This is a genomic window from Pseudomonas sp. MYb327 (assembly GCF_040438925.1).
GTDB lineage: Bacteria > Pseudomonadota > Gammaproteobacteria > Pseudomonadales > Pseudomonadaceae > Aquipseudomonas.
On record NZ_CP159258.1, the window covers coordinates 1,706,014 to 1,762,193 of the forward strand.

Genomic DNA, 56,180 nt, shown 5'->3' on the forward strand with positions numbered 1-56,180 from the left:
CCCATGTGTTCGTGCCAGCGATTGGCGATGGGCACCAGTCGCGGATAGAGCTTGCTTCGCAGTCGAGCTACGAGATCGGGCAGCGGATAATTGAAATACTTGTACTCGCCGCGACCAAAACCGTGACGGGCCATGATCACTTGCGAACGGAAGGGCTCCGATTGCGCGTACAGCGCACTAATTTCGCCACAAGTTTCGCGGCTCAACAGCGACCGGAGGACCGCGCAGTCGTCCTGATCGAGTTGTTGCTCCAGTAGCGCCCAGTCGGTGGACATGGTTCTGACTCCTTAACACAAGGTCGAGGCGGCCAGTCTAGGGAGCGGTGAGGGCGCCAGCACTCCGGAGCTTGCGGTCGAACTTCAACGCCGGGAGCAGACGTCCTTGTTGTCGCTCCGGGTCGAGTTACAGCGCTTTGCTGACACTGATTTCGCTGATGACGTCTTCGTTCTGGCCATGGAGGGCGTCCAGCGCAGCCTTGGCTTCCGCTTCGGTGCCGTTTTCAAGTTGGGCAAATTCAAAGCGGCGCTCACCGTTGAGTTTGTATTTGATGACGTATTTGGTCGTTTGAGCCACGGTCATATCTGCCTGTTCGCGTGTTGAGGTGTCACTCAGCTCAGTTTCGAGCTGGAGCGGCGGATGATCTTGATCGAGTGAGTCAGGGTTGGCTTGCGTGTCACGCTGATCGGACGGCGATTGACCGTGTCGATGGTGATGTTCCAGAAACCGGTGCTCGGCGCCGTAATGCGGGCCGGAAAGGTATCGAACGCGCCGCCGTGGTAAGTGTGGCGGCCGCCATTTTTGAAGCTGCGGAAGTTGGCGTCGTTCATCAAACGGATGTTACACATTTGGGAGCATTGAATGACGACGATGTCGTCTTCGTTGAGGTGCTCGCGCTGGTGGATAAATTTCATGAGGCGCCTCCAGAAGGGCTTTTTCTACAAAATCAAAACGATAGCTTGGGCGATTGGCGCAGTTTATCAGCCCGGGGGCGTAATTATCCGACGGCCGAGTCCCGCTTTGGCAATTAAAAACAGATATTACGCATTCGATGAGGGATAAATGCAGTGGGTCTCGGATAAAAATAGAATCTGTGCTGTCGGAGGGTCTTTATCGGAGGTTTCGTATGAAGTGGGGTGTGTGGTTCCTGCCGTTGGCGTTGGTGATGACGGGGTGTGCAAGCGTCGAGGACATTAACGAGTCGCTGCCCACCATGAGCGTGATTTCAGGCAAGAATCCCCATGAGTACGCGCAATGCCTGGGCGTAAAGCTCGCCGATAGCCGTGGGGCCTTGCAAGTCGAGTCGCAGAAAGAAGGCGTGCGGGTGATTGTGCCGCAGAAACTTTCTTCGGGTCCGGCCGCCGTGTTCGACATCGAGGAGCGCTCTGGAGGCAGCAGCATCAAGCTGCATGAACGTATTTCCAATGTGCCGGTGCGCCCATGGGATGTGCGTAATGCAGCCACCGCGTGTATTTCCGGCTGATAGAATGTCGCCAGTCAGCAACGATGCCGTCAAAGCTACGCTTTGGCGGCATTGTCATTTCTGGAGTCGAGCATGAAGCGAGAACAGGTGCGTGAGTGCCATGCAGAGGGTCTGATCTCTGCCACACACGTGATACAGAACCCGGCGGATCCGGGGGAATGGATCGTATTTTTCAAGAAAAGCGCCGGGCGCAGCTATTTTCTGGTGGATGAAAACGATGAAGTCGAATCCTTCAGTCGCCTCGACGACTTGATCGAGACCGTGCGCGGGCTTGGGATCAAGTTCGCCGAAATCCACATGTAGGGCGCGTCGCCTTACTTGCAGACCACCACGACATTGCGGTTCTTGTAATTGCCGACGTCGACTCCCAGGGTCTTGTCGCTTTCCTTGCTGGAAGGTGTCCCATCGGTGCCGACGATGCGGTAGCCCGTGCCGGCACAAGACGCATCGGCCTTTTCATAACAGGTTGCCCAGGAATTGGCTTCGCCGGAACAGTCGATGGCCAGGCCTTGTTCGCCGTTGTTCAGGTAGGTCGTTTCGGACGTCGCGCAGCCACTCAGGGCCAGTATCGCAATCAGTGGCAAAAATTTAGTCATGTCGTTGTCGTCGCAAAGGGGTGGGCAAAGCCTGTGACAGCGCCGTGAGCAAAAGGTTATAGCGAAAGGCCACTTGCTGAACACTTTCACAAAAAAGCCCTGCGCGATGGCAGGGCTTTGGGCATGTCAGGAGTCGATCAGGTCTTTTCCTTGCCACGTCGTTTGGGTTGCGGGTGCTCCAGTTCCAGCACTGCCGCGACTTCGATCGCCATGGCTTCAGTCGGAAACGGCCCTGCGACATTCTCGCCTGCAGCGCTGAATATCGACCATTGGCCGTCCTTTGCCTTGTTGATCAAGTACCCGTTGACGCTCTTTGCTTCCGACATCTATTTGCCTCGTTGGCTGGTTCAATCGCGCCATGATAGCGCCAAATGCCCGCAACGGGTGCCGATGGGCGTATGGTGGTGCGATTGCCTGTTCGGATGACAAAGTGTGCAAGTCTGTCGGTCTCTGCTATCAATAACGGGCGGCTACTCGATCTGCGGAACTATCCGCGAGAATATTTCTCTATGATGGCATCGGTTAGCCAGCGCGGGGCATTGTAACGTGCACGCCGCCTGATTAGACTGCGCCGAAACTCGTACACACAGCCCTTTCAAGGACTTATATGATCAAGAAATGCTTGTTCCCAGCAGCCGGTTACGGTACTCGCTTCCTGCCAGCGACTAAAGCCATGCCTAAAGAAATGCTGCCGGTGGTAAACAAGCCACTGATCCAGTACGGCGTCGAAGAAGCACTGGATGCCGGGTTGACCGAAATCTCCATCGTTACCGGCCGTGGCAAACGCGCCCTGGAAGACCATTTCGACATCAGCTACGAGCTGGAAAACCAGATCAAGGGCACCGATAAGGAAAAATACCTGGTCGGCATCCGCAAGCTGCTCGACAACTGCTCGTTCTCCTACACCCGCCAGACCGAAATGAAAGGCCTGGGCCACGCCATTCTGACCGGCCGTCCGCTGATCGGCGACGAACCGTTCGCCGTGGTGCTGGCGGATGACTTGTGCGTCAACCTCGATGGTGATGGCGTACTGACCCAGATGGTCAAGCTGTACAAGCAGTTCCGCTGCTCGATCGTCGCCATCCAGGAAGTCGATCCGCAAGAAACCCACAAGTACGGCGTGATTGCCGGCGAGATGATCCGCGACGACATCTACCGCGTACACAGCATGGTTGAAAAACCAAAACCTGAAGATGCGCCGTCGAACCTGGCCATCATCGGTCGTTACATCCTGACCCCGGACATCTTCGACCTGATCGAGCAAACCGAGCCAGGCAAGGGCGGCGAAATCCAGATCACCGATGCCCTGATGAAACAAGCCCAGAACGGTTGCGTGATGGCCTACAAGTTCAAGGGCAAGCGTTTCGACTGCGGCGGCGCCGAGGGTTATATCGACGCGACCAACTTCTGCTTCGAGAACTTCTACAAGACTGGTAAGGCGTACTGATTGCGCATTAGTTGCTTGTACTGAAAAGCCACCTTCGGGTGGCTTTTTCATTTGCGGCGCTTGCCCAGCGAGCACCCACAGGTATGCTGTCTGCCTGCCGAGGAGATTGAAAATGGCCTACGATTTTGACCTTTATGTGATTGGTGCCGGTTCTGGCGGTGTGCGGGCTGCTCGATTTTCGGCCGGTTTTGGCGCGAAGGTGGCGGTGGCCGAGAGTCGCTACCTGGGTGGCACTTGCGTGAACGTCGGCTGTGTGCCGAAAAAATTGCTGGTCTACGGTGCGCACTTTGCCGAGGACTTTGAGCAGGCTTCCGGTTTTGGCTGGAGTCTGGATGAAGCGCAGTTCGATTGGGCGACGCTGATTGCCAACAAGGACCGCGAGATCAATCGCCTGAACGGTATTTACCGCAATCTGCTGGTCAACAGCGGTGTGACCTTGCATGAAGGGCACGCCAAGATCGTCGACCCGCATACCGTCGAGATCAATGGCGAACGCCACACTGCCAAGAATATCCTGATCGCCACCGGTGGCTGGCCGCAGATTCCGGAGATTCCGGGACATGAGCACGCGATCAGCTCCAATCAGGCGTTCTTCCTTAAAGAGCTGCCCAAGCGTGTGCTGGTGGTGGGTGGTGGTTATATCGCCGTCGAGTTCGCCGGGATCTTCCACGGCTTGGGCGCGCAGACCAAGTTGCTGTATCGCGGTGAAATGTTCCTGCGTGGCTTCGACGGTTCCGTGCGTAAGCATTTGCAGGAAGAACTGACCAAGCGCGGTATGGATTTGCAATTCAATGCCGACATTGAGCGTATCGACAAACAAGCCGATGGCAGCCTGAAGGTCACGCTCAAGGATGGTCGCCAGCTCGAAGCCGATTGCGTGTTCTACGCCACCGGTCGCCGTCCGATGCTGGATAACCTGGGGCTGGAAAACACCGGGGTGACACTCGACAAGAAGGGCTTCGTCGAAGTTGATGAGCAGTATCAAACCGCCGAGTCTTCGATCCTCGCCCTGGGTGATGTGATCGGTCGCGTGCAACTGACGCCGGTGGCGCTGGCCGAAGGCATGGCGGTTGCCCGTCGTTTGTTCAAGCCTGAGCAATACCGTCCAGTGGATTACAAAATGATCCCGACGGCAGTGTTCAGCATACCGACCATTGGCACCGTCGGTTTGACCGAGAAAGAAGCGCGTGACGCCGGGCACGATGTCGTGGTCTTCGAAAGCCGTTTCCGTCCGATGAAGCTGACGCTGACCGAATGTCAGGAGCGCACGCTGATGAAACTGGTGGTGGACGCCAAGACAGATAAGGTGCTGGGTTGCCACATGGTCGGCCCGGAGGCGGGTGAAATCGTTCAGGGTCTGGCGATTGCATTGAAGGCCGGCGCCACCAAGCGCCACTTCGACGAAACCATCGGGGTGCACCCGACGGCCGCCGAAGAATTCGTCACCATGCGGACGCCGGTCGCCGGTTAATCGTCCTTGGTGCTGTCTGGCGCTGTCGCAATGGCAGTCGCCAGACGTATGCTTTCTTCCAGCTCTGCTTGAGTATTCGCCAATTCAACTTCCAGCGATTTATTGATCTGCGACTGTTCGTCGACGTTCTGTTTGAGCGACTGACTTTCCAGCAGGGCGGCGCGCAAGCGGTCCTGGAGGAGGGTGCGTTCGCCGTCGACCCGGGTGGCTTGTTCCATTAGCTGGTCCTGACGATTGTTGCTCTGCTTGAGTTGCTCCTGCAGCAAGCTCAACTCGCGCAGCGTTCCACGGTTTTCGGTTAGCAGGCGTTCGTTGTCGCGGTGCAATTGGGTAATTTCGTCCTGGCGTACCAGCGCGCTTTGCTGAGCCTGGCGCACTTCCATCTGCAACTGTTGCACCTGACCTTCATGGCGACTGTGTTCCTGCTCGCGCTGCTCTTTGACGGCGTTGCGGTAGTGCTCCAGTGCCTCGCGGGCGTGGAGGTGTTTCTCTTCGAGCGAGCGGATCTGCTCGTCCTTGTCGTTCAAGCGCAGTTCGAAGTCAGCCAAAGCCTGGTTCAACCCGGCGTTGCGGGTTTGTTCGTTTTGCAGCATGGCGCGGGTTTCTCGCAATGCTTCCGATTCCTGGGTCAGCGCCAGACTCTGAATTTCGTACTGCTGGTGCAATTCCGTGTTGGTTTTCGCAGCTTCTGCCAGCTGGATTTCCAGTGCCTTGCGTTGCTGTTCGAAGTGCTCGCGAGCCTGGTCGATGGGCTCTTGAGCCTGGTCCTTCAGGCGCTGCGCCAAGCGTGAAACCAATGCCAGCAACTCATCGTCAATCGGCTCCGCCGGCTCAGTTTCGGACGATGGCGCGACGTCGCCCAGTTCCTTCAGATAACGATGAATCGTGGTTTTCGAGCCGGTATTGCCCATTTCGATTCGTACTGCATCGATGCTCGGGTTTTCGCCACGGGCGAGAATCGCCAGACGCGCGGCTTGAACCACTGCTTTGTTAACGCCGCCACGGGCCATGAGAACTCCTGCGATTTTACTGTGTGGTATGTACTGATGTAATACGAATTGTACCATCGAAGTATAAAAACTAAATACAGACTGTTATTGACACGGGATATACTGGTATTACCCCGTGTGAAAGGCTAATTAGCGGATTTTGGCCTGTAAAAGCGGTACGCATTCGAGAGCAGGACCAATGAGTGATCTGGATCGTTATCTTCAAGCGGCGACGCGCGACAACACCCGCCGCAGTTATCGCGCAGCGATTGAACACTTCGAAGTCAGTTGGGGCGGGTTCCTGCCTGCAACGGGCGACAGCGTGGCGCGCTATCTAGTGGCCCATGCGGGTGCGTTATCGATCAACACCCTGAAGTTGCGCTTGTCGGCGCTGGCGCAGTGGCACAACAGTCAGGGTTTTACCGATCCCACCAAGGCGCCGGTGGTGCGCAAGGTGTTTAAGGGTATTCGTGCGTTGCATCCGGCCCCGGAGAAACAGGCAGAACCGCTGCAACTTCAACATCTGGAGCAAGTGGTGTCCTGGCTGGAGCAGGAAGCGCAAATCGCCAGGCAACAAGGCGATCGACCAGGATTGCTGCGGGCCAGGCGCGATGCTGCGTTGATCCTTCTGGGCTTCTGGCGTGGGTTTCGCAGCGATGAGTTATGCCGCGTGCAGATCGAGCACGTGCAGGCCAGCGCTGGTTCCGGCATCACGCTGTACCTGTCGCGCAGCAAAAACGACCGGGAAAATCTCGGCAAAACCTACCAGACCCCTGCGTTGCAACGATTGTGTCCGGTGCAGGCCTACATCGAATGGATCACCGAGGCTGCGCTGGTTCGCGGCCCGGTGTTCCGCGGCATTGATCGTTGGGGGCATTTGAGCGAGGAGGGTTTGCACGCCAACAGTGTTATTCCATTGTTGCGCCAGGCGCTGGAGCGCGCAGGCATTGCGGGCGAGCACTACACCAGCCACTCCCTGCGGCGCGGTTTTGCCTCGTGGGCACATCAAAGCGGTTGGGACTTGAAGTCGTTGATGAGCTACGTCGGCTGGAAGGACGTGAAATCGGCCATGCGCTACATCGAAGCCAGCCCGTTTCTCGGTATGACTCGCCTCGCGGAAAAGCCGCTGGAATCGTAAATTCGGTTTTCTTCTATTAATACTGCTGGCTAATAGCGAAAGCCAATCAGCGACATGAGGTTTGCCAATGAGCCAACCGTCCGTCGAGTGGGTACAGTTCTCTCCATCAACTTCTTAACCCCTGACGGAGAGTCAACGATGCCTATCATCAACAGCCAAGTAAAACCGTTCAAAGCTGATGCATTCAAAAACGGCGACTTCGTAAAAGTCTCGGACGCTGACCTGAAAGGCAAGTGGTCTGTCGTTTTCTTCTACCCAGCAGACTTCACCTTCGTATGTCCAACCGAACTGGAAGACCTGGCTGACAACTACGACGCATTCCAGAAACTGGGCGTCGAAATCTACAGCGTTTCCACCGACACTCACTTTGCCCACGCGGCCTGGCACAACACTTCGCCAGCCATTGGCAAAATCCAGTACACCATGATCGGCGACCCGACTCACGCCATCTCCCGTAACTTCGACGTATTGATCGAAGAAGCTGGTCTGGCTGACCGTGGCACCTTCGTGATCAACCCTGAAGGCCAGATCAAAATCGTCGAACTGAACGACGGTGGTGTGGGTCGTGACGCTTCCGAACTGCTGCGCAAAATCAAGGCTGCCCAGTACGTCGCTGCTCACCCAGGCCAGGTTTGCCCTGCCAAGTGGAAAGAAGGCGAGGCCACTCTGGCTCCGTCCCTGGACCTGGTCGGCAAGATCTAAGTCTGTGACGCGCTTCATCAGGGCGGAGCTCCGCACCTACTAAGTAAGCTGCACCGCCCTCAAAAACGCCCGGGCGAGATTCGCTCGGGCGTTTTTTTGTCTCAAGAATTCAAGGAAATCGCCCGTATGTTGGACACCAATCTTAAAGCCCAGTTGAAATCGTACCTGGAACGGGTCACCCAGCCGATCGAGATCGTTGCATCCCTCGACGACGGTGCGAAATCCCAGGAAATGCTCGACCTGCTGAAAGACGTTGCCAGTCTTTCCGCCCAGATTACTTTGCTCGATAACGGTGACGATGCACGCAAGCCATCGTTCTCGATCAACCGCCCCGGTGCCGATATCAGTCTGCGCTTCGCCGGTATCCCGATGGGCCACGAATTCACTTCGCTGGTGCTGGCTTTGCTGCAAGTCGGCGGCCACCCTTCGAAGGCCAGTGCCGAAGTCATTGAGCAAATCCGCTCGCTCAAAGGCGAATTCAGCTTCGAGACTTACTTCTCGCTGTCTTGCCAGAACTGCCCGGACGTGGTCCAGGCTCTGAACCTGATGGCGGTACTGAACCCGAACATTCGCCACGTCGCCATCGACGGCGCGCTGTTCCAGGCCGAAGTCGATGAACGTCAGATCATGGCCGTGCCAAGCATCTACCTCAACGGCGTGAACTTCGGCCAGGGCCGCATGGGCCTGGAAGAAATCCTCGCCAAGATCGATACCAGTGGTATCGAGCGTCAAGCCGAGAAAATCAGCGCCAAAGAAGCCTTCGACGTCCTCGTCGTCGGCGGTGGCCCGGCCGGTGCTTCGGCGGCGATCTACGCGGCGCGTAAAGGGATTCGCACCGGTGTGGCGGCGGAGCGTTTTGGTGGGCAGGTGCTGGACACTATGGCCATCGAGAACTTCATCTCCGTGCAGGAAACCGAAGGGCCGAAACTGGCGGTAGCGCTGGAAGAACACGTCAAGCAATACGACGTCGACATCATGAACCTGCAACGCGCCGACAAACTCGTGCCGGGCAAGAGCGGCGAGCTGCACGAAGTCCACTTCGCCAGCGGCGCGACCCTGAAAGCCAAGACGGTGATCCTGGCAACCGGTGCAAGATGGCGTGAAATGAACGTCCCGGGTGAGCAGCAATACCGCAACAAAGGCGTGGCGTACTGCCCGCACTGTGACGGTCCGCTGTTCAAAGGCAAGCGTGTGGCAGTAATTGGCGGCGGTAACTCCGGCGTTGAAGCGGCCATCGACCTCGCCGGTATCGTCTCTCACGTCACACTGCTGGAGTTTGACGTGCAGTTGCGCGCCGATGCGGTGTTGCAGCGCAAGTTGCACAGTCTGCCAAACGTCACTGTGATCACCAGTGCGCAAACCACTGAAGTGACGGGTGACGGGCAGAAGGTTAACGGCCTGCGCTACAAGGATCGTCAGACTGACGAACTGCGTAATGTGGAACTGGAAGGGATCTTCGTGCAGATCGGTCTGTTGCCCAATACCGATTGGCTCAAAGGCACCATCGAGCTGTCGCCTCGCGGCGAGATCATCGTCGATGCCCGTGGCGAAACGTCGATGCCAGGCGTGTTTGCTGCCGGTGACGTGACCACCGTGCCATACAAGCAGATCGTGATCGCGGTGGGCGAGGGCGCCAAGGCTTCACTGAGCGCGTTCGATCACCTGATCCGGACCTCGGCCCCGGCATAAACCCGGGCGCTAAAAACACAAAACCCCATGAGTGATCATGGGGTTTTTTATGTTTTCGAAATTTGCAGGAGCCGGCTTGCTGGCGATGGCGATTTCAGGGGCGCTATCGCCAGTTAAAGCCAGCTCCTACAGGATGGGGATATACATCACAGCGGTGCTGGCTGAATGATTTCGACCCAGTAGGCGTCCGGATCCTTGATGAACGCCAGGCTCTTCATGCGGCCGTCGTTCAATCGCTTCTGGAAATCGCAGCCCAGTGCTTCGAAGCGCTCGCACGCAGCGACAATATCCGGCACCGAAATGCAGATATGGCCAAAACCACGCGGGTCGGTGTTGCCGTTGTGGTAGGCGAAATCCGCGTCGTTCTCTGTGCCGTGGTTGTGGGTCAGTTCGAGAATGCCGGGGATCGATTTCATCCACTCGGTACGTGCTGCGGCATCGGCCGGGATCTGGTTTTTATCGACCAGTGCCAGGAAGTACAGGCTGAACTCGGCTTCCGGGAAATCGCGTTTTTCCACCAGCGAGAAACCCAGGATGCGCGTGTAGAAATCCAGGGACTTGGTGATGTCCTTAACCCGCAGCATGGTGTGGTTGAAGACAAATTTCTGGGTCGCGGTGTCCGGTTGTGCGGTCACGCCGGGAAAGGTGTTCAATTCGTGCAGGCTCATGGGCCCTCCGGAAAATAAGTGGGGCTAACGAATGGCAACAATGATACGCAAGGGTTCGGACATCACCAAACCAAAACAGTCCGCTATTGCCTGACGGTCGGTCGAGGCTCAGACTTCAAGGCATAATTGGTGAGTGCTCATTGCAATGATTCGGATCTGTAAAACGTTGTTTGTCTTGGCCTGTGTGTTTTCAATGATTGCCAGCGCTCACGCCGATGCGCCGGTTATGACGTGGCCTGTTGGCTGGCAGGTGGAAGAGGTTCCGCAAGGTGATGCCAGTTCCCCGGTGAATCGCCAGCGCGCAGTGAAAAACGATCAGGACGGTTCACCGGTGATGGTCATGGAGTTGACCATAACCCAGGTTGAAAGCGGTCATCAGGTGAACCTGGAAGGCGTGCTGCTGGAAATGCGCAAGTCGGTGCAAAAAGACTTCTTTCAAGGTGGTTATCAAAGTGCCTGCAACCGCATTCACCCGACAACCTTAAGCCGCTTATCAGCGCTGGAAACTACCTGCACCATCACGCAAAACGGCCGTCATGTGCTTTCGCAAACATTGGTCGCAGCTGTGGATGCGGATAAAGCCTACGTTCTTTCGTACGCCGGGCAGGCTGAAGCTTACAAGGCCAGTCAGGATGAAATAGAGGCTGCACGCAACGGCTTGAAACTTTAGTTGAAAACTTCAATGGCAATGCATTTTCAGCTCAGTGAGCCGCATGAAGTCTGTTGTCTCTTTGGGGACCCTGTGTACGGTAGCGACCGTCTCGTTCGCGCCGCTGGCCGGACCTATTGCAGCCGGTCGGCACAGGGAGAAACCGGCCAAAAGCAATCGCTCGTGAACAGCTCATACGACACCACAAGTGCAATGTCGCTCCACCTTTTCACTCAACCTGAATGGCTCCGAAGCAGAATTGGCGTTAGCATTCCATTAACTTGGTATAAATAGATTGTTTTTCGGATCAGGGTCGCATTGTGGAAAAGCTAAAACGCCTTCAAAGCGGAATAGAAGGGCTCGACGCTCTGCTCAAGGGCGGGCTAGTCGAGGGGGCTTCATACATAATCCAAGGGCGCCCGGGGTCTGGAAAAACGATCCTCGCGAACCAGCTTGGGTTTCATCATGCGAACAATGGGGGGCGGGTTCTGGTCGCCACACTGTTGGCTGAATCGCATGACCGTCTTTTTCAGTTTCTTTCTACCCTTAGCTTTTTCGACACCGCCAAGGTCGGCGTCGAAATCCAGTTTGTCAGTGCTTTTGACACCTTGGAAAACGAAGGCCTGGATGAGGTAGTAAAGCTACTTCGACGCGAAATAAGCCGCCAGAAAGCCACGGTGATGGTCGTAGATGGTTTGCTCAATGCGCGTTCAAAAGCTGATTCGCCCATCGATACCAAGAAGTTTATCTCAGAGCTGCAAGGTCACGCCGCTTTCGCTGGTTGCACGGTGCTGTTTCTTACAAGCTCCCGCCTCGACGATGGCAGTCCTGAGCACACCATGGTTGATGGCGTAATTGAGATGGGCGAGGAACTATATGGCACCCGCTCAGTGCGTCGTATTCAGTTGCGAAAAACTCGCGGCAGCGGCGCAATGACCGGCCTCCATGAGTGTGAAATTACCGAAGATGGCTTGGTGGTTTACCCACGACTTGAAAGTCTCTATAGCCACCCGTCGTCTCCCGACAGCGCCGACATGTCGCGTATCGCCAGTGGCATTGAATCACTGGACGACATCTTGGGCGGTGGCCTGCACAGTTCCAGTGTGTCTCTGGTAATAGGCCCGTCCGGGATCGGTAAAACAACACTGGGCCTCAAGTTTCTGGCCGAATCTACTGTGGAGGCGCCGGGCCTACATTTTGGCTTCTACGAAAGTCCACAGCGGCTGCGACTTAAAGGCCTGTCACTGGGCATCGATATTAAGGGTATGGAAGACAGCGGCGCGCTGAGCATTGCTTGGCAGCCTACTACTGAAGGCCTGCTGGATGGGTTGGGTGCACGACTTCTGAGTCTCGTTGAAGAAAAGGGCATCAAGCGCCTGTTCATCGATAGCCTGAGCGGCATGACACGAGTCTCGACAAATCCGACGCGGATTACTGACTTCTTCAGTGCGCTGATGAACGAGCTGCGATCCAGGGGTGTTACGGTATTTGCATCATGGGAAATGCGCGATCTATTTGGCTCCGAGGTCAGCGCACCGAACTCCGACCTGTCTAGCATCGTCGACAACCTGATGCTAATGCGGTTTTCTGAGAATCACTATGAACTAAGCAGGACGCTTTCCATTCTTAAAGTACGAGACAGCTCTTACGACCCTTCGCGATTTGAGGTCGTGATCCGTGATCAAAATGTTTTCCTGAGAAAGGCTTCAAGACATGAACCATCAGTCCCCACTGAGTCATCTCCAGGTTCAATTTCTTAAGCTTTTGAATGGGCTGAATTAACATGACCACCATCCTGGTCGTTGACGACGAGTATTTGATCGCTGACATTCTCAGTTTCGCGCTTGAGGATGAAGGGTTCATGGTGGTAACGGCCAGCAATGGTCGAAAAGGACTCGAAGTGCTGGATAGAGAACGGCCTGCCTTGGTCATTACCGACTTTATGATGCCGGTCATGGACGGCCTAGAATTCGCCATAGCTGTCCGGGCTCTTCCTTCCAACAATTATTTGCCGATCATCTTGATGAGTGGTGCTCAGGCGCACATAGGTATGCAGAGATCGGATCTGTTTGATGCGGTGTTGGCAAAGCCATTCAACATCGACTTGATGATTGCCGAAGTTAGAAAGCTCCTATCTCCTAATTAGTCAACGAGCCTTTAACGAACGTTCTGAGTGAATCGCCCCGGATTCTCTAGACACCTTGCAAGCTCATTGCGTAACGCTTTTCAAACTCTACCGGTGACAGCTGATTGTTGAAACCATGGCTCGTCCTCCACGTTGAGGGAGGACAAGGGGGGATCTCTCACAATGGCTGGTGGTCGATATCCGACCCAAAGCTGGCGGTATGACACCAAGGCCTAGTGGATGTTGCCGGGGATCATTTCACTGCACAACCAGCGCATACGGCCCCGATAATGTGACGACACGGAAAAGCCATTGCTGCCGAGCTTGCACCCCATAAGATTAATCAATCCATGGCTTTCATGTTCGAGTCAGGTGGGCCCAACAAAAGCAACACCCCAGTACCGAGATAGACCGTTACTCCAAGCACCGGGAACGGCCTATCGTATTTCGTTTATCACTGTACCCGTCCAAGCGTTTATACAACGAATGGAAAAGGTTCAAATAATTTGAAAGCGGATCTGTGGCGAGCATTAATCATTTGTATATAAAAAAGCCACCTATGCAGTTTTGCTAAGGTGGCTTCTTGCCTTCTTGCCTTCTTGCCTTCTTACCCTTGAATGGTGTGTGCGCCTCAAGTCGTCATGACATCGTGTCGTCACATAATGACAAATGGGGTGCTTAGCCACGCAGCCAGGAATCAACGGTGCCGGCACCGTATTGTTCCTTCCAGGCCTTTAGGCCGCGATGGTTGCCGCCCTTGGTTTCAATCAGTTCACCGGTGTGTGGGTTCTGATAAACCTTGACCACGCGAGCACGACGGGTTTTAGGCGCTGTTGCTTGTTGCAGACCGGATTTTGCCGGGTTCGGATCGAGAATGGCGATGATGTCGCGCAGGCTCTTGCCGTAGGTTTTCATCAGCCCCTGGAGCTTTTCTTCGAATTCGATTTCTTTCTTGAGCCCGGCATCGTTCTTCAGGGATTCAAGCTGCTTGAGCTGTTCTTGAAGGGCCTTTTCAGCTGCACGAAATTCAGCGAGTCTGGACAATATCTTTACTCCAATAGTGTGTTTGGCTGAAACCAACCGCAAACAAAGCTATAAGCCAAGAGCCTTGTAGCGACTCGGTGATAATGGCTCACCTGCCAAATTACCGCAGGCACGAAAAATTGTAGTAGTTAATTGGCCGAGAGTAAATCATGTCTTTTTCTTCATGTAACAAGTGTAGTCTTTTGATTCAAATTGGTGCGTATATCGTTGTCTCGTCGCATAAAATCGCTAGTTAATGGTCGCTTAATGCACTAATGAAATCCGCACCAGTCATCGGTTTGCCGTACAGATAACCTTGCAAGAAATTAACGTTGTGAGCGGTCAGATAATCACTTTGCTCTTGGGTTTCCACACCTTCGGCAACCATTTTCAGATCAAGCTTGGCCGCGAGTTCGATGATGCTGTCCAGAATGTGGCTGGACAGGGTATCGATGCCGATCATGGCAACGAAGGTCTGGTCGATCTTCAGGAAGTCGACATTGAACTGACGCAAATAGCCGAGGCTGGAATGGCCGGTGCCGAAGTCGTCGATGGCGATCTTCACGCCCATGTCATGAAGTTGCTCGAAAAGTTGATGGGTAAGGGCCGTAGGTTCAATCAGTTCACGCTCGGTCAACTCCAGCACCAGATGGATAGAGCCGGGGGCGAAAGCGTCGAGAAATGTACGGCAATCCTTCACCAGGTCGAGGTTCTGGCAGTGACTGGCAGTGATGTTGATACCGATATGAAAAGGCTCTTCGAACGACGCGGACAGCGGCGCGAACAGTTTTGCGGTTTGTTGCATTATCGAACGAGTCATTGGCACGATCAGGCCGGAGTGTTCGGCAAATGGAATGAACAGATCGGCACGTACCAGGCCTTCTTTCGGGTGCTTCCAGCGCATCAACACTTCCATGCCGGAACACTTCTTGCTGTCGCCGTGCACGACCGGTTGAAAATACGGAATGAACTCTGCTGCTTCCAGCGCACGCTGCATTTCATGACTGGGTGACGATGCGCGCTTTTGTAGAAAGTATCCGATCGCTCCGGCAATCACGCCGAAAAAAATTAACAGGCTGAACAGTGGTGGATACTCATGGCGCATATAGCGCCAGATTTCCCCATCGGGAAAACCGGCCGCCACGCTAAAGGCATAACGGGAGGACGTGAGGTTGTTTTGTGCGACTGGAAAGGTAGGCAGGGCGCTTTCGTGGAACTTGCCATCGGCGCTTAACCAATGGGGACCAACTTCCAGTACCAACATTGTCTGGTGCCCAATCAGGCGCAAAACATTGCTCAGGTGGTAGCCGTCAAGGGCACTCATCGCGCCCTGTTGACCTTCACTGAGCCGATACACCAGCAGCGCGGTATCGGGAGTAACCGGATTACCTTTCATCAACAGCAACTGGCCTTGGGTGTAGTCGCCGGGCGTGCTCTTTTCGTTAATGTCGCCAAACAAGGAACTGCAGTAAATGGTGTCGTCCCACACCAGATTGGTCGAGCGCACGAACGGGCGCCGGGTGACTTGTTCGCGCAAAGCCAGGTTGACGTCAATGCAACTTTGCCCCGCCAGCGGCAGTAATTCACGCGCCGCCTGGGCCGTATTGTCGAGCATTAGTTCAAACTGGCGAATGGCTTCATCCGCAGTGTGTCGGGTGCTTTGCTCGAGTACACGTTCAGCCTGCATATAGAGGATGGCAAACCCGAGCGCTACAGGGAGCAAGCCAATCAGCAAGGTGATTGCGACCCTGGTGCTGTGTTTTCGGCGTGTGGCTTTCAGTGGCATTCGCGAAACCTGTGTAAATGAAATCGGGCTCTCAAATGCTGGCAGGGGACGACGCCTCCCAAAAAGAGTTCAGGTACGAGCCATGATAGTTGGCACTTGGTAATTTTTCCGTTCATCAGTCGTTCTGGTGCGCGGAGAGCTTGAAGAAGGCCGGTGTCGCCGGGGAGGCTTGACGCTGATCAACGACAGCAACTTGATCGGTGTTAGTCGAATGATACGTCATACCGAAATCTCCGGACCGCAAACCTATGGCGACATGTGAACAAGCCTGAGCAAAGCCTCGGATGACCGATGGGTTTTTTCAGGATCTGCTCGGTGTCTGGGGAGGAGGGCTGATCCTGGCGGGACTTTTCCTCTGTAACAAACCCCTTGCGCAGGTAGGGAAAAAGGGGATTTGATACAGAAGGCGGACAAACCTGATTACGCTGTGTAGAATCTGGTTACGCATACAAGAATAATCGTCTTCTGGCAGCAGAAGCCTCGCCCGCAAAAGCCTTGGGTCGACAATGAAGATATTTGGGTTCCAATTGATCTACGGTGACTTCCTCGCCCGCAGCGTGCGGGGCATCTCCTGCGCGCCACCCACCGGCCTCAGCATTGCTAGCAACTAACATTTGTTAATTCTAAAAGCATGATGAGGCGCCAAAATGGCAGATTTATACGAAAACCCAATGGGCCTGATGGGCTTCGAATTCATTGAGTTTGCATCGCCAACCCCGAACACCCTGGAGCCGATCTTCGAGATCATGGGCTTCACCAAGGTAGCGACCCACCGCTCCAAAGACGTGCACCTGTATCGCCAGGGCGCGATCAACCTGATCCTGAACAACGAACCGAACAGCGTCGCCTCGTACTTTGCGGCCGAGCATGGTCCGTCGGTATGCGGCATGGCGTTCCGCGTCAAGGATTCGCAGAAAGCCTACAAGCGTGCCCTGGAACTCGGTGCTCAGCCGATCCACATCGATACCGGCCCGATGGAGCTGCACCTGCCGGCGATCAAAGGCATCGGCGGTGCGCCGCTGTACCTGATCGACCGTTTTGGTGAAGGCAGCTCGATCTACGACATCGACTTCGTATACATCGAATGCGTTGACCGCAACCCGGTCGGCGCCGGTCTGAAGATCATCGATCACCTGACCCATAACGTTTATCGCGGTCGCATGGCCTACTGGGCGAACTTCTACGAGAAACTGTTCAACTTCCGCGAGATCCGCTACTTCGACATCAAGGGTGAATACACCGGCCTGACTTCCAAGGCGATGACCGCGCCGGACGGCATGATCCGCATTCCGTTGAACGAAGAGTCGTCCAAGGGCGCCGGGCAGATCGAAGAGTTCCTGATGCAGTTCAACGGCGAGGGTATCCAGCACGTTGCTTTCCTGGCCGATGACCTGATCAAGACCTGGGATCACCTGAAAAGCATCGGCATGCGCTTCATGACCGCGCCGCCAGACACCTACTACGAAATGCTCGAAGGCCGTTTGCCGAACCACGGCGAACCGGTGGGCGAACTGCAAGCGCGGGGCATTTTGCTGGACGGTTCGTCCGAATCGGGCGACAAGCGTCTGTTGCTGCAGATCTTCTCGGAAACCCTGATGGGCCCGGTGTTTTTCGAGTTCATCCAGCGTAAAGGCGATGATGGTTTCGGTGAGGGCAACTTCAAGGCGTTGTTCGAATCCATCGAGCGGGATCAGGTTCGTCGTGGTGTTCTCTCTACCGACTAAACCATTGCCCCGATAAAACTGTGGGAGCCTGCCTGCTCGCGATAGCGATCTTTCAGTCAACATTAATGTTGAATCTGAAGACGCCTTCGCGAGCAGGCTCGCTCCCACATTTGTTTTTGGGTGTTCTTACGGGCGTCTTTGCCGCATCAAATGCTTGAAGCCTTCGAATACCAACACCAAAACCGCCATCCAGATCGGGATGTAGGTCAGCCATTCCCCGGCCTTGATGCTTTCCCCGAGCAGCAACGCAACGCCGAGCAACAGTACCGGTTCGACGTAACTCAACAGTCCAAACAGGCTGAACGGCAGCAAGCGGCTGGCGATGATGTACACCACCAACGCCGAGGCGCTGATTACGCCCAGCAACGGGATCAGCAGCGACAACCACGGGTGCTGATCAAACACATTGAAGCCTTGTTCACCGCTCTGCACGAACCAGATTGCCACGGGCAGCGTCAGGGTCATGTCTAGCCATAAGCCACCGAGGTTGTCCGACGCCAAGCGTTTGCGCAGGACGAAGTAGGTCGGATAGCCAATGCACACCAGCAAGGTTGCCCAGGAAAAACCACCGACCTGGTACACCTCATTGATAACGCCAAGGCAGGCAAAAAACACCGCAATCTTTTGCAGGTAAGACAGGCGTTCGCCGTAGGCGAGCCGGCCGGTCAGGACCATGGTCAGCGGCAGCAGGAAATAACCCAGCGAGACATCCAGGCTGTAGCCGTTGAGCGGCGCCCACATGAACAGCCAGAGTTGCACGCCGAGCAGTGCAGAGGAGGCGATCAGTGCGGCCATTAGTGTTGGCTTGGCCATGACGCGCCGAACGATTTCGGCCACGCGTTTCCATTCCCCGGACACCACCATGAACACCGTCATGCACGGTACGGTCAGCAACATCCGCCAGCCAAAAATCTCCACGCCGCTCAAGGGGGTGAGCAGCGATGTGTAGTAATACATGACGGCAAACAGCACCGAGGCTGTGACCGATAAAACGATACCTTTAGACAAACTGTCCTCGCGAAGTTGACGGTAAAACGGGTTGCGGAGGATACGTGGTTTTTGTGCTGAATATTGGCCGGATGATCGATATTTTCAACATTGCTGGCACGATTCAAAACCCTGTGTGAGCCTGCTCGCGATAGCGGAGGATCAGTCCACATCAATGTTGGATGTGAATCCGCTATCGCTGGCAAGCCAGCTCCTACAAGTAATGAGTGTTTTCAGTTATTGCGTGGTTTGCGGCCTGACACAAAGTGACTCACGTCATTGAACCCCGGCGTGGAAGCATGCCCGGATGTCACCAGCGAATCGATGAACGCTTCATCTTCAGCCGTAATCTTCACTGCCTGCGCCTTAGTGTAGGCATCCCACTGCTCTTCGGTACGCGGGCCGACGATGGCCGAGGTGACGGCGCTGTTGTTGAGGACCCAGGCGATCGCGAACTCGACAATTCCGACACCACGTTCCTGGGTGTATTGCTGGATCTGCTGGGCAATGCGCAGGGACTCCACGCGCCATTCGGTTTCCAGAATGCGCTTGTCGGCGCGTCCGGCGCGGCTGTTGGCGTCCGGTCTCACGTCCGGCGCGTACTTGCCGCTGAGCACCCCGCGCGCCAGCGGGCTGTAGGGAACCACGCCGAGGCCGTAGGTTTGCGCGGCTGTGATCTGTTCGGTTTCAGCCTGGCGGTTGACGATGTTGTACAGCGGCTGGCTGATGACGGGGCGGTCGACACCGAGTTTGTCGGCGATCCGAATCACCTCGGCGATGCGCCAGCCACGGTAGTTCGACAAACCCCAGTAACGGATTTTGCCTTGGCGAAGCAAATCGCCAATGGCCGACACCGTCACTTCCAGCGGCGTGTTGTGGTCTTCACGGTGCAGGTAGTAGATGTCGAGATAGTCGGTGCCCAGGCGCGTAAGGCTGGCGTCGATGCCGTTGAAGATGTGCTTGCGGCTCAAGCCGCTGCGGTTAGGCATACCGTCCACCGGACCGAAGCCGACCTTGGTGGCCAGCACCCATTCCTGGCGGCGACTGGCGATGGCTTCACCGACGATTTCTTCGGAACGGCCGTTGGTGTAGACGTCGGCGGTGTCGATGAAGTTGATGCCCTGGTCCCAGGCCTTGTCGATGATCCGCAGGGAATCTTCGGTACTGGTCTGTTCGCCGAACATCATCGTGCCCAGGGTCAGGGTGGAAACCTGCAAACCCGAATGACCCAGTGTGCGGTAGCTCATGAGGAATTCCTTTTGCCGGAGGGAAAGGCTCAATCAAATACCAGAAAAACCGTCATCGGCAAACGCAATTTTGCCGCTGTGGGAGCCCGGCTTGCGGGCGATGGCGTCCTCGAAATCACCATCGCCGGCAAGCCGGGCTCCTACAGGGTTGGCGGTCAGGCGCGCAATGTGCGGGTCATGCGCAGCGCCAGCAAACTCCCGCAAACAATCACACCCGCCAGCAGATACAACGCCGCATCGGTCGACCCGGTGCTGTCCTTGACCCAACCCACCAGGTACGGGCTGAGGAAACCGGCCATTTGCCCCATTGAGTTGATCAGCGCCAGGCCACCAGCTGCAGCACCGGCACTGAGCAGCGCGGTGGGTACGGGCCAGAACATTGGCAGGCCGGTGAGGGCACCCATGGTGGCGATGGTCAGGCCGAGAATGGCGATTGCCGGGTTGGCGGCGAAGTTCACCGCGATCAGCAGGCCCAGCGCGCCCATCAGCATAGGCACCACCAAATGCCAGCGACGTTCCTTGCGCAGGTCCGCCGAGCGGCCAACGAACAACATAAACAGCGCGGCCAACAGGTACGGAATTGCGCTCAACCAGCCAATCACCAGGTTATCGCTGAAGCCAAGATTCTTGATGATCGACGGCAGCCAGAAGTTGATCGCGTAGACACCGCTCTGGATGCAGAAGTAGATCAAGCCAAACGCCCAGATCGCCGGGTTCTTGAACACTGCCAGCAGCGAATCCGTGGTGGTCTTCGGTTTGTTGGCCAGGTCTTCGGCGTGGTCGGCTTCGAGTACCGAGCGCTCGAACGGGGTCAGCCACTTGGCGTTGGCATAACTGTCGCTCAGCAGGAAGTACGCCAGTGCACCGAGGATCACCGTCGGAATACCTTGCAGCAGGAACATCCACTGCCAGCCGGCCAATCCACCCTGGCCCGCCGCGAAGTGGTTCAAAATCCAGCCGGAAAACGGGCTGCCGAGCAGGCCGGACACCGGGATCGCCGACATGAACAGTGCCATGATGCGGCCACGGCGGAAGGTCGGGAACCACTGCGAAAGGTACAGCACCACGCCCGGGAAGAACCCGGCTTCGGCCGCGCCGGTGAACAGGCGCAAGGTGTAGAACTCGGTTGGCGTGGTGACGAACAGCAGGCAAGTCGACAGCGTGCCCCAGGTGATCATCATCAGCGCAATCCAGCGCCGAGGACCGAACTTGGTCAACGCCAGGTTGCTCGGTACGCCGCACAGCACGTAGCCGATGAAGAAGATCCCGGCGCCGAGGCCGTACACGGTTTCGCTGAACTTCAGCGCGTCGAGCATCTGCAACTTGGCAAATCCAACGTTTACCCGGTCGAGGTAGTTGAACAGGTAGCAGATGAAAATGAAGGGAATCAAACGCAAGGTAATGCGCTTGTAGACGGCGTTTTTATCGTCAGCGATGGCCTGGGACGCTACGGCGCTCTGTGACATGGCGGCTCTCTCTTTATTATGATTTTTTGCGATGCAAAGGGTAACGTTGATCGCCCAGAGAGTCTCGACCACCCTCGGGGCTGCTGTCTTTGTGCCTGAGCACAGGGTTTTCCTACAAGGCCTGTGCGGGTGAACAACCGCGCGTTTATAGCGTATTCAAGGATTACCGTTATGTTTGAACTCGATCACGACCTGGCCCAGGACATCGTCGACCGGGCGATGGCCATCCTGCCGTACAACGTCAACGTCATGGACAGCCAGGGCCTGATCCTTGGCAGCGGCGAGCCAGAGCGGGTCAACACCCGGCATGAAGGCGCACAACTGGTGTTGGCCAACGGCCGCGTGGTTGAAATCGACGCGCAAACCGCGATCCACCTCAAGGGCGTACAGCCGGGCATCAACCTGCCGCTGATGCTCGACCAGCGTTTGATCGGCGTGCTCGGCATTACTGGCGAACCCGAACAATTGCGCACTTATGCCGAACTGGTGCGCATGACCGCGGAGATGCTGGTCGGCCAGCGCAATCAGCAGGCCGAGCAGCAATGGCGGCGCCAGCGCTGCGATGATCTGTTGGCGTTGCTGCTCAGTGATGCCGGTGGCTCTCCGCGATTGGTCGACGAAGCGCAACAGCTTGGCCTCAAGCCACAAATGACGCGGGTGCCGTACCTGTTTGAGTTGGGCCAGGAGCATGGCCCGGGACAAACCGTCGAGGCGCTCAGTGCCTGGCTGACCTCACGCTATCCGGACAGTTGGTGCGTGAGTTCGGCCAAGACCTCATTGCTCTGGTGCCGACCGGCCAACCAGAACATCGAGAATGATCGCCTGCTGGAAAAGCTCGATGGCCTCGGCTGGAACATTCTGCGCATTGCCGTGGGCGGGCAGGCTGATGGGCTGACGGGATTGCGCCGCTGTTATCGTCGGGTTGGTGACTTGTTGGCCTATGGGCGCGATGTCTTGCCCCAATCGCGCTTATTGACGCTGACTCGCTATCGATTGCCGGTGATGCTCTGGCGGCATCGCAACGACGATGCGCTGGACGAATTGCTCAACCCGTTGCGCAAGGTCATTGCCAAGGACAACAACGGCCAGCTGCTGGCGACCCTGCGCAGTTGGTGCGAACACGATGGGCAGAGTCAGGCCTGTGCCGATGCGTTGGGTATTCATCGCAACAGCTTGCGGTATCGAATGGAGCGGATTGCCGAGCTGAGTGGGGTTGATCCATTGAAGCTGGACGGGATGCTGGCGTTGTATCTTGGCGTACAGCTATTACCCCAGAGCGACTCAGGTTCCTTGTAGGAGCGGCTTGCTGGCGATAGCGGTGGGTCAGATAACGTTGATGTTGAAGGCTCCGACGTCATCGCCAGCAAGCCGGCTCCTACAGGGGGACGTGTGAATACGGGCTTTTGTGGAAATGAACAATAATCCTCTGTGCGGCTTGTGCAGCGGACTGGCGTCATTGTTCGTGCCTGCTGGCAGCATGATCTCCATAACAACCGGAGAGTACCCATGAAAATCGTCATCGCCCCTGACTCGTTCAAGGACAGCCTGAGTGCTCAAGGCGTGGCTGATGCTATCGCGCTTGGACTGGCGGAAGTCTGGCCCGATGCGCAACTGGTCAAGTGCCCGATGGCCGACGGCGGGGAAGGGACGGTCGAATCCGTGCTGGCAGCGTGCAATGGCGAATTGCGCCGCACTGAGGTTCGCGGACCTCTGGGTGCGCCGGTGAATGCCGCATGGGGCTGGTTGCCCGACAGCCACACCGCAATCATCGAAATGGCCGAAGCCAGCGGTTTGCAGCTGGTGCCGTTGGGGCAGCGCGATGCGCGCATTTGCAGCACGTATGGCACGGGCGAGTTGATTCGCGCCGCTCTGGACGTTGGCGCACAACGGGTGATTCTGGCCATTGGTGGCAGTGCGACCAATGACGCAGGTGCCGGGGCCATGCAAGCGTTGGGCGTGCAACTGCTGGATGCACAGGGGCAAACTCTTGCTCCGGGCGGCGTTGCATTGGCGCAATTGGCGCAGATCGACTTGAGTGAAATCGACTCGCGTTTGACCAGTGTGCGTTTCGACATCGCCGCCGACGTCAACAACCCACTGTGCGGCCCCCACGGTGCTTCTGCCATTTTCGGCCCGCAAAAAGGTGCCACGCCCGAACAAGTCCAGCAATTGGATCAGGCGCTGGGGCACTTTGCCGATCACTGCGCCAAGGTGTTGGAAAAAGACGTGCGCAATGAACCCGGCAGCGGTGCGGCGGGCGGTTTGGGGTTTGGTGCCAAGGCGTTCCTGGGCGCGCAATTCATGGCCGGGGTCGAGGTGGTTGCCGAGCTGGTGGGCCTGGCTGACGCGGTAAAAAATGCCGATCTGGTCATCACCGGCGAAGGCCGTTTTGACGCGCAGACCCTGCGAGGCAAGACGCCCTTTGGCGTGGCTCGGATCGCTCGACAATACGGCGTGCCGGTCATCGTCATTGCCGGCACGCTGGGCGAGGGTTACCAGGCGTTGTATGCCCACGGCATCGACGCAGCGTTTGCCCTGGCGAGTGGGCCGATGACTCTGGAGCAGGCCTGCGCCGAAGCGCCGCGTCTGTTGCACGAGCGGGCGAGCGATGTGGCACGGGTCTGGCGGATGGCTGCGCGCAAGGGCTGACCCGCTGACACTGGATATTAATGCCAGGGTGGCGTGTTTCGTGATTTGAGATAGGGTTGAGGCTTGGATCCCGCGCGACAGGAGAATTACATGCGCTATTCAGCCTTGACCCAACGAATCGCCGGTGACGGAGCGGCGGCCTGGCAGATTCATGATCGAGCGCTGCAATTGCGCGCACAGGGTGTCGACGTGCTGCTGTTGTCGATCGGCGATCCGGATTTCGACACGCCGCAGCCTGTCGTTCAAGCCGCCATCGCCAGTTTGTTGGCCGGTGACACGCACTATCCGCAAGTGCGCGGCAGTCGAGGGCTACGCAACAGCATTGCCCGCCAACATCGCAAACGCAGTGGTCAGCCGGTCGATGTCGACCATGTGATCGTCATGCCCGGTGCGCAATGCGCGGTGTATTCGGTTGCGCAATGCCTGCTTGATCCGGGCGATGAAGTGATTGTTGCCGAGCCAATGTACGTGACCTATGAGGGCGTGATCGGCGCCTGTGGGGCGAAAGTGGTGCCGGTGCCGGTGCGGCCCGAGAACGGTTTCCGCGTCGATCCGCTGGATGTTGCAACCTGCATCACACCCAGGACGCGGGCGATCCTGCTCAACAGTCCAAACAATCCTTCTGGCGCCAGTTTGTCGCGCAAGATCTGGCAAGAACTGGCGTCATTGTGCATTCGCCACGACTTGTGGCTGATCAGCGACGAGGTTTACAGCGACCTGCTTTTCGACGGCGAACACATCAGCCCGGCGAGCCTGCCGGGCATGGCCGAGCGCACCGCGACGATCAATAGTCTGTCCAAGTCCCACGCCATGAGCGGATGGCGCGTGGGCTGGGTGATCGGGCCGAAAACCATGGCCGATCACCTGGAGCATCTGTCGTTGTGCATGCTGTTCGGGATTCCGGAGTTCATCCAGAACGCCGCGCAATTGGCGCTTGATGAAGATTTGCCGGAAGTGGCGCAGATGCGGGAGGAGTACCGCCAGCGTCGCGACCTGGTGTGTACCAGCCTGAACCAATGCCCGGGCATCCGCGCCATTCGCCCGGATGGCGGCATGTTCGTGATGGCCGATGTGCGCCAGACCGGGTTGACGGCACAGCGCTTCGCCGAGCGGCTGCTGGAAGGTTATGGTGTGTCGGTGCTGGCGGGGGAGGCGTTCGGGCCGAGTGCGGCGGGGCATATCCGAATCGGCTTGGTGGTGGATCAGGTGCAGCTGGCGGATGCGTGTCGGCGGATTGCGCTGTGTGCGACAGATTTGCTGGAGGCGCGGCGGGCCTGAGGGATTTGCTGTGTTTGGGCGGGCCTTATCGCGAGCAGGCTCGCCCCCACATTGGATCTGTGACGTTGATCCCCTGTGGGAGCGAGCCTGCTCGCGATGGTTATTTGGAGGGCAGCAAATTTTTCAGGCCTTCCACACCTGAGGATTCACTAAATTAGCCGGCCGTTCACCCGCCAGCGCCGACAGCAGATTATCCACCGCACACCTGGCCATCGCCTCCCGCGTCTCATGGGTGGCCGAGCCAATGTGCGGGGTCGCCACCACGTTGTTCAACTGCAACAACGGCGAATCCTGGTTCAACGGCTCGCGCTCGAACACATCCAGCCCCGCCGCGCGAATCTGGCCTGAGCGCAAGGCTTCAATCAGCGCCTTTTCGTCGACCACTTTGCCCCGGGAAATATTGATGAAGATGCTTTCCGGGCGCATCGCGGCGAACTCCTCGGTGCCGATCAACCCTTCGGTTTCCGCCGTCAGGGGCAAGGTCAGGCAAATGAAATCCGCCTGTTGCAACAGCTCCGTCAAGCCGCGGTATTGCGCGTTGAATCGCTGCTCCACCGCCGGTTTCGGCGAGTGGCTGTGGTAAATCACCGGCATGCCGAAACCAAAATGCCCACGCTGGGCCAGTGCTTCACCGATGCGCCCCATGCCGATGATGCCAAGGGTTTTACCGTGCACGTCGCTGCCGAAATGCGCCGGGCCGATGTTGCGGGTCCATTGGCCCTGGCGAATCATGTTGGCCAATTCCACGACGCGGCGGGCGGTTGCCAGAATCAACGCAAAACCGGTGTCGGCGGTGGTTTCGGTGAGCACATCGGGCGTGTTGCTGAGCAAAATGCGCCGCTCGGTGAGGTAGTCGATGTCGTAGTTATCGACGCCCACCGAGACACTGGCGATGGCTTCCAGGTCGGGCGCCAGATCCAGCAGTCCGGCATCCAGTTTCAGGCTGGCACCAAGCAAGCCTTGGGCGCGGGGCAGGGCCTCGCGCAGTTTGGCCAGGCCCTCGGCATCCAGGCTTTCGATCAGCGTCACTTCGGCCTTTTCGTGCAGGCGAGCCATCAGCAGCGGCGAGAGTTTCTTGTACAGAACAACCTGCTTTTTCATAGTCATCTCTCAATCAGGAATGTGCAGCGGTGCGCTTTAAGGCGACCGTGGGCCGCTCCCGATCACTGGCACCGGGCTTGAGGAAAATCGTCAGGACCACCGAGAACATCAAGGCGCCGCTCATCAACAGGTACGAAGCGCCGGGTGAACCGGTGGAGCTGTTCAGGTAACCGACCAGATAGGAACCGCCGAACGAACCGAGGGCGCCCATGCTGTTGATCAGCGCCATCGCGCCACCGGCGACGTTGGCCGGGAGGATCTCCGGAATGATGGCGAAGAACGGCCCGTAAGGCGCGTACATGCAGGCGCCGGCAAGCACCAGCAAGGCGTAGGACCACCAGAAATGTTCGGCGCCCAGCGCGTAGGAACCGTAGAAGGCAATCGAGGCGATCAGCAGCGGCGGCCAGACGAAACGTTTGCGTTTTTGCAGTTTGTCCGAACCCCAGGACACCAACAGCATGCCGATCACCGCTGCCAGGTACGGCAGCGCGGACAGCCAACCGGCCTCGACCATGTCCATCTGCGCACCGGCCTTGAGGATCGAAGGCAGCCACAACACGAAGCCGTAGACGCCAATGCTCCAGCAGAAAAACTGCAAGGCCAGGATGATCACTTTCGGTGAACGGAACGCTTCGGCGTAGTTCTTCACGGCCTTGATGCCGACCTGTTCGGCGGCCAGGGCGCTTTCCAGATCCTGCTTTTCCTGATCGCTGAGCCACTTCGCTTGCGACGGACGATCATCGGCCAGGCGCCACCAGATAAACGCCCAGAGCACCGCCGGCAAACCTTCGATGATGAACATCCAGCGCCAGCTGTAATGCTGCACCAGATAGCCCGAAACCACCGACATCCACAGCATGGTGACCGGGTTGCCGAGGATCAGGAAGGTGTTCGCCCGCGAGCGTTCGGCACGGGTGAACCAGTGGCACAGGTAGATCAGCATCGCCGGCATCACCGCGGCTTCGACCACGCCGAGCATGAAGCGGATGACGATGAGCCAGTAGGCGTTGGAGACGATCCCGGTCAGGGTCGCCAGGCTGCCCCAGAGGATCAGGCTGACGAAAATCAGCTTTTTCACACTGTGCTTTTGCGCGTAGATCGCGCCGGGCACCTGGAAGAAAAAGTAGCCGAGGAAGAACAGCGCGCCGAGCATCGACGACAGGCCCGGGGTGATCATCAAATCCGCCGCCATGCCGGACGCAGCGGCGAAGCCGTAGTTGGCGCGATCGAGGTACGCCAGGCTATAGGTGATGAACACAATGGGCATGATGTACCACCAGCGGCGGGTGGCGAGCGTTGCGGTTTTCATGGGTGATGCTCCTGAGCTTGTTGTTTTTGTCGCAGCAGGTAACGGTTTAATTCTTTGGTGCCTGTACTGGCCTCATCGCGGGCAAGCCCGCTCCCACACAGGCGACGCTGTAACTGCGGGAGCGGGCTTGCCCGCGATGGCGGCCTCAAATTCGATCAACATCTCGGATCGGGTCGGCAACCCCTCCATATCCCCCCGGCTCTGCACCGCGCGGCTGCCAATCCAGTTGGCGCGCTGCACGGCGTCGGCAAAGCTTTGGTTTTCCAGGAGTGCGCTGATCATGCCGACGGCAAAACCATCACCGGCCCCCACCGTATCGACCACTGTCGCCACCGGCACGCCAGCGACGAAACCCTGATCAAGATGAGTGCGGTAGTAAGCACCATGCGGGCCAAGCTTGATCGCCACGGCTTCAGCGCCCTGGTCGAGGTAGAACGCGGCGATATCGGCCGGGTCTTCGAAACCGGTCAGCAACCGACCTTCACTCAAACCCGGCAATACCCAATGGGCGAGGGCGGCGAGGCGGTTGATCTCGGTGATCATCTGTTGCTCGCTGGCCCACAGGCTTGGGCGCAGGTTCGGGTCGAACGACACGCTGCGTCCGGCTTCGCGCATGCGCGTCATCAATTCGAACGACATTTGCCGCGCCGTTTCCGACAACGCCGGGGGAATGCCAGTGGCATGCAGGTGTCGGGCGTTGAGCAATTCGGGGACGATCGAATGCGGCGACAAGTGACTGGCGGCCGAACCACGGCGGAAGTACTCGACCACCGGATCGCTGCCGTCGTCAGTGCGGGATTTGAGTTGAAAACCCGTGGGGTGGGCGGTGTCGATGTCGACGTGGCGGCAATCCAGGCCTTCTTTCTCCAGGGTATCGACAACGAACCGACCCAACGAATCGGCGCCGACCCGGCTCAGCCATGCCACTTTGAAACCCAGGCGCGACAACCCGATCGCAACATTGCTGTCCGCCCCGGCGATGCGTTTGTGGAAAGCGCTGACACTGGCCAGGCCGCCCGCCTGCTCTGCGACGAACATGGCCATGGTTTCGCCGAACGAAAGGATATCGATCTCAGACATGAGCGCTCTCCAGCTGCGATTGACCGAGGTGGGCGAGGGCGGCCACATGTTCGCGGGTCAATTGCACCAGGTCATCGCCTTGCAGCGGATATTCCGCCGCTCGCATAACACCTTGGGCCATGTGGCGCAGCAGGTGTTCCCACTCTTGCAAGTCGCTGGCGGTTGGCGGGATGGCAACGAGCTTGCCGTCGGTGCGGCGTGTCACCGCTTTGCAGTGCACATAGCCGACGTGGCGCCCGAGCAGGCGCGCGGCGCTGGCGGCGGATTGGTCTTGCCAGTGCCAGTTGCCGATATCGAAGGTCATTTTGATCGGTAGCTTGTGTTGCTCGACTTCATTGAAGAAACGCTGGAACGGTTCGATTCGGCCGCCGTGCAAGGTCTGGTCGTTTTCCACCAGCAGTTGCACGGCACTTTCGCTGAGCATGCGGGCTAGGCTTCGCAAGTCGCTGTTGTCGGTGAAGTACCCCAGCGACACTTTCAGCCATTTGGCGCCGAACATTTCAGCGCGCTGCAGTGCGGTAATTAATTCGGGATTGGGTTTGGATTGACCGGCCAGCCACAGTTCCATTGGCGAGGAATACACGCTCTCCAGACCTTCGGCTTGAGTGGCACCAGCCAATTGGGCGGGGACTTCGCAGGTCAGTAATTCTTCGCGCCACTCAATGCGCGTGGCACCGGCGGCGGCCAGAATTTCGATGAAACTGCCCTGACCGCGTTGGCGCACAAGATCGGCGCCGTAGCTGGAAAGGCTGATGGAAACGGCTGGTCTATTCATTGTTTTTCTACCTCTGAAACCGGTTTCATTTTTGTTCAAAAAAAAGGGCGATCTTTGGGGCGTCATCGCTGGCAAGCCATCGGATCCCTGTAGGAGCTGGCTTGCCAGCGATGGGGCCAGTCGAATCACTGAAAAATTCCCTGGGTCGATCCTCTAACAATTAACCGCGCCGAAAAATCCAGCGTCCGCACCGGCCCGTCATCACCACGCAAACGCTTGAGCAAACACTCAAACGCGCTGGCGCCAATCTCGGTGGTCGGTTGGGCGAGGGCGGTGATGCCGCTGCCCACCAGTGGGTACCAATCCAGGTCATCAAGGGCGATCAGGCCGACATCCTCGAACAGCTTGCAGTTGAGTTCACGCAACGCATGGGTGCTCGCCAGCGCCGCAATCCCGTTGGCGCAAAACAGCGCTTTCGGTCCAGGACCCGGCGTTTCGAGGAAAGTCTTCAGCTGTGCAGTCAGGTCGCTGCCGGTTTCGATGTGCGTGCCGCACAGCGCCGGGCGTTGCTCGATCTGCGCCTTGAAACTGCTGAGCCGCTCGACTCGCGAGCTGGTGCCATCAACCGGTTCGGTGACCAGCAACACATCGCGATATCCACGTTGTTCAAGGTGATTGAGTGCCATGTCGATGGCCTCTGGGTTGTTGAGCCCGACTATGTCGCTCTCAAGATGCGCGACCTTGCGATCCACGAGCACCAGGGGCATTTCCCGGTGCAGTTCGTGCAGCTCGTCACGGTGATGGCCGAGGGTGTTCACGATCAGGCCTTCGATGTTGTACGAGCGCAGCAGGGCCAGGTGCTGGCGTTCCTGCTCGTCGTCGCGGTCGGTGTTGCACACCACCAGGCTGTAGCCGTGCTGGCGGCAGGCGGTTTCCACTCCGTGCATCACGGCAATCGAATAAGGGTTACGGATATCGGCCACCAGCATGCCGATCAGGCGGGTTCGCCCGCGTTTCAGGCCACGGGCCATCTGATTCGGGCGATAGCCCAGTTCTGCAATCGCCTGCTCGATGCGCTGGGCAATGGCATCGGAGAGCAGGGCGCGATCATCGCCAATGAACCGCGAAACGCTGGCCTTTGAGACCTTGGCATATTCGGCCACGTCGAGCATGGTCACGCGGCTGCGCTGGGCGGCGGAAAAATCATTCACGGTCTGAAACCTTCTTATTGGATTTATAAGGTTGAGCGCAGTGTGAGACAGCGCTGAAACCGGTTTCAGAAGACACCAAAAGCCAATTCGCCGTCAACCCCCGTGTCATGGATTGTCGAACAATCACCGACGGGTGGCGCTCACACCAGCACGCTCAACCACGCCGAACCCAGCAACAGCAGGCCCATGCAGCGATTGAAACGTTGCATGGCCCGGGGTGAGCGCAACCAGCGACTTGATCCGGCTCCGAGCAGCGCCCAAACACCCAGGCAAGGCAAGGAAATCAGGAAAAACAGCAGCGAAAGACTAATCACATGGGCAAGCCGATCTTCACCCGCGCCGGCGAACACACTAATCACCGCCAGCGCCATCATCCAGGTTTTCGGATTGATCCATTGCAGGCTGGCGGCGCCCACCCAACCCAGTTGGCCCTCGGCTTTGCGGGCACTGATGGCTTCGGCCGGGGTGCGGAAAATCTGCCAGGCCAGGTAACTCAGCCACGCTACACCGAGCCATTGCATAACGGTTTGCATGGCGGGCCAGGTCGTCAGTGACGAACCCACGCCCGTACCCACCAGCATTACGAGCAACGCGGCACTGGCGCAGGCGCCGAAGATGATCGGCACGGCGGCGCCGAGGCCGTACCGGGCACTGTTGCTCAACACCAGAATGTTGGTCGGTCCGGGAGTGATCGAAGCCACGAAGGCAAAGAGCAGGAAGGGCAGTAACGTCGGAAAAGAGGACAACATCGCGGGCAGTCTCCGGTAAAGATCAGTGAACCTGATCTTCACAAGCCTCGACGTTATCTGTCTGGAAGGTTTGAGCAGCGCTTGCGGTAATGCGCTGGCGTCAGGCCATAGGCACGGACGAACCAGCGGCCCAAATGGCTCTGGTCGGCGAAACCGAGGGTCATGGCCACCGACGCCGGTTGCTCGCCACGGGCCAGCAACCGGCGCGCCGTGGCCAGCCGCAGTTGCACCAGATAAGCGTGGGGCGCGATGCCATAAGCGGCCTTGAATGCGCGAGTCAGGCGAAAGCGGTCGACGCCCGTGACGGCAGCCAATTGATCGAGGCCGATGTCGTACTGCGCATTGGCGTGCAGATATTCCCGAGCTTGTTGCGCCACCCGAGGCAAGCGCGGGTCGTCGCCGTAGCGTTCGCGCCAGTGCAGGTGACTGGTCAGGCGTTCGAGCAAATGGTCGAGGGCGGTTTGCCGGACGATTTTCAGTTCACCGCGGTGCAGGGTTTCAAACGCCAGGCTGGTCGCCTGGGCGAGGCGCGAATCGCTGGCCAGCGTGTTGGCGAAACTCAATTCGCTGTTGTCCGGGGCGTTGTCGAACACGGCACCGAGTTCGCGCTGCAACCACTGTGGATCGAGGTACAGCATGCGGTAGGTGAAACCTTCCTCGGTCGGCGCTTCGCCGTCGTGAATGTCTCCCGGCTCCAGCAAAAACACCTTGCCCGGCGTGCTTTGGTGCCTGGCCCGCCGACAATTGAATTGCTGGACGCCTTGCTCGGTGACGCCCACCAGATAGCTGTCATGCCAATGCGGATCGTAGGCGTGGCCTTCGAAATGCGCGCGCAAAGTCTCGATGCCGGTGTCGGCGTCCTGGGCCAGATCGAGCCAGTTGAGAGAAGTCATGCAGCACCTGAAGGGCGGATTTACCGAGCCATTTAACGCCCGCGCCGACGGCGATGGCTAGAACGTTTGTGCAGCCGTCAGTTGAAGAGCCCGGCGGCAATGTTGATCGAGAAGCCGAGAATGGCCGTGTTGAACAGAAAGCCAATCAACGACTGCGCCAGCACGATCTTGCGCAAATCACGGGTCGCCACGCCGACATCCGAGGTCTGCACGGCCACGCCGATGGTGAACGAGAAGTACAGGAAGTCCCAGTAATTGGGCGTTGTCAGGCCCTCGGCAAAACGCAGCGCCGGGTCTTTGCCTTCCCAGGTGTAAAACAGCCGCGCGTAATGCACGCTGAAAATCACCCCGATCAGCAGCCAGGAACTGAACACCGTCAACGCAGTGAAGCCGTAATGCAGGAGCTTGCGGGTGGTTTCAAGGTCTCTGCTGCCGGCCAATTCGAAGGTGATGGTCGCCAGGCTGGCCATCGCCGCAATGCACACCACCAACAGCACCAGCCCGGCATTTTCGTCTTCGATCTCGGCGATGCGCTTCACATCCGCCGCTTTCGAGCGCACCACGAGCCAGGCCATCAGAATCAGGTAAGTCCAGACCCCGGCGTTCCAGCCAATGAGTATTTTGTTGATGACCGAATCGGCTGGAATCAGGATACCCGCCGCGATACCGAACGTTGTGGCGGCGGACAGGCGCGGGTGAGTGTGGGTGAGGTAGGGCATGGGTGCTCGATGGGCCAGAGTATTGCAAACACCTTAGCCCAGGGTGGCGAGGTGTGACCATAACCATCAGGCCAGCACTTACCTTGTAGGAGCTGGCTTGCCAGCGATTGGGCTTCGAACATTGCACCGTTCTCCAGACCGCTATCGCCGGCAAGCCGGGCTCCTACAGGGGGATGTGTTGCCTAGATGTTTTTATGGCGCTTGCGTACCAGCTTCATTACCACCACAAAAAACACCGGCACGAACACCACGGCCAGGGTCGCGGTGATCATCCCGCCAATCACCCCGGTGCCGATGGCTTGCTGGCTCGCCGAGCTGGCGCCGGTGGCGATGGCCAACGGCACCACGCCGAGGATGAAGGCCAGCGAGGTCATCACGATAGGGCGAAGACGCAGCCGCGCCGCTTGCAGCGTGGCGTCGATCAAGTCATGGCCTTCGTCGTACAGGCTCTTGGCGAACTCGATGATCAGGATCGCGTTCTTCGCTGACAGGCCGATGATGGTGATCAGTCCGACCTTGAAGAACACGTCGTTAGGCATCCCGCGCAAGGTCACGGCCAATACCGCGCCGAGCACGCCCAGCGGCACCACCAACAACACCGAGGTCGGGATCGACCAGCTTTCGTACAACGCCGCCAGACACAGGAACACGATCAGCAGCGACAACCCGAGCAATATCGGCGCCTGACTGCCGGACAGCCGTTCCTGCAACGACAGCCCGGTCCATTCCTGGCCCAACCCCGCCGGCCCTTGCGCCACCAGCCGTTCGATTTCCGCCATGGCTTCACCGGTGCTGTGGCCGGGTTTCGGTTCACCGGAAATACTCACCGCCGGATAGCCGTTATAGCGGGTCAGCTGCGCCGGTCCCTGGGTCCATTTGGCCTGGACGAACGCTGACAGCGGCACCATGTTGCCAGCGTTGTTGCGCACGTGGATCTTCAGCAGGTCCTCGACCTGGCTGCGCTGATCGCCTTCCGCCTGCACCACTACCCGTTGCATCCGCCCCTGATTGGGGAAGTCGTTGATGTAGCTCGAACCAACGGCCGTGGACAGCACACTGCCGATGTCGGCAAAGGACACGCCCAGCGCATTCGCCTGTTTGCGGTCGACGATCAACTGCACCTGCGGCGCTTCGGCCAGGGCGCTTTCGCGTACGTTCATCAGGACCGGACTTTTCTCGGCGGCGGCCAGCAACTCGGTGCGCGCCTGCATCAGCGTGGCATGACCGAGGCCACCGCGGTCCTGCAAGCGGAACTCGAAACCGCTGGACGTGCCGAGGCCGTCCACCGGTGGCGGCAGGACGGCGAAGGTCACGGCGTCCTTGATCTGGCTCAGGGCGATGTTGGCGCGGTCGGCAATCGAACTCGCCGAGTCGTCGCTGCCGCGTTCGGACCAGTCTTTCAGTGTGGTAAACGCCAACGCCGCGTTCTGGCCGCTGCCGGAGAAACTGAAACCGAGGATGACCGTGCTGTCGCCCACGCCCGGTTCGGTAGCATTGTGCGCTTCGATCTGTTCCACCACCTGCACCGTGCGGTTCTTGCTCGCACCCGGTGGCAATTGAATGTCGGTAATGGTGTAGCCCTGATCCTCAACCGGCAGGAACGAAGAGGGCAGGCGACTGAAGCACACGCCCAGACCAATCAACAGCACGCCGTAGATCAACAGGTAACGACCGCTGCGTTTCAACGCGTAAGCGACCCAACCCTGATAGCGGTCGGTGAGTTGTTCGAAACGGCGGTTGAACCAGCCGAAGAAACCGGTCTTTTCGTGGTGCTCGCCCTTGGCAATCGGCTTGAGCAATGTCGCGCACAGCGCCGGCGTCAAGGTCAGGGCGAGGAACGCCGAGAACAGAATCGAGGTGGCCATCGACAGCGAAAACTGCTGGTAAATCACCCCGACCGAGCCCTGCATGAACGCCATCGGAATAAACACCGCCACCAGCACCAGGGTGATGCCGATGATGGCCCCGGTGATCTGCTTCATCGCCTTGCGCGTCGCGTCCTTGGGCGAAAGGCCTTCAGTGGCCATGATTCGCTCGACGTTCTCCACCACCACAATGGCGTCGTCCACCAGAATGCCGATGGCCAGCACCATGCCGAACATGGTCAGTACGTTGATCGAGAAACCCAAGGCCAGCATGGTCGCAAAAGTGCCCATCAGCGCCACCGGCACCACCAGCGTCGGGATCAGTGTGTAGCGGATGTTTTGCAGGAACAAAAACATCACCGCGAAAACCAGCAACATCGCCTCGCCAAGGGTGTAGACCACCTTGGTGATCGAGACTTTGACGAACGGTGAGGTGTCGTACGGAATCTTGTATTCCACGCCGGCCGGGAAGTAGCGCGACAGTTCATCCATCTTCGCCCGCACCAGGGTCGCGGTGCTCAAGGCATTGGCCCCCGGCGACAGTTGCACACCGACAGCGGTGGACGGCTTGCCGTTCAGGCGCGTGGAAAACTGGTAGTCCTGGCTACCGATCTCGACCCGGGCGACATCGCCAATGCGCACGGTGGAACCATCGGGATTGGCCTTGAGCACGACGTCTGCGAACTCTTCCGGGGTCGACAGTTGGCCTTTGACCAGAATGGTCGCGGTAATTTCCTGGGTAGTGCGGCTCGGCAGGTCGCCGATGCTGCCGGCCGAAACCTGGGCGTTTTGCGCGACGATGGCGGCGCTGACATCGGCCGGCGTGAGGTTGAAGCCGATGAGTTTCTGCGGATCGATCCAGATGCGCATCGCCCGTTCCGCGCCATACAACTGTGCCTTGCCGACACCGTCCAGCCGCTTGATCTCGTTCATCACGTTGCGCGCCAGGTAATCGCTGAGCGCCACGTCGTCGAGCTTGCCGTCGCTGGAGGTCAGGGTGATCAGCAGCAGGAAACCGGCAGAGACTTTCTCCACCTGCAAGCCCTGTTGGTTCACCGCTTGCGGCAGGCGCGACTCGACAACTTTCAAGCGGTTCTGCACATCCACCTGGGCCATTTCCGGATCGGTGCCCGGCTGGAAAGTTGCCTTGATCGTGGCGCTGCCGAGGCTGCTTTGCGATTCGAAATACAGCAGATGATCGGCGCCATTGAGTTCTTCCTCGATCAGACTGACCACGCTCTCGTCCACGGTCTGCGCCGAAGCGCCCGGGTACACGGCATAGATTTCAATCTGTGGCGGCGCGACGTCGGGGTACTGCGCCACCGGCAATTGCGGAATGGCCAGGGCACCGGCCAGCAGGATGAACAACGCGACCACCCAGGCAAACACCGGGCGGTCGATAAAGAACTGCGGCATAAACAAGCGTCCTGCTTACTGACCAGAAACCTGGGCGAGTGGAAGAGGGGTGTCGTCGATTTGCACTTTCTCGCCGGGGCGGGCGTGTTGCAGGCCTTCGATGACGATGCGGTCACCCGGTTTGAGGCCGCCGGTGACGATCCAGCGATTGTTCTGCACCGAGCCCAGTTCGACGGGTTGCTGGCCGACCCGCTGTTGGTCATCGAGCAGCAGCACTTGGGCGATGCCGGCGCTGTCTCGCTGGATGGCCCGTTGCGGCACGCTGATGCCTTGCTTGTTTACCGCTTGTTCGAGGCGCACGCGCACGAAACTGCCTGGCAGCAGGTCGAGGTCCGGGTTGGGAAATTCGCTGCGCAGAATGATCTGGCCGGTGCCCGGATCGACCGTGATGTCGGTGAACAGCAACTTGCCCGGCAACGGATAGAGGCTGCCGTCGTCCTGAATCAACGTGACGTTGGCCTGGCCTTGACCGACTTCTTTCAGCTGGCCGGATCGGAACGCCCGGCGCAGGTCGTTGAGTTCGCGGGTCGATTGAGTCAGGTCGGCGTGGATGGGATTGAGTTGCTGAATCAGTGCCAGTGGCGTGGTTTCGTTCTGGCCCACCAGTGCACCTTCGGTGACCAGGGCACGCCCGATGCGTCCGGAAATCGGCGCGGTGACGGTGGCGTAGCCGAGGTTCAGTTTGGCGCGCTCGACAGCCGCTTTGTTGGCAGCGACATCGGCGACGGTGTGTCGTACGGCAACCCGGGCGTTGTCGAAGTCCTGGGCGCTGATAGCGTTGCCTTCGATCAATTGGGCGTATCGCTGTTCCAGCAACTTTGCCTGGAACGCGTTGGCCTCGGCCTTGCGCAGTGCGGCTTCGGCGCTGTCCAGGTCAGCCTTGAACGGTGCAGGGTCGATGCGGAACAACACGTCGCCTTTCTTCACATCGCTGCCTTCCCGAAAGGTCCGTTGCAACACTACGCCCGCGACCCGGGCACGCACTTCGGCGATGCGCGGTGCAGCGATCCGCCCGCTCAATTCGCTGCTGATGGCCAGCGGTCGGGCTTCGATGGTTTCGATGCGAACGGTGGCCAGTGGTGCCTGTTCTTCGGCGGTGGGAGCCTTGTCGCACGCGCTCAACGTCAGCGCCAGTGCGATCAGGCTGAGCCTGGCAAGCAGATTTTTTGACATGAATGACCCCAGTAATGACCCCCAGCATCCTACTGGGCGTCGGCGAGGGTAGCGGTGAAGCTTTGTTGGTGCTGTGTGAAATTGTGTAAGGGTTTTACTCAGGTGTATGCAGGGGCGTATATCCTTCACAACCGCTTCGCGCTTGATCGCTGGCAAGCCAGCGCCTACAGGTTCGCGCAATCGCTGTAGGCGTTGGCTTGCCAGCGATAGCGATCTTCTGATCATCACTGCATCTGCTGGAACACCCCATGCCCAACATTCTCCTGGTCGAAGACGACACCGCACTCGCCGAGCTGATCGCCAGCTACCTGGAACGCAACGGTTACTGTGTCAGCGTCATCAGCCGTGGCGACCAGGTTCGCGACAGGGCGCGGCTCAATCCGCCGGACCTGGTGATCCTCGACCTGATGCTGCCGGGACTTGATGGCCTGCAGGTCTGCCGCTTTCTGCGTGCCGATTCGGCGATGCTGCCGATCCTGATGCTCACCGCCCGCGACGACAGTCACGATCAGGTGCTGGGCCTGGAAATGGGCGCCGACGACTACGTCACCAAGCCCTGCGAACCACGGGTGCTGCTTGCCCGGGTGCGCACCCTGCTGCGACGCAGCAGCCTCAGCGAACCGCAGACCGCCAATGACCGCATCCTGATGGGCAACCTCTGCATCGACCTGTCGGAACGCACCGTGACCTGGCGCGATCACCCGGTGGAATTGTCCAGCGGCGAATACAACTTGCTGGTGGTATTGGCCCGGCATGCCGGCGAAGTGCTCAGCCGTGACCAGATTCTGCAACGCCTGCGCGGCATCGAATTCAACGGCACCGACCGCTCGGTGGACGTGGCGATCTCCAAGCTGCGACGCAAGTTCGACGACAACGCGGGCGAGGCGCGCAAGATCAAGACTGTGTGGGGCAAGGGTTACCTGTTCAGCCGTTCCGAGTGGGAATGCTGAAGCGATGTTCAGAATCCTCTTTCGCTTGTATGTGGTGACCATTGTTTCGTACAGCGCGGCGATCTATCTGGTGCCGGATCTGGTGGTCAGGGTCTTCCAGGAGCGCTTCGTCACCTACAACCTCGATTATTCCCGTGGCCTGCAAACCCTCATGGTCAAGCAGTTCAAGGCCGTTCCCGCCGAGCAATGGCCAGCTCTGGCCGCCGAAATGGACAAGGATTTTCATCCGCTGCACATCGTCCTCAGTAGCAACGACGCCGCTGATTTCTCCCAGGACGAGCAGCAACGATTGCAGCGTGGCGAGAACATCGTGCGCATCGGTGACTGGGGCTGGCGCACCCTGGCGGTGGCGCCGCTGAACGAGCGCACGGTGGTGCAAATGGTGGTTCCGCCAGACCCGATGGACGTCAACCTGTTGTACTGGAGTATCAACGTGCTGATTGGCGCGACCATGCTCGCGTGCCTGCTGCTGTGGCTTCGTCCGCACTGGCGCGACCTGGAGCGCCTCAAGCGTGCGGCTGAACGCTTCGGCAAGGGCAACCTGAGCGAGCGCACGCAAATCGCGGCCAGCTCCAACATCGGCAGCCTGGCCAATGTCTTCGACACCATGGCCGGCGACATCGAAAACCTGCTGAACCAACAGCGCGACCTGCTCAACGCGGTTTCCCATGAACTGCGCACACCGCTGACACGACTGGATTTCGGCCTGGCCCTCGCGCTCTCCGATGATTTGCCGGCCACCAGCCGCGAACGCCTGCAAGGGCTGGTCGATCACATCCGTGAACTCGATGAGCTGGTGCTGGAGTTGCTGTCTTACAGTCGCCTGCAAAACCCGGCACGGGTGCCGGAACGGGTCGAGGTGTCGCTGGATGAATTCATTGACAGCATTTTGGGCAGCGTCGATGAAGAGCAATCACCGGACATCGTCATCGACGTGTTGCTGCACGGCCAACTCGAACGCTTCAGCCTCGACCCGCGCCTGACCGCTCGTGCGTTGCAAAACCTGCTGCGCAACGCCATGCGGTACTGCGAGAAGCGCATTCAGATTGGCGTGCATGTTTGCGCGAAAGGTTGTGAGATCTGGGTCGATGATGACGGGATCGGTATTCCGGAAGGCGAGCGCGAGCGGATTTTCGAGCCGTTCTACAGGCTCGATCGAAGCCGGGATCGCTCGACCGGTGGTTTTGGTTTGGGGCTGGCGATCAGTCGCCGGGCCCTGGAAGCACAGGGCGGTACCTTGACGGTCGAAGCGTCGCCGTTGGGCGGCGCGCGGTTCCGGTTGTGGTTGCCGACACCCGTTTGACACCGCGCGCGCCTGTCAAACCTGACAGTAGCCACCCCTGGCAAATGGGCGTTTCATTGGCTCTACGCAGTCAGGCTGTCGCGCCACGTATTGGAGACTGGAGGCGAGTGATGGGAGCACCCCCAATAAAAAGAACGGGTATCGGTACGATCAACGCGATCAGGGAAGTCTGGATCGACGCAAGGTCGACCCAGTTTGCGATGGTCCTGCCTGATGGCGGACGTGCCACGATGGCCATACGGATCGGGCCCAATCTATCGACTGATGGCAATGAGTGGTTTCAGGTCGGCGATAAGGTGAAATACACCGTGCTGACGGGGTCGGCGGGAGAATTTCCAAGGGCACAGGATCTGATCAAATTCGCAGCCCGCAGAAACTCTGGCTGACCCGACCGCGATTCTGTGGCGAGCGAGCTTGCTCGCGCTGGGGCGCGAAGCGGCCCTCGGCGTTCTTTCAATCACATCGAGTTCACAGGGTTCACGACTGCTGAGCAGCCGAGCGGGAGCAAGCTCCCTCGCCACAGGGGTCGATTGATCAGGTGTTCAGGCGGCTGCGCAATGTTTTGGCCATGGCTTCCAACTCCGCCACCGGGTTATGCCCGATCAGCATCCAGGCATGCTGCATGTCCGCCCAATGGACAATGTTCATCCCGTGGCGACGTTCCCGGGCGAAATGCCGGCTACCGGTGTCGGAAAGCGTGATGCACAACGCCATCGGCCCGTGGACCGGATCGAGATAACTGATCTGGGCAATCGGCACGCCGTCGTATTCGAGGATTTGCGCGCGTTTGAATTCTGCCCGTGGCAGGGTCAGTTGCGCGGGCACCAGGTTCAGCCCCAGAAGTGCATCGATGGTACGCAGTTGCGACGTCTGAGCGGCTTCATCATTGGGCAGGTGATCGAGGGTTTGCGGCACGTAAAGCACCATGTAGTCGGCGACCAGTCCGCGCCAGTTGCTATCTTCCTGACTGGCTTGCCAACCCAGGAACAGACGGTCCGCCAGGACGCCACTCACCACCAGCCCGGCGGCGACCGCCAGGAATCCGCGTCGACTGAGCTGCGGACGGGCGGGCGAGGGCAGGGTGTCGAGCATGGCCTGCAGGCGATCCACTGGTGCCTGGCGACTCACATCCTTATAGGCTTCCTTGAATGGCAGGCTGCTGCGGTTCAGCCATTGCAGGCGCAGACCGAGCATCGGGTCTTCGGCAATGGCGGCGTCGATGCGCTGGCGCTGTTCGGTATCGAGCTGGTTATCGAGGTAGGCCACCAGTTGCTCATCCGAGAGTTTCGCGTTCATCGACGTTCTCCGGTGAAAGGGTTCGGTACAGCTTGCAGCGGCGGGTATTCGGCCAGTTTTACCCGGGCGGCTGCCAAGCGACTCATCACGGTGCCAATGGGCACTTGCAACACCTCGGCCACTTCGCGGTAGGACAGGCCTTCAACATAAGCCAGGAACACCGTTTCGCGCTGGGCTTCGGGCAACGCATCGACGCGACGTATGACCTGCGCCGCGAGGACGTGGGTTTGCGCTACCTGTTCACCATCGAACGACAAGACTTCCTCTCCATCTATGCTGCCCTGGCCGTGGCGTACCCGGCGTGCGCGCACTTCGTTGATCCAGATCGAATGCAGAATGCTCATCAGCCAGCGATCCATGCGCGTGCCCGCCACATACTGCCCGGCACGTTCCAGCGCCCGTACGCAGGTCGCCTGCACCAAGTCTTCAGCGACATGCCGTTGTCGAGACAACAGCAGGCCATAGCGCCATAAACACGCCAGGTGCTGACTTAGTTCTGTGCGTATTGCCTGATCGCTGGCGATAGGGACCTCCGTCCGCTCGGGATGTCAGGTTTTCGATGAGTCGTTAATGGCTTCGGCGAGGTCTTGATATTCCTCGCAAGCGTTGCCGCAAATCGATTCGATGCGCTGCAACTGCTCCTTCGCCAGGTCCAGTCGGCCCTTGATGACATAGGCCTCGCCCAGGTATTCGCGGACCTTCGCGTACTGCGGGTCGAGCTTGACCGATTGCAGGTAATAACCGATGCCTTCATCGGTGCGCCCCAGTTTACGCGTGGCGTAACCGCGATAGTTCAGCGCCTTGGCGGTATTGGGTTGCTGGAGTGTATCAAGCAAGGTCAGGGCTTCTTCATACCGCCCGTCCTTGGCCAATTGATAGGCGTAATCGGTCCGGTCGGCGTCCGGTACCCGTTTGCTGGTCTGCAACACACACTTGCGCGCCTTGGAGTCAAATACCTGGCCTTTGGGGCACTGGGGTTTGGCGGGGGTGTCTTCCTCGCCATTGGCCAGGGCCAGGGTGCTGGACAACGCGACGACGAGCGCCAGTGGCGCGGCGAAAATCGAGAGACGGCTAATCATGGGCGAAGCTCCACCGGTCATCAGGACTGGGACATTGAACGGGCCGAAGATGCGTTTATTGGTACCAGCGAAACAAGAACACTTCAGCGGCAGCAATTATTCGTTTGTTTTCGGCCATTCGTTACAAGGAAAGCTCAAATGGGCGGGTTGTGCCCACGGAACCTGCGTGACGCAGTTCGCGAGCGGGCTGGTTCGCCGTTGTGCCTGTAAACGATCAATGGGGGCATGAGCTATCATTGCGTCTTTCCCATTCAAAGATTTAGTGCCATGACTGCTGAAACAGACACTTTGCTCAATGCCCTGGAACACTGCGGTATGGTGGAAATCGACGGGCTGCACGCCTTCGAGTTCGCCCTCGATGTTGACGATAATTTGCACATCGAGTGCATGGACGGCCGCGCAGCGAAGCATTGGGAGTTCACACCGGCGCAGGTTCAGGCCGCGACGTTCGACACCACATTGCAAAGCTGGCTGATCACCGGTGAGTCAGGCGAACACCGTTTGGTGTGCCTCGGCGATGTCGTCAGTGGTGACAACGACGACGATGAGCAAGAGGATGCGTAACCTCTGGCCACTGCTGATTGCCGGCAGTATCGGCGCGATGGGCATTCAGTCCGCATCCGCCGACGACTATCAATTGCTCGTGGGTTCATACACCGCCGGCCAAAGCCAGGGCATCTATCGCCTGAACTTCGACAGCGCCACCGGCCAGATCAACGCCAACCCCCTGCAAGTGATCAACAGCGAAAACCCGTCCTGGCTGACCCTTTCCAAGGATCAGCGTCGGCTGTTTGTGGTCAACGAAAACGGTCCGGGGCAGGCCGACCCGGTAGGGCGCGTCAGCAGTTATGCGATCGATCCCAAGACCCATGAGCTGAGCCTGATCAACCAGGTGCAGAGCCTGGGTAACGAGCCGACCCATTCCAGCCTCAGCGCCGATGCCAGCCATTTGTTTGTCAGCAATTATTCGGTTTCCGAAGATCCCGGCGGCACACTCGCAGTGCTGCCGGTGGGCGCGGATGGCAGGCTCAAACCGGTGGTGCAGATGAGCAGCCATCCGGCCAGCCAGGTCAACCCCGAGCGGCAAATGTCGGCGCACGTGCATTCGACCATCCCGTCGCCGGACGGCAAGTACGTGTTCTCCAATGACTTGGGAGCGGATAAGGTTTTTGTCTACCGTTTCGATCCCAAGGCCAACCCGGACCTGCCATTGACCCCGGCCACACCGGCGTTCGTGCAGTTACCGCCGGGTAGCGGGCCGCGCCACCTGCAGTTCAGCGCGGATGGCAAGCACGCTTGGCTGACCATGGAAATGAGTGCACAAGTGGCGGTATTTGACTACCGCGATGGCAAGCTTGAGCAAACGCAGATGGTTGACCTTGCGGCTGGCCAGCCGGTTACCGACAAGGCGGCGGCTGCGCTGCACGCATCAGCGGATGGCAAGTTCCTTTACGTCAGCAACCGTGGCACCGCCAATCAGCTGCTGACATTTGCTATTGATCCGTCGACCGGACACCTCAAGGAGTTGCAGCGTCGCGCAGTGGAAGGTGATCATCCGCGGGAATTCAGCCTCGACCCCAGTGGCAAGTTCCTGTTGATCGCCAACCAGAAAAGCAACCAGATTGTCGTCGTCGAGCGCGATGCCAAGACCGGTCTGCTGGGCAAAACCGTGCAGAAACTGCCAATGGACGCGCCGAGCGATCTTAAGTTTCTACTGCGACAATAGACCGCAGGCCCCGGTTCATGGGGCCTGCAGCTTTCTATCAATGAGGCTGATATTTGGTAATGCTACAAAGCATTTCAAGGCCTCGTTCCTCGAGGGTTAAGTTTGCTTCACGGCCCAACCGGGCAAGCAAGCCAACTGACTCCGAGGAATACCCACATGAACTTCAATCTCTTCTCCGTAATCGCCGCTTCCGCCATCTCGGCCACCGTTGCCCTGCCTGCCAGTGCCAACGTTGAAGTCAGCGACAAAAAATCCCACACCCAGAGCTACACCCAGAAGTACCTGCAACAAAGCGCCAACTTCTACGCCGCGCTGGATCACAAAACCCAGCACTGAAATTTCATCCCTGCACGCCTTTATGCAGGAGCGAAGTCACTTGCTGATCGACTGCCAAACTGTCGAAGAGCACTGAAGTGATGTCGCTCCTGCATAACGCATTTACGACAGCATCATATTGATATCAAAGCATTGCTTGATATCACATTGCCTCGCGTTTAAATTTGACGCGGATTTATTGACTCCTTCTCAAGAAAAGGATCGACAATATGGCAATGCGTCTGGCAGTGGTTCTCCTGTTTCTATATTCCACCCCGATCTTGTCCGCTGCAGAGCCCATTACCGGCGAGCCTGAGGCTACCCGCGAGCGCTTGATGAGTTTTATCGAAGACTGAGATAGCGCGGCTTAATGATCAACGCTGCTGATAATTGCTATAGACGAGCGTTGTTGGTTATTGATGATTTTTTGAACGATTCTGTGGGCTCTGAAACATGCCCACGGAGTTCATCATGGCCCACACAATCATCACTTCTGCCAAACACGGCGCCTATGTGGCTATCGGTCTTTACCTGGTCATGGTGCTGGTTTTCAGCCTCTCGCCGCAGTCGCGGCAAACTGTCGAAGCGCCTATTCAAGTCGCACACCCTGGCATCCAGTTTGAACACCGCGCGCAAAACGCAATGGTTGATCGGGCTGAACTCGCAGGAGTCGGCGGAGCATGAACCGTTGCAAGCTTTTGCTCATCGCCTTCCTGGCATTCATCACCAATGGATTTTCTTTGCTGGGGATCGGGCAAGGTTCCATAGGCGGGGTGGCACGGGCGATCGAGGCCAACCACAACATCGCTCGCAACATCGAAACCGCCAAGGCGATGGGGATGCTGGCCGGCAACCCGCCAGTCGAACCTGAAAGGGTTTTTTTCGGGCCGTTCGAAGTGGACTGCTCCGTGATCGGGATGTGTGAAGTGTTGGCGTAATGCCTACTTCTGCATGACCGATGTGAACAGCGGCGACGCCAGGAATTGCTGCAACCAGGCTTGCAAACGCCGGTAGGGCGTCTGCGCGAACCACTCGCGATCGACATGAGCGAATTGCCGTATGAATGGCATCAGTGCCACATCGGCCAGGCTCGGATGGTCGGCCAGCAAGTAATCTCGTTCTTTCAGTAACTCATCGAGTTTGCGCAAGAACAGTTCGCCCTCGGCGCGATACACCTCCATGGGTTGCTCCGGATAGCGCTCGGCGTACTTGTAGCGGTTCAAATGCACTTTGAATACCTGATCGTTTTCTTCGATCAGCGCGGTAATTTGTGCTTGGCCTTGTGGATCCTCCTTGAACAACCAGTTCTGCGGATCACTCTGCGCCACGGCCCAGCGCATGATTTCCAGACTTTCGTCGATGACCACCCCATCGGCATTCAAAACCGGCACCGTGCCTTTGCTCGACAACGCGAGCATTTCGGCAGGTTTGGCCTTCAGGCTGACTTCGACGATGTCCACGGCAACTCCCGCGTAATGCAGGGCCATGCGCGCCCGCATGGCATACGGGCAGCGGCGGAAGGAATAAAGCGTGATCATTTCACCTCCAGCGTGCTCAGGCCGTTGCCCTGGCGACGGACCTGGATCTGCACCGGAATCCGTTCATGCATTTCCTGCACGTGGGAAATCACCGCGACCTTGCGACCCTGGGCCTGCAAGCCGTCGAGGGCGTCCATGGCCAGTTGCAGGGATTCGGGGTCGAGGCTGCCGAAGCCTTCGTCGATGAACAGCGATTCGATTTTCAGCGTGCTCGACGCCATCGACGCGAGCCCCAAGGCCAGCGCCAGCGATACTAGAAACGTCTCACCGCCAGACAACGAATGCACCGAGCGCAGCTCGTCGCCCATTTCGGTGTCCATCACCAGCAACCCCAACATGCTGCCGCCGCGTTTCAGGCGATAGCGTCGCACCAGTTGCCGTAACTGGACGTTGGCGTGGTGCACCAGCAGGTCGAGGTTGTAGGCCTGGGCAATCTTGCGGAAGGTGTCGCCGGTGGCCGAACCGATCAAGGCGTTCAGGCGCGCCCAGCGCTGGTACTCGGCATAGGCGTCGGCGATCTGTTGCGCCAAGGCCTGGTTGGCGTTCTGCCGGCGCTGGTCCTCGGCCTGCTCGGCACGCAGTTCAGCGCAGAGTTGCTCGCTGACGGTGAACTGGTTGTGCAACTCGGTGAGCGCGCTGGCGAGTTGCTCGTCATCCAGGTTGCCGTTGTGTTGCGCCTGATGATCGTGCAAACGCTTGTCGCGTTCCTGAACCAGCACGGTGGCCTGTTCGATGGCTTTTTCGCTGTGCTGCAAGTGTTGGCGCAGTTCGCTGACGTGGGCGTCGTCGACCCGCAGCAGGTCTTCGAGGCCGCCGTCATCCAGTTCCGGATGGCGGGAGCGCCAGTCGGCGATTTTGCCGGCGAGTTCGTGATTTTCGCTTTCCAGCGCTTGCAAACGCTCTTGCTTCGCCTTGAGCTCAGCGGCGATTCGTACGAGTTGTGTGAGCGTGTTTTGCAGTTCCGTGGTCGTCGTGGTTTCGGCGCTGCGCGCCTGTTCCACGGCCAGTTCCAGTTGCTGCTGCCACTGCTCGGCGCTGCTATGGGAACCGAGCAATTGTCCCAAGGTGTGCTGGCTTGCCTGCTGTTGCTCGGTCAGCGATTTGAACTGCTGCTCGGCGGCTTGCAGTTGCAGCAATCGGGTCTGCTGCCGATCCTGTTCCTTCTCCAGGTTTTGCTGGCGCTGTTGCTGTTCGGCCAGCTCTTCTTTTTGTTGATCGAGTTGCGCCAGGCGCTCAGCGATCTGCCGGTCCAGCTGCATGAAAGTCGCGGCTGCCTCGACACGCAGCGCTTGCAGGGTGTCGGCTGGCAGTAGGCTGGCGAACGCGCTGAGTTCTTCGTCCAGGCGTTGACGGTCGTTACTCAGTTCACGCTGTTGATTGTCCAGATGCTGGGCCGCTTGCTGGTGCGCGGTTTCGGCGTGGCGCAGTTGCTGGGTCAGGCGCGCGGCATCCTGTTGCAGGGTGAGCAGGGCGGTTTGCCGTTGTTCGTCCTGGCTGATGCTCTGGTTCAACTGACTGTTTTGCTGGCTCAGCCAGGCGCCGCGTTTGTCGGCGTCCTGATTGAGTAGCTGGGTGGACAACGGATGCGCTTCAAGGCTCGGCGCGAGCGCTTGCTGCTGAGTCGCCAGTTGCTCCTGCTGTTGCAGCAGTTCCTTTTGCTGGGCGATCAGCCCGCCCACTTCCGCGCGCAGCTCGGTCAGCTTTTCCTTGAGTAGATCGACCGCTTTTTGCGCTGTGGCCTGTTCGTTTTCATCGTGACGACCAAGGCTCTGCAACAGGGCTTCAGGCTGGTGATAAGGATGCTCGTTGCTGCCGCAGACCGGGCAGGGTTGCTCATCCTGCAGTTGCGCACGCAGTTCTTCGACACTGGTGCTGCGGGCCAGACGCTGGCGCTCCAGCAATTCGCGGGTGACGGTCAGGGTTTGCTCAGCGACGACCAGCTCAGCCTTGGTTTTTACCCCGTCCTGCGTCAGGCGCTCACGTTCCTGTTGCGCGGCGACCTGGCGTTGCTGCAACTCGGCGCCGCGCTTGTCCAGCTCCTGCTGGCTGTCCCACAACCGCGTCAGGTCCTCAATGGCGCGCAGCTGCTTGCGGTTGTCCTGCAACAGGCTGCCGAGAATGCCTATCTGTTCGGCGACGGCGTCCGGTTCGGCGCCGGCCTCTTTGAACAGAACCTCCAGTTGCTGCTTCTGCGCCGTGAACGCTTCAGCGCTTCGCGTGGCGTTTTGCTCCAGGCTCGCCAGTTCGGCCTGCCCCCTGTTCAGGCGATTGCCGATCAACATCAACTGTTGCAGGCGATCACGATAGGCATTCCAGGCATCGCTCAACGGCGCCAGATGAGCGCTTTGTTCCAGCCCGGTCGCCATGCGCTGCAAATGTTCGGCAGCCCGGGCCTGTTGCTCTTGCAATGTCTGGATCGCGCTTTGGCCCTGGGTGCATGCCTGTTCGGCGTTGTATCGGGTTTCGGCGCTGAGGGCTGCGTCCTTGGCCAGGCGGGCGAGGGTGCTTTGTTCCTCGAAGGCCTGACGCAACAACGGCGCGCATCCGCTTTGCCGTTGTTGCGCTTCGCTCAAGGCGATCCGGGTGGCGCCGAGCTGTTGTTCCAGTTGTGCCTGACGCTCGCTGAGTTCGCCATGCTGCCGGGTATGTTGGGCAATTTGCGCTGCCAGGGGCGTAAGTAGCGAATCGACCTCGGCCTTGCGGGCGAACTGGTGGCGTTGCGGGGCGAGGTGTTCGAGGCGTGTCAGCTTCAAGCGCTCGCCGGCCAGGCCTTCCCAGGTTTGACGGGCGCTGTGCAATTGTTCGGCCGCGGCCAGTTGCGCGTCGTGCAAACGGCGCAGTTCTTTCAGCCAGGCGTCCTGAAGCTCGAGTTGCTTGAGTTGCGCCTGTTGTAACTTCTGCTGTTGTTGCGCGGCGTTGAAGCGTTCGTCGAGTTCGGCACGGGCTTCAGGCGACAGCGGCGTGACGCCTGTGGCCTGATCCTGCAACAGCTTGTGGGCTTCGCGGGCTTCTTTGGTCTTGTCGAACGCCCGACGACCCAGCCGGGTGTACAGCGCGGTATCGGTAAGTTTTTCCAGCAGTTCGCTGCGGTCGTTGTCGTCCGCCTTGAGGAATGCGCTGAACTCGCTTTGCGCCAGCAGAACGGCGCGGGTGAACTGCTCGAAGTTCAAGCCCAATGCCGCTTCGAGTTGAGTCTTGTATTCGCCTTTCTGACTGGCCAGCAGTTGATCCTGATCGATGTCGCGCAGGCTCTGACGGCTGGCTTGCAGTTTGCCACTGGCCTTTTCCCGGGCGCGATTGGCTTCCCAGCGTGCGCGGTAACGGCGGCCATCGACGCCGACGAAATCCACTTCGGCATAGCCTTCACCGGTACCGCGACGCAGCAGGGTGCGTGGGTCGCCGGTGCCGATTTCGCCATCGGCGTCTGGCACCTTGGCGTCGCGACCGGTGTTGTTCAGGCGCGGCACGGCGCCAAACAGCGCCAGGCACAGGGCATCGAGCAATGTGCTTTTGCCTGCGCCGGTCGGACCGGTAATGGCAAACAATCCGGCGCTGGCCAAGGGTTCGGCGGTGAAGTCGATTTCAAACGGGCCGGCCAGGGAGGCGAGGTTCTTCAGGCGGATCGCGAGGATTTTCATGGTTGCTCGGTCTCCATCTGCACGTCCTGTAACAGCTCGGCAAAGTCCTTCAGGGTTTGCTCGTCGACCTCGCTGCCGTAGTTGTCCTGCCAGGCGCGGCTGAACAGTTCCTGGGGCGTGAGCTGGTCGAGTTCGATCAACACGGCACCGTCATCGGTGCCTTCACGACCGCCGCTGCCGGCGTATTCCGCCGCAATGCGCACCAGTCGCACAGCCTTGCCTGCCAGGGCGGTTTCCACTTGATGGCGCAAATCGGGCTGCGGCTCGTCGAGGCGCACCCGCACTTCCAGCCAAGGTTGGCGCTGATAGTCGGCCAGCAGGTCGATGTTCGGCAGGTCGGCCAGTTGCAGCAGGATCTCCGCCAATGGCGCGGGGCCGATGCGTTGCAGGTTGACTGCGCGGGGAATCAGTTTTGGTTCGACGCTGACCAGGGTTTCGCCGTCGAGGGTGATGTCGAGAATCTGGTGCTGATAGCCGATCTCGGAGAACGACAACGGAATCGGCGAACCGCTGTAGCGAATGCGATCCTCGCCGTTGACCTTCTGTGGCTTGTGCAAATGACCCAGTGCGACGTAGCTGATCGTCGGCCCGAACAGACTGGCAGGCAGCGCTTCGGCGTTGCCGATGATCAGGCTGCGCTCGGAGTCTTCCGACACCGAACCCCCGGCCATGTGCGCATGGCTGATGGCGATCAGCGCTTGGCCTGGTTGGCGCTTGGCATTGGCCGCTTCGATCAGCCATTCGTGAACCTGGCCGATGCCGCGCAGATAGTTGTCGCCCAAATGCGCGCCGGTCACTTCCGCCGGGCGCAAGAATGGCAGCGCCAGGCACCACGCGGCAACGTCGCCTTGGGCATCGGGCAGTGGCAGCAACAGACGTTCGGCGTCCAGTTGCCCGTCATCCAGCCACAGCACCCGGCCCAGCGCATGGGTGCGCAAACGGCGCATCAAGGGGGCAGGCAGTTCGATCCGCGAGCCGGAATCATGGTTGCCGGCAATCATCACGATGGTCAGCAATGGCTGCTGTTCGTGGGCACTGACGATGAAATCGTAGAGGCGTTCCTGAGCTTTGACCGGCGGGTTGACCGTGTCGAAGATGTCGCCGGCGATCAGCAGTACATCAGGCTGATCCAGTTTGAGCTGACGTAACAGCCAGTCGAGGAAGCAGCCGTGCTCGAAATCGCGATCCTGGCCGTGCAGGTTCTGCCCGAGGTGCCAGTCGGAGGTGTGAAACAGACGCAAGGGCAACTCCGTTGGGAAAAGTGCGGCCGCGTGGAAAAGGAGGCGGCGAAAGGGGAGAGAGTTTACTGGCAAATGCTCAGGGTTGCTGAGGGGCTTGTTGCAGATAGCGCAAGTGGATAACCGACGAACGACTCACTGACTGTCATTTATGACAGTATTCAAGGCGCGGGACTGGGCATTTAATGACTTTAGAGGGTACGGATCCCCCTGTAGCGATTAAACAAACCTGGAGAACCAACATGTCACAGCGTAATCCGAACACCATCAGCCGGAGCAGCACACCGCGTCACGGTCATGTCTTTTCTCCCGCTTCCCGAGCCTATTTTGCCTGGCAGGATGGCGACCTCGATGAAGGGGCGCTGAACCAGCGGGAAGCCGGGAAATTTTTCCCTGAGACCAGCGGCGGCTTGAAGGATCCTTTTGCCGCCGACGATGTGCTCAGCGCCGAGCCTCCGCCGGATGGGAAGATTGCAAGCGCAGGCCAGCTGACCGGTGCATTTCTGGATCAACCCGGTGACCACTGGAAAAAACACGAAGTGCTTGGGGGCGAATCATTACCCGTCTCATGGAATTTCACGGCAAACCACCCCGCCAGGCGCTGGGACTATTTCATCACCGAAGCGGATTGGGACTCCAGCAAGCCCCTTGCACGCAATCAGTTCGGCGCAAAGCCGTTTTATACGGTGCAAAACAACTTGCAACCCTTCTGGCAATATCCGAATGAATTAAAACCACGTTCCCCCACCACGCATGAAGTGCCGCTGCCCAACCGCGAGGGTTATCACGTGTTGCTGGCGGCATATGTCGTTGCCGACACCGGGATGGCTTTCTATCAAGTGGTTGATCTGAATTTCGCTCCGCCCGACGGGGGAGGCGAGCGTCCTGAGACGCCGACTGGGCTGACGGCCAGCAATGTTACAGACAAGCAGGTAATGCTGACATGGAACGAGGCAAGCGGCTCACATCCTATTGCGTTCTACCGAATGACGCGTAACGGGATCACCACGGTCGATATTGACGCACCACTGATGACCTGGATCGACCATGCCGTGACCCCCGGTACCCTCTACAACTACTTCATTAGCGCAGTCGACGAACTCGGCAATGTTTCACGGCCAAGCCCGGCCATTGAGGCGCGCACATTGCCGGAGAACGGCGCCCCCGGCGCTCCGTCGAATCTGCATAGCATGCGTCAGACGGAGACAAGTATCAGCCTGATGTGGGCGGCGTCTTCTGGTCCGCAGCCGATCAGCCACTATCTGATTTTTCGCAATGATCAGGAGGTGCAACGCGTAGGCGCCGATGTGAGTTCGTTTGAAGATACGGACCTGACACCGAACAGCGAATACAGTTACTTCGTAAAAGCCCTCGATTCGAGCGGCAAGTTGTCGGTATCCAGCAATGTCCTGACGGTCAAAACCCATGGAGGCGCAGGCGAGTATCCGGTGTGGAAGCTGGGCACTCAATATGCAAAAAATGATGTGGTGAAGCATGCAGGACAGAACTGGGCCTGCCTTCAGGCGCATACCTCCTATGTGGAAGAATGGGCACCTGGGGTGGGCGACAATGTGCTTTGGAAAGAACACGTCTGAGGCTGTTGGCCGGTTCATTATGAAATAGCTGAAAAGCTCTAAAGATCGCAGCCCGCGGCAGCTCCTACACGGCGTATAACCTTTAGGACTTGCCGCAGGCTGTGATTTTTTGATGTTACTTGGGGTAGAGCGGCGGCAAGCCACTGTCGCCCGTGAGGTCCTGCACCCGTTCGGCAATCGGAATCGTCCGAATCGCGCGCCACAAATCTTCACCTTGCCAATGCTGGCCGGTTTCGCTGTACAACGCGCCGTTCAAGCCGTCGAGGGCGTCGGACAGCGGCACGAAGCGCGCTGCCATGTCGGCCAGGGTTTCCGGTTGCTGCCGTGCCCAGGCGTCGAGGGCCTGGCGGGTGGCCTGGGGGTCGTTGGCCTGGCAGGCGCGTTTGAGTTCGTCGAGCACGGTGCGCGGGCTTGGGCCGGTTTGTGCGGTGCGCGCGACTGCCGGTTGCCAGCGGGCGCGCCACCAGAGGCCGAAGCCGAGGAGGGTGGTGCAGGCCAAAATCAGGGTGCTGAGTTTCCAGCGCCAGAGGCTTTCGCTGTCGGCGCTGGCATTGACCGGGGCGTTGCCGGCCGGGGTGTCCACCATCAGGCTCGGGTTGGCCGCCACTTGCAGGGTGCGGGCAGGCAAGCTGCTGTGTTCCAGATGGTCTTCGAAGGTGTTCCACCAGACCACGTCAACCGAAGGCAGCTCGATGGAACCGCTGCGGGCCGGCACCAGCGCCTCGCGATCTTCACGACTGCCGACCAGGCCACGCTCGGTATTCTGATTGCCCAGCACCGGCTGGTCCGGATAGCGGCGCAACCCGCTCACTTCGGTTCCCGGCAGCGGCGGCAGTTGAGAGCTCGCCAGGCCTTCGGCCTTCACGGTCAGGCTGCGGGTCATGGAGTCTCCGACCTGAACGTTGTCCGGCTCAGGATTCCAGCTCTCGCTTAGCGTCAGGCTACGTGCCGGCAGCCATGGCAAGTCGGCAGGGTAAGTGATCGGTTTGGCCTTGACCGTCAGCAGAAGCTCGCCGGAGCTGATGCGCATCAGCTTGCCCGATTTCGGTGACTGGGCCGACGTATCCTGGGCGGGCTGTGCGTCTACCAGCGCGGCATTGAAGATCTGCCCCGGAATGATCAGCTCACCGCTGTGTTGCGGGTAGATCGCGTAGCGCATTTCGATCACGCCGTGGCGCACGCCGTTGATGTCTTTTTCGTAAGTGCGGGACTCGCCCAGTTGCTCGATGCGCGCATCGGGAATTTGCAGCGGTGGCAGGCTGCTGTCGTCGTAGAGCGACACCGAATGGTAGATGCGCAAAGTCAGGATCGCCTGTGCCTGCACGTAGACGCTGGTTTGATCGAGGCTGGCATCGATGAATACCGGCGCCAGTTTGCTCGCGGTGTTTTGGGTTTCGCTTTCGACCACTTGTACAGTGATTGGCTGACTCTCGACGTCGCCCAGCTTCAGCGACGGGATCACCACGCTGCCGTTTTGTAGCGGCAGAAGGGTGACGATCCAGCGGGTGGTGGCCTGGTTGTCGCCGTTCAGCGTATTCAATTGGTTGACCTGACGAGTGCCGCGCACTTCGAACAGTGACTCCAGAGGCGCCAGGTCAGGTTTGCCGAACTGCGTGACATCGCTGGATTCCAGGGTCAGTTCGATCGTCTCGCCAGAATTCAGGCGGGTGCGATCGACACTGGCGACCAGTCCCGCTGACTGAGCCTGAGCGGTCCATAGCAGTGAAGCGAGCATGAAGGCGGTGAAGCGGGTCATCGCGTTTTTCCCTGATCCTGATGTTGTTGCTGTTCGTACCAGAATTTGCGTCTGAGCAATTCCCCCGGATCGTCCGGAATCTGCCGCAGCCATTGCTCCAGGGCCTGCTGCTGCTCGTCATCGATGCTGTCGCTGGCCGGGCGCATGGGCGGCGTGGTGTGTTGCTCATCCCCCAGTTCGCTGCCCGGGACTTCGTTGGTGCCGGGGCGAGGTGGTTTTGTGGACACTTGCTCGGTGCCGGGTTTGGCCTGTTGCTCTTCAGATTTCGGCTCACCTGTGCTCGACGCTTGAGCCGTATCAGCGGGTGGTGATTCTGGTGGAGGCTGCGGCTGTTCGCTGGTGGCGTTGTCCGGCTCGGCGGCCGGCGGGGTGGTTTTCTGCTTGATCAGACTTTCCACCAAAGCTTTGTTCGTCAGCGCCGGACGCAAATCTGGTTGGCGCTCCAGTGCTTGGTCGTAGGCATCCAGCGCCGCTTCCAGCTCGCCGCTTTTGGCCAGGGCATTGCCTCGATTGTAGTGGGCGTGGGCGTCGTTGCCCTCGGCGAACCGCTGGGCGGCGCCGCTGTAGTCGCCGGCTTCATACAGGGCGACGCCTTGCCACTGGTGATCTTCGAAATGCTGCGCGGCCTCGGCCGGACGTTTCTGCTTGAGCAGATGCTGGCCCTGTTGGTCGGGACGCAACCACAGGTCCTGGAAGTCGAAGGCATAGCTCGATTGTGGGACTAACCAAAGCAACGGCAGGCAGAGCAGCCAGCCGCGGCGGCCCGCGCAGGCAGCGAGCAATAGTAGCGGCAACAGTAACCAATAACCTTGATCGGCCCAGGTATCGAGACGCAGCGTTTGGCCGTCATTGCGCAAATGGCGCGGACCATCGAGCAGACCGAGGCCGCGCAAGTCCGAGTCGCCCAGACGCACGTGGCGATAGCGTCCATCGAGGTCGTTGGCAAAGGCTTTCAGGCCAGGCTCGTCCAGGTGCGGCACCAGGATCGCGCCCTGTTCGTCTTTAAGGAAACTGCCGTCCTCCTGAGTAATCGGTGCGCCTTCGGCGGTGCCGATGCCGAGCATCAGAAACTGCGTGGATTTACCGCTCAGCTCGCGACGAATCCCCTGGCGCTCCTGTTCTGTCAGGGATGAGCCGATCAGCAGGATGCGGCCGTCGCCAAGGGCGGCTTGATCCAGCAGCGTCAGGGCTTTGCTCACGGCCAGGTCAGCGCGATGGCCAGCCTCGGGCATCAGCGACGGCTTGAGGGCATCCAGAAGGTTGCGACTGGTGGACAGATCATCCGACAGCGGCACAAGGGTGTGCGCGCTGCCGGCATACACCACGATCGCCGTCTGCGCATCAGTGCGGTTTTGCAACAGGTCGAATAGTTTGCGCCGGGCTTGTTCCAGCCGATTGGGCTGAACGTCGGTGGCGAGCATTTCCGGGGTCAGCTCGAGGATCACCACTAGCGGGTCAGCGGGTTTCTGGCTCATTTGCTCGACCCGTTGCCAACTTGGACCGAGCAGCGCGAACACGGTCAGCACCCAGGCTAAACCCAAGGCAATCCACGGCAGTTTGCTGTCGCGACCATTGCCGCCACTGAGCAGCGCCGCATGAAAGGCTGGCGGCAAAATCATCTGCCAGCGTCCTGCACGCTTCTGCCGATGCCAGAGTTGCCAGAGCAGCCAGCCCAGCAGTGGCAGCAACAGCAGCCACCAGGGGCGGAACCAGTACGGCCAGAGCGCGCTCATCGGCGCCTCCGCAGACGCAAGCGGTTGAGGCGCTGACGCCAGTCAGGCAGTTGCGATTGCAAAAACAGGTCCTTGGTAAACAGACGTTGCAGCGGGTTATCCGGCCAGAGTTCGCGGACCACCAGCAGAATGCTCATTAACAGCGCTATCGCCAATGGCCACTGATACAGCGCTTGGGCCGGTCGGGCCTGGGTGGGTTGCTGGGCCACGGGTTCCAGTTGGTCGAGAGTCTCCTTGATCGCTTGCAGCTCCTTGCCGTCGCGAGCGCGGAAATAGCGGCCGCCCGTGGCGTCGGCGATAGCGTTCAGCGAAGGTTCATCAAGGTCCAGGCTCGGATTGATCCCGAGGAAGCCCAGGGTGCCGCTTTGCTCCGGGTCGGCACCGATGCCGATCGGATAGATTTTCACCCCTTCCTTGGCCGCCAGGCGTGCGGCGGTGAGCGGGGCGATTTCGCCGCCGTTATTGGCGCCATCGGTCACCAGAATCAACACGCGACTTTGTGCCGGGCGTTGCCGCAGGCGCTTGAGCGCCAGGCCGATGGCGTCGCCGATGGCGGTGTTTTTGCCGGCAATGCCGATGCGCGCTTCGTCGAGCCAGACGCGCACGGTGTGCCGGTCGAAGGTCAGCGGCGCTTGCACGTAGGCCTGGCTGCCGAAGAGGATCAGACC

General features: G+C 58.9%; 54 protein-coding genes and 1 pseudogene (2 of these 55 only partly in view). 24 read left to right on the plus strand and 31 right to left on the minus strand.

Going from position 1 to position 56,180, the window contains the following annotated elements:
* The 3 genes from ABVN21_RS07715 to ABVN21_RS07725 form a co-directional block, all read right to left on the minus strand.
* Positions 1 to 275, minus strand: the beginning of a protein-coding gene (locus tag ABVN21_RS07715; RefSeq protein WP_339555877.1) for a 2OG-Fe(II) oxygenase. It extends 412 nt beyond the left edge of the window; 275 of the gene's 687 nt are visible here — the first part of the coding sequence; its start codon is at positions 273 to 275; its stop codon lies off the left edge, out of view.
* A gap of 127 nt (positions 276 to 402) precedes the next feature.
* Complete coding sequence (locus ABVN21_RS07720; RefSeq protein WP_339555876.1) at positions 403 to 579, minus strand: hypothetical protein; 177 nt, start codon at positions 577 to 579, stop codon at positions 403 to 405.
* Between the two features lie 29 nt (positions 580 to 608).
* A complete protein-coding gene (locus ABVN21_RS07725; protein WP_007900033.1) occupies positions 609 to 911 on the minus strand; it encodes a DUF1883 domain-containing protein in 303 nt (100 codons plus the stop codon).
* 212 nt (positions 912 to 1,123) lie between these two features.
* Here ABVN21_RS07725 and ABVN21_RS07730 point away from each other — a divergent pair, with 212 nt between their 5' ends.
* Complete coding sequence (locus tag ABVN21_RS07730; protein ID WP_339555875.1) at positions 1,124 to 1,480, plus strand: hypothetical protein; 357 nt, start codon at positions 1,124 to 1,126, stop codon at positions 1,478 to 1,480.
* A gap of 72 nt (positions 1,481 to 1,552) precedes the next feature.
* Entirely contained in the window at positions 1,553 to 1,783 is a 231-nt protein-coding gene (locus ABVN21_RS07735; protein ID WP_339555874.1) for a hypothetical protein, read from the plus strand.
* 11 nt (positions 1,784 to 1,794) lie between these two features.
* On the opposite strand, the gene ABVN21_RS07740 is transcribed toward ABVN21_RS07735, so the two are convergent.
* Both ABVN21_RS07740 and ABVN21_RS07745 read right to left on the minus strand, forming a co-directional pair.
* Complete coding sequence (locus ABVN21_RS07740; RefSeq protein WP_339555873.1) at positions 1,795 to 2,076, minus strand: hypothetical protein; 282 nt, start codon at positions 2,074 to 2,076, stop codon at positions 1,795 to 1,797.
* Positions 2,077 to 2,213: 137 nt separating this feature from the next.
* The gene (locus ABVN21_RS07745) at positions 2,214 to 2,402 is read right to left on the minus strand and encodes a hypothetical protein (RefSeq protein ID WP_339555872.1); all 189 of its coding nucleotides are present in this window, start codon (positions 2,400 to 2,402) and stop codon (positions 2,214 to 2,216) included.
* Positions 2,403 to 2,683: 281 nt separating this feature from the next.
* Between ABVN21_RS07745 and galU the strand changes: the two genes are divergently transcribed.
* Both galU and gorA read left to right on the plus strand, forming a co-directional pair.
* Complete coding sequence (galU, locus tag ABVN21_RS07750) at positions 2,684 to 3,523, plus strand: UTP--glucose-1-phosphate uridylyltransferase GalU (RefSeq protein WP_064678069.1); 840 nt, start codon at positions 2,684 to 2,686, stop codon at positions 3,521 to 3,523.
* Positions 3,524 to 3,635: 112 nt separating this feature from the next.
* Positions 3,636 to 4,994, plus strand: coding sequence for a glutathione-disulfide reductase (gorA, locus tag ABVN21_RS07755; protein WP_339555871.1), 1,359 nt, complete (start codon positions 3,636 to 3,638; stop codon positions 4,992 to 4,994).
* On the opposite strand, the gene ABVN21_RS07760 is transcribed toward gorA, so the two are convergent.
* A complete protein-coding gene (locus tag ABVN21_RS07760) occupies positions 4,991 to 6,004 on the minus strand; it encodes a DNA-binding protein (protein ID WP_339555870.1) in 1,014 nt (337 codons plus the stop codon). The two genes, gorA and ABVN21_RS07760, sit on opposite strands and share 4 nt — an antisense overlap.
* Positions 6,005 to 6,182: 178 nt before the next feature.
* On the opposite strand from ABVN21_RS07760, the gene ABVN21_RS07765 reads away from it, so the two are divergent.
* The 3 genes from ABVN21_RS07765 to ahpF all read left to right on the plus strand — a co-directional run bounded on the left by ABVN21_RS07765 (position 6,183) and on the right by ahpF (position 9,512).
* Positions 6,183 to 7,121, plus strand: coding sequence for a site-specific integrase (locus ABVN21_RS07765; RefSeq protein WP_339555869.1), 939 nt, complete (start codon positions 6,183 to 6,185; stop codon positions 7,119 to 7,121).
* Between the two features lie 138 nt (positions 7,122 to 7,259).
* Complete coding sequence (gene ahpC, locus ABVN21_RS07770; protein ID WP_007975937.1) at positions 7,260 to 7,823, plus strand: alkyl hydroperoxide reductase subunit C; 564 nt, start codon at positions 7,260 to 7,262, stop codon at positions 7,821 to 7,823.
* A 126-nt stretch (positions 7,824 to 7,949) separates the two neighbouring features.
* Positions 7,950 to 9,512, plus strand: a complete 1,563-nt coding sequence (gene ahpF / locus ABVN21_RS07775; protein WP_339555868.1) for an alkyl hydroperoxide reductase subunit F — start codon at positions 7,950 to 7,952, stop codon at positions 9,510 to 9,512.
* A gap of 146 nt (positions 9,513 to 9,658) precedes the next feature.
* On the opposite strand, the gene gloA is transcribed toward ahpF, so the two are convergent.
* Complete coding sequence (gloA, locus tag ABVN21_RS07780; protein ID WP_046054068.1) at positions 9,659 to 10,180, minus strand: lactoylglutathione lyase; 522 nt, start codon at positions 10,178 to 10,180, stop codon at positions 9,659 to 9,661.
* 145 nt (positions 10,181 to 10,325) lie between these two features.
* On the opposite strand from gloA, the gene ABVN21_RS07785 reads away from it, so the two are divergent.
* From ABVN21_RS07785 to ABVN21_RS07800, 4 genes and pseudogenes are all read left to right on the plus strand, one after another.
* Positions 10,326 to 10,850: a DUF4946 domain-containing protein gene (locus ABVN21_RS07785; RefSeq protein WP_339555895.1), complete on the plus strand. Its 525-nt coding sequence runs from the start codon at positions 10,326 to 10,328 to the stop codon at positions 10,848 to 10,850.
* Between the two features lie 296 nt (positions 10,851 to 11,146).
* Positions 11,147 to 12,589, plus strand: a complete 1,443-nt coding sequence (locus ABVN21_RS07790) for an ATPase domain-containing protein (RefSeq protein WP_339555894.1) — start codon at positions 11,147 to 11,149, stop codon at positions 12,587 to 12,589.
* Between the two features lie 23 nt (positions 12,590 to 12,612).
* Positions 12,613 to 12,975 (plus strand): response regulator, encoded by a 363-nt coding sequence (locus tag ABVN21_RS07795; RefSeq protein ID WP_339555867.1) that lies wholly within the window; start codon positions 12,613 to 12,615, stop codon positions 12,973 to 12,975.
* A 250-nt stretch (positions 12,976 to 13,225) separates the two neighbouring features.
* Positions 13,226 to 13,328, plus strand: a pseudogene (locus tag ABVN21_RS07800) (homogentisate 1,2-dioxygenase domain-containing protein); the annotation flags it as partial.
* Between the two features lie 304 nt (positions 13,329 to 13,632).
* Here ABVN21_RS07800 and ABVN21_RS07805 read toward each other — a convergent pair.
* A complete protein-coding gene (locus ABVN21_RS07805) occupies positions 13,633 to 13,998 on the minus strand; it encodes a histone-like nucleoid-structuring protein, MvaT/MvaU family (protein ID WP_339555866.1) in 366 nt (121 codons plus the stop codon).
* Between the two features lie 232 nt (positions 13,999 to 14,230).
* Complete coding sequence (locus ABVN21_RS07810) at positions 14,231 to 15,763, minus strand: EAL domain-containing protein (RefSeq protein WP_339555865.1); 1,533 nt, start codon at positions 15,761 to 15,763, stop codon at positions 14,231 to 14,233.
* Between the two features lie 647 nt (positions 15,764 to 16,410).
* Here ABVN21_RS07810 and hppD point away from each other — a divergent pair.
* Entirely contained in the window at positions 16,411 to 17,487 is a 1,077-nt protein-coding gene (hppD, locus tag ABVN21_RS07815) for a 4-hydroxyphenylpyruvate dioxygenase (RefSeq protein ID WP_339555864.1), read from the plus strand.
* A 126-nt stretch (positions 17,488 to 17,613) separates the two neighbouring features.
* On the opposite strand, the gene rarD is transcribed toward hppD, so the two are convergent.
* From rarD to ABVN21_RS07830, 3 genes are all read right to left on the minus strand, one after another.
* Complete coding sequence (gene rarD, locus ABVN21_RS07820) at positions 17,614 to 18,495, minus strand: EamA family transporter RarD (protein ID WP_339555863.1); 882 nt, start codon at positions 18,493 to 18,495, stop codon at positions 17,614 to 17,616.
* Positions 18,496 to 18,707: 212 nt separating this feature from the next.
* Positions 18,708 to 19,721 carry an aldo/keto reductase gene (locus ABVN21_RS07825; protein ID WP_339555862.1) on the minus strand — a complete coding sequence of 338 codons (1,014 nt, stop codon included), beginning with the start codon at positions 19,719 to 19,721 and terminating at the stop codon, positions 18,708 to 18,710.
* Positions 19,722 to 19,876: 155 nt separating this feature from the next.
* On the minus strand, positions 19,877 to 21,187 hold the full coding sequence (locus ABVN21_RS07830) for an MFS transporter (RefSeq protein WP_339555861.1): 1,311 nt from the start codon (positions 21,185 to 21,187) through the stop codon (positions 19,877 to 19,879).
* A gap of 171 nt (positions 21,188 to 21,358) precedes the next feature.
* Here ABVN21_RS07830 and ABVN21_RS07835 point away from each other — a divergent pair, with 171 nt between their 5' ends.
* The 3 genes from ABVN21_RS07835 to ABVN21_RS07845 all read left to right on the plus strand — a co-directional run bounded on the left by ABVN21_RS07835 (position 21,359) and on the right by ABVN21_RS07845 (position 25,114).
* A complete protein-coding gene (locus ABVN21_RS07835; protein WP_339555860.1) occupies positions 21,359 to 22,483 on the plus strand; it encodes a sugar diacid recognition domain-containing protein in 1,125 nt (374 codons plus the stop codon).
* Between the two features lie 210 nt (positions 22,484 to 22,693).
* Positions 22,694 to 23,836 carry a glycerate kinase gene (locus ABVN21_RS07840; RefSeq protein ID WP_339555859.1) on the plus strand — a complete coding sequence of 381 codons (1,143 nt, stop codon included), beginning with the start codon at positions 22,694 to 22,696 and terminating at the stop codon, positions 23,834 to 23,836.
* A 90-nt stretch (positions 23,837 to 23,926) separates the two neighbouring features.
* Complete coding sequence (locus ABVN21_RS07845) at positions 23,927 to 25,114, plus strand: aminotransferase class I/II-fold pyridoxal phosphate-dependent enzyme (RefSeq protein WP_339555858.1); 1,188 nt, start codon at positions 23,927 to 23,929, stop codon at positions 25,112 to 25,114.
* Positions 25,115 to 25,237: 123 nt separating this feature from the next.
* On the opposite strand, the gene ABVN21_RS07850 is transcribed toward ABVN21_RS07845, so the two are convergent.
* The 10 genes from ABVN21_RS07850 to ABVN21_RS07895 all read right to left on the minus strand — a co-directional run bounded on the left by ABVN21_RS07850 (position 25,238) and on the right by ABVN21_RS07895 (position 37,345).
* Positions 25,238 to 26,215, minus strand: a complete 978-nt coding sequence (locus ABVN21_RS07850) for an NAD(P)-dependent oxidoreductase (RefSeq protein ID WP_339555857.1) — start codon at positions 26,213 to 26,215, stop codon at positions 25,238 to 25,240.
* A gap of 13 nt (positions 26,216 to 26,228) precedes the next feature.
* The gene (locus ABVN21_RS07855; protein ID WP_339555856.1) at positions 26,229 to 27,524 is read right to left on the minus strand and encodes an MFS transporter; all 1,296 of its coding nucleotides are present in this window, start codon (positions 27,522 to 27,524) and stop codon (positions 26,229 to 26,231) included.
* A gap of 72 nt (positions 27,525 to 27,596) precedes the next feature.
* The gene (locus ABVN21_RS07860) at positions 27,597 to 28,604 is read right to left on the minus strand and encodes a sugar kinase (RefSeq protein ID WP_339555855.1); all 1,008 of its coding nucleotides are present in this window, start codon (positions 28,602 to 28,604) and stop codon (positions 27,597 to 27,599) included.
* Positions 28,597 to 29,379 (minus strand): TIM barrel protein, encoded by a 783-nt coding sequence (locus tag ABVN21_RS07865; RefSeq protein ID WP_339555854.1) that lies wholly within the window; start codon positions 29,377 to 29,379, stop codon positions 28,597 to 28,599. Before ABVN21_RS07865 ends, ABVN21_RS07860 begins: the two co-directional genes overlap by 8 nt.
* A 125-nt stretch (positions 29,380 to 29,504) precedes the next feature.
* The gene (locus ABVN21_RS07870) at positions 29,505 to 30,530 is read right to left on the minus strand and encodes a LacI family DNA-binding transcriptional regulator (protein ID WP_339555853.1); all 1,026 of its coding nucleotides are present in this window, start codon (positions 30,528 to 30,530) and stop codon (positions 29,505 to 29,507) included.
* 140 nt (positions 30,531 to 30,670) lie between these two features.
* The gene (locus ABVN21_RS07875) at positions 30,671 to 31,279 is read right to left on the minus strand and encodes a LysE family translocator (protein WP_339555852.1); all 609 of its coding nucleotides are present in this window, start codon (positions 31,277 to 31,279) and stop codon (positions 30,671 to 30,673) included.
* A 53-nt stretch (positions 31,280 to 31,332) separates the two neighbouring features.
* The gene (locus ABVN21_RS07880; RefSeq protein WP_339555851.1) at positions 31,333 to 32,172 is read right to left on the minus strand and encodes an AraC family transcriptional regulator; all 840 of its coding nucleotides are present in this window, start codon (positions 32,170 to 32,172) and stop codon (positions 31,333 to 31,335) included.
* 77 nt (positions 32,173 to 32,249) lie between these two features.
* Positions 32,250 to 32,891, minus strand: coding sequence for a DUF1345 domain-containing protein (locus tag ABVN21_RS07885; protein ID WP_339555850.1), 642 nt, complete (start codon positions 32,889 to 32,891; stop codon positions 32,250 to 32,252).
* 182 nt (positions 32,892 to 33,073) lie between these two features.
* Complete coding sequence (locus tag ABVN21_RS07890; RefSeq protein ID WP_339555849.1) at positions 33,074 to 36,172, minus strand: efflux RND transporter permease subunit; 3,099 nt, start codon at positions 36,170 to 36,172, stop codon at positions 33,074 to 33,076.
* A 15-nt stretch (positions 36,173 to 36,187) separates the two neighbouring features.
* Positions 36,188 to 37,345, minus strand: a complete 1,158-nt coding sequence (locus tag ABVN21_RS07895) for an efflux RND transporter periplasmic adaptor subunit (RefSeq protein ID WP_339555848.1) — start codon at positions 37,343 to 37,345, stop codon at positions 36,188 to 36,190.
* Positions 37,346 to 37,593: 248 nt separating this feature from the next.
* Here ABVN21_RS07895 and ABVN21_RS07900 point away from each other — a divergent pair, with 248 nt between their 5' ends.
* Positions 37,594 to 38,295 (plus strand): response regulator transcription factor, encoded by a 702-nt coding sequence (locus ABVN21_RS07900; protein WP_339555847.1) that lies wholly within the window; start codon positions 37,594 to 37,596, stop codon positions 38,293 to 38,295.
* A 4-nt stretch (positions 38,296 to 38,299) separates the two neighbouring features.
* Positions 38,300 to 39,598: an ATP-binding protein gene (locus ABVN21_RS07905; protein WP_339555846.1), complete on the plus strand. Its 1,299-nt coding sequence runs from the start codon at positions 38,300 to 38,302 to the stop codon at positions 39,596 to 39,598.
* 534 nt (positions 39,599 to 40,132) lie between these two features.
* On the opposite strand, the gene ABVN21_RS07910 is transcribed toward ABVN21_RS07905, so the two are convergent.
* The 3 genes from ABVN21_RS07910 to ABVN21_RS07920 form a co-directional block, all read right to left on the minus strand.
* Positions 40,133 to 40,894: a transcriptional regulator gene (locus ABVN21_RS07910; RefSeq protein ID WP_339555845.1), complete on the minus strand. Its 762-nt coding sequence runs from the start codon at positions 40,892 to 40,894 to the stop codon at positions 40,133 to 40,135.
* Positions 40,891 to 41,376, minus strand: coding sequence for a sigma-70 family RNA polymerase sigma factor (locus ABVN21_RS07915; RefSeq protein WP_080757846.1), 486 nt, complete (start codon positions 41,374 to 41,376; stop codon positions 40,891 to 40,893). Before ABVN21_RS07915 ends, ABVN21_RS07910 begins: the two co-directional genes overlap by 4 nt.
* Before the next feature lie 66 nt (positions 41,377 to 41,442).
* Entirely contained in the window at positions 41,443 to 41,973 is a 531-nt protein-coding gene (locus ABVN21_RS07920) for a tetratricopeptide repeat protein (RefSeq protein ID WP_339555844.1), read from the minus strand.
* 225 nt (positions 41,974 to 42,198) lie between these two features.
* Between ABVN21_RS07920 and ABVN21_RS07925 the strand changes: the two genes are divergently transcribed.
* From ABVN21_RS07925 to ABVN21_RS07950, 6 genes are all read left to right on the plus strand, one after another.
* Positions 42,199 to 42,537: a DUF5629 family protein gene (locus tag ABVN21_RS07925; protein ID WP_339555843.1), complete on the plus strand. Its 339-nt coding sequence runs from the start codon at positions 42,199 to 42,201 to the stop codon at positions 42,535 to 42,537.
* Positions 42,530 to 43,699, plus strand: coding sequence for a lactonase family protein (locus tag ABVN21_RS07930; RefSeq protein WP_339555842.1), 1,170 nt, complete (start codon positions 42,530 to 42,532; stop codon positions 43,697 to 43,699). The genes ABVN21_RS07925 and ABVN21_RS07930 overlap by 8 nt, the downstream gene beginning before the upstream one ends.
* Positions 43,700 to 43,855: 156 nt before the next feature.
* A complete protein-coding gene (locus tag ABVN21_RS07935; RefSeq protein ID WP_339555841.1) occupies positions 43,856 to 44,035 on the plus strand; it encodes a hypothetical protein in 180 nt (59 codons plus the stop codon).
* 209 nt (positions 44,036 to 44,244) lie between these two features.
* Complete coding sequence (locus ABVN21_RS07940; protein ID WP_339555840.1) at positions 44,245 to 44,370, plus strand: hypothetical protein; 126 nt, start codon at positions 44,245 to 44,247, stop codon at positions 44,368 to 44,370.
* Between the two features lie 115 nt (positions 44,371 to 44,485).
* On the plus strand, positions 44,486 to 44,698 hold the full coding sequence (locus ABVN21_RS07945; protein WP_339555839.1) for a hypothetical protein: 213 nt from the start codon (positions 44,486 to 44,488) through the stop codon (positions 44,696 to 44,698).
* Entirely contained in the window at positions 44,695 to 44,952 is a 258-nt protein-coding gene (locus ABVN21_RS07950; protein ID WP_339555838.1) for a hypothetical protein, read from the plus strand. Before ABVN21_RS07945 ends, ABVN21_RS07950 begins: the two co-directional genes overlap by 4 nt.
* 3 nt (positions 44,953 to 44,955) lie before the next feature.
* Here ABVN21_RS07950 and ABVN21_RS07955 read toward each other — a convergent pair whose 3' ends face one another.
* Genes ABVN21_RS07955 through ABVN21_RS07965 form a run of 3 tightly spaced genes read right to left on the minus strand, consistent with a single transcriptional unit; the run spans position 44,956 to position 50,431 of the window.
* Positions 44,956 to 45,552 carry a glutathione S-transferase gene (locus ABVN21_RS07955; protein ID WP_339555837.1) on the minus strand — a complete coding sequence of 199 codons (597 nt, stop codon included), beginning with the start codon at positions 45,550 to 45,552 and terminating at the stop codon, positions 44,956 to 44,958.
* Positions 45,549 to 49,190: an AAA family ATPase gene (locus tag ABVN21_RS07960; protein ID WP_339555836.1), complete on the minus strand. Its 3,642-nt coding sequence runs from the start codon at positions 49,188 to 49,190 to the stop codon at positions 45,549 to 45,551. The genes ABVN21_RS07955 and ABVN21_RS07960 overlap by 4 nt, the downstream gene beginning before the upstream one ends.
* Positions 49,187 to 50,431 (minus strand): exonuclease SbcCD subunit D C-terminal domain-containing protein, encoded by a 1,245-nt coding sequence (locus tag ABVN21_RS07965; protein WP_339555835.1) that lies wholly within the window; start codon positions 50,429 to 50,431, stop codon positions 49,187 to 49,189. Before ABVN21_RS07965 ends, ABVN21_RS07960 begins: the two co-directional genes overlap by 4 nt.
* A gap of 239 nt (positions 50,432 to 50,670) precedes the next feature.
* Between ABVN21_RS07965 and ABVN21_RS07970 the strand changes: the two genes are divergently transcribed.
* Positions 50,671 to 52,023 (plus strand): lytic polysaccharide monooxygenase, encoded by a 1,353-nt coding sequence (locus ABVN21_RS07970; protein WP_339555834.1) that lies wholly within the window; start codon positions 50,671 to 50,673, stop codon positions 52,021 to 52,023.
* A 115-nt stretch (positions 52,024 to 52,138) separates the two neighbouring features.
* On the opposite strand, the gene ABVN21_RS07975 is transcribed toward ABVN21_RS07970, so the two are convergent.
* The 3 genes in view from ABVN21_RS07975 to ABVN21_RS07985 are tightly spaced (each overlapping or abutting the next) and all read right to left on the minus strand, a layout consistent with a single transcriptional unit that may run on beyond the window.
* A complete protein-coding gene (locus ABVN21_RS07975) occupies positions 52,139 to 53,779 on the minus strand; it encodes a BatD family protein (RefSeq protein WP_339555833.1) in 1,641 nt (546 codons plus the stop codon).
* A complete protein-coding gene (locus ABVN21_RS07980) occupies positions 53,776 to 55,512 on the minus strand; it encodes a tetratricopeptide repeat protein (RefSeq protein WP_339555832.1) in 1,737 nt (578 codons plus the stop codon). Before ABVN21_RS07980 ends, ABVN21_RS07975 begins: the two co-directional genes overlap by 4 nt.
* On the minus strand, positions 55,509 to 56,180 hold the 3' portion of the coding sequence (locus ABVN21_RS07985) for a VWA domain-containing protein (RefSeq protein WP_339555831.1). Its footprint extends 408 nt past the window's final position; the window shows 672 of its 1,080 coding nt (coding positions 409–1,080); the start codon falls outside the window, past its right edge — the gene reads right to left on this strand; its stop codon occupies positions 55,509 to 55,511. The genes ABVN21_RS07980 and ABVN21_RS07985 overlap by 4 nt, the downstream gene beginning before the upstream one ends.

Bases quoted from the DNA above. Each gene is read 5' to 3' on its own strand.
- ABVN21_RS07925 (WP_339555843.1), top strand. From the start codon at position 42,199: ATGAGCTATCATTGCGTCTTTCCCATTCAAAGATTTAGTGCCATGACT.
- ABVN21_RS07850 (WP_339555857.1), bottom strand. From the start codon at position 26,215: ATGAAAAAGCAGGTTGTTCTGTACAAGAAACTCTCGCCGCTGCTGATG.
- ABVN21_RS07760 (WP_339555870.1), bottom strand. From the start codon at position 6,004: ATGGCCCGTGGCGGCGTTAACAAAGCAGTGGTTCAAGCCGCGCGTCTG.
- ABVN21_RS07875 (WP_339555852.1), bottom strand. From the start codon at position 31,279: ATGTTGTCCTCTTTTCCGACGTTACTGCCCTTCCTGCTCTTTGCCTTC.
- ABVN21_RS07900 (WP_339555847.1), top strand. From the start codon at position 37,594: ATGCCCAACATTCTCCTGGTCGAAGACGACACCGCACTCGCCGAGCTG.
- ABVN21_RS07945 (WP_339555839.1), top strand. From the start codon at position 44,486: ATGGCCCACACAATCATCACTTCTGCCAAACACGGCGCCTATGTGGCT.
- gorA (WP_339555871.1), top strand. From the start codon at position 3,636: ATGGCCTACGATTTTGACCTTTATGTGATTGGTGCCGGTTCTGGCGGT.
- ABVN21_RS07930 (WP_339555842.1), top strand. From the start codon at position 42,530: ATGCGTAACCTCTGGCCACTGCTGATTGCCGGCAGTATCGGCGCGATG.
- ABVN21_RS07960 (WP_339555836.1), bottom strand. From the start codon at position 49,190: ATGAAAATCCTCGCGATCCGCCTGAAGAACCTCGCCTCCCTGGCCGGC.
- ABVN21_RS07825 (WP_339555862.1), bottom strand. From the start codon at position 19,721: ATGAGCTACCGCACACTGGGTCATTCGGGTTTGCAGGTTTCCACCCTG.
- ABVN21_RS07835 (WP_339555860.1), top strand. From the start codon at position 21,359: ATGTTTGAACTCGATCACGACCTGGCCCAGGACATCGTCGACCGGGCG.
- ABVN21_RS07745 (WP_339555872.1), bottom strand. From the start codon at position 2,402: ATGTCGGAAGCAAAGAGCGTCAACGGGTACTTGATCAACAAGGCAAAG.
- ABVN21_RS07740 (WP_339555873.1), bottom strand. From the start codon at position 2,076: ATGACTAAATTTTTGCCACTGATTGCGATACTGGCCCTGAGTGGCTGC.
- ABVN21_RS07860 (WP_339555855.1), bottom strand. From the start codon at position 28,604: ATGTCTGAGATCGATATCCTTTCGTTCGGCGAAACCATGGCCATGTTC.
- ahpF (WP_339555868.1), top strand. From the start codon at position 7,950: ATGTTGGACACCAATCTTAAAGCCCAGTTGAAATCGTACCTGGAACGG.
- ABVN21_RS07865 (WP_339555854.1), bottom strand. From the start codon at position 29,379: ATGAATAGACCAGCCGTTTCCATCAGCCTTTCCAGCTACGGCGCCGAT.
- ABVN21_RS07905 (WP_339555846.1), top strand. From the start codon at position 38,300: ATGTTCAGAATCCTCTTTCGCTTGTATGTGGTGACCATTGTTTCGTAC.
- ahpC (WP_007975937.1), top strand. From the start codon at position 7,260: ATGCCTATCATCAACAGCCAAGTAAAACCGTTCAAAGCTGATGCATTC.
- ABVN21_RS07970 (WP_339555834.1), top strand. From the start codon at position 50,671: ATGTCACAGCGTAATCCGAACACCATCAGCCGGAGCAGCACACCGCGT.
- ABVN21_RS07950 (WP_339555838.1), top strand. From the start codon at position 44,695: ATGAACCGTTGCAAGCTTTTGCTCATCGCCTTCCTGGCATTCATCACC.
- ABVN21_RS07845 (WP_339555858.1), top strand. From the start codon at position 23,927: ATGCGCTATTCAGCCTTGACCCAACGAATCGCCGGTGACGGAGCGGCG.
- ABVN21_RS07810 (WP_339555865.1), bottom strand. From the start codon at position 15,763: ATGCCACTGAAAGCCACACGCCGAAAACACAGCACCAGGGTCGCAATC.
- ABVN21_RS07840 (WP_339555859.1), top strand. From the start codon at position 22,694: ATGAAAATCGTCATCGCCCCTGACTCGTTCAAGGACAGCCTGAGTGCT.
- ABVN21_RS07955 (WP_339555837.1), bottom strand. From the start codon at position 45,552: ATGATCACGCTTTATTCCTTCCGCCGCTGCCCGTATGCCATGCGGGCG.
- gloA (WP_046054068.1), bottom strand. From the start codon at position 10,180: ATGAGCCTGCACGAATTGAACACCTTTCCCGGCGTGACCGCACAACCG.
- ABVN21_RS07720 (WP_339555876.1), bottom strand. From the start codon at position 579: ATGACCGTGGCTCAAACGACCAAATACGTCATCAAATACAAACTCAAC.
- ABVN21_RS07830 (WP_339555861.1), bottom strand. From the start codon at position 21,187: ATGTCACAGAGCGCCGTAGCGTCCCAGGCCATCGCTGACGATAAAAAC.
- ABVN21_RS07765 (WP_339555869.1), top strand. From the start codon at position 6,183: ATGAGTGATCTGGATCGTTATCTTCAAGCGGCGACGCGCGACAACACC.
- ABVN21_RS07890 (WP_339555849.1), bottom strand. From the start codon at position 36,172: ATGCCGCAGTTCTTTATCGACCGCCCGGTGTTTGCCTGGGTGGTCGCG.
- ABVN21_RS07940 (WP_339555840.1), top strand. From the start codon at position 44,245: ATGGCAATGCGTCTGGCAGTGGTTCTCCTGTTTCTATATTCCACCCCG.
- ABVN21_RS07880 (WP_339555851.1), bottom strand. From the start codon at position 32,172: ATGACTTCTCTCAACTGGCTCGATCTGGCCCAGGACGCCGACACCGGC.
- ABVN21_RS07975 (WP_339555833.1), bottom strand. From the start codon at position 53,779: ATGACCCGCTTCACCGCCTTCATGCTCGCTTCACTGCTATGGACCGCT.
- ABVN21_RS07935 (WP_339555841.1), top strand. From the start codon at position 43,856: ATGAACTTCAATCTCTTCTCCGTAATCGCCGCTTCCGCCATCTCGGCC.
- ABVN21_RS07980 (WP_339555832.1), bottom strand. From the start codon at position 55,512: ATGAGCGCGCTCTGGCCGTACTGGTTCCGCCCCTGGTGGCTGCTGTTG.
- galU (WP_064678069.1), top strand. From the start codon at position 2,684: ATGATCAAGAAATGCTTGTTCCCAGCAGCCGGTTACGGTACTCGCTTC.
- ABVN21_RS07920 (WP_339555844.1), bottom strand. From the start codon at position 41,973: ATGATTAGCCGTCTCTCGATTTTCGCCGCGCCACTGGCGCTCGTCGTC.
- hppD (WP_339555864.1), top strand. From the start codon at position 16,411: ATGGCAGATTTATACGAAAACCCAATGGGCCTGATGGGCTTCGAATTC.
- ABVN21_RS07730 (WP_339555875.1), top strand. From the start codon at position 1,124: ATGAAGTGGGGTGTGTGGTTCCTGCCGTTGGCGTTGGTGATGACGGGG.
- ABVN21_RS07855 (WP_339555856.1), bottom strand. From the start codon at position 27,524: ATGAAAACCGCAACGCTCGCCACCCGCCGCTGGTGGTACATCATGCCC.
- ABVN21_RS07725 (WP_007900033.1), bottom strand. From the start codon at position 911: ATGAAATTTATCCACCAGCGCGAGCACCTCAACGAAGACGACATCGTC.
- ABVN21_RS07885 (WP_339555850.1), bottom strand. From the start codon at position 32,891: ATGCCCTACCTCACCCACACTCACCCGCGCCTGTCCGCCGCCACAACG.
- ABVN21_RS07795 (WP_339555867.1), top strand. From the start codon at position 12,613: ATGACCACCATCCTGGTCGTTGACGACGAGTATTTGATCGCTGACATT.
- ABVN21_RS07910 (WP_339555845.1), bottom strand. From the start codon at position 40,894: ATGAACGCGAAACTCTCGGATGAGCAACTGGTGGCCTACCTCGATAAC.
- ABVN21_RS07785 (WP_339555895.1), top strand. From the start codon at position 10,326: ATGATTCGGATCTGTAAAACGTTGTTTGTCTTGGCCTGTGTGTTTTCA.
- ABVN21_RS07895 (WP_339555848.1), bottom strand. From the start codon at position 37,345: ATGTCAAAAAATCTGCTTGCCAGGCTCAGCCTGATCGCACTGGCGCTG.
- ABVN21_RS07735 (WP_339555874.1), top strand. From the start codon at position 1,553: ATGAAGCGAGAACAGGTGCGTGAGTGCCATGCAGAGGGTCTGATCTCT.